45 protein-coding genes and 5 tRNA genes are annotated in these 52238 nt (G+C 35.8%); 21 read left to right on the forward strand and 29 right to left on the reverse strand.

All coding sequences use genetic code 11. The features are described from left to right. Window positions 1–273: 273 nt before the first annotated feature. The 6 genes from KO502_RS12325 to KO502_RS12350 all read left to right on the forward strand — a co-directional run bounded on the left by KO502_RS12325 (window position 274) and on the right by KO502_RS12350 (window position 3353). Window positions 274–894, forward strand: coding sequence for a DNA-3-methyladenine glycosylase I (locus tag KO502_RS12325; RefSeq protein WP_216022865.1), 621 nt, complete (start codon window positions 274–276; stop codon window positions 892–894). A gap of 301 nt (window positions 895–1195) precedes the next feature. Further along, entirely contained in the window at window positions 1196–1864 is a 669-nt protein-coding gene (locus KO502_RS12330; protein WP_216022866.1) for a Bax inhibitor-1/YccA family protein, read from the forward strand. A gap of 104 nt (window positions 1865–1968) precedes the next feature. Beyond that, entirely contained in the window at window positions 1969–2331 is a 363-nt protein-coding gene (tusD, locus tag KO502_RS12335; protein ID WP_216022867.1) for a sulfurtransferase complex subunit TusD, read from the forward strand. Then, window positions 2331–2711, forward strand: coding sequence for a sulfurtransferase complex subunit TusC (tusC, locus tag KO502_RS12340; RefSeq protein WP_216022868.1), 381 nt, complete (start codon window positions 2331–2333; stop codon window positions 2709–2711). Before tusD ends, tusC begins: the two co-directional genes overlap by 1 nt. A gap of 16 nt (window positions 2712–2727) precedes the next feature. Continuing rightward, window positions 2728–3024 (forward strand): sulfurtransferase complex subunit TusB, encoded by a 297-nt coding sequence (tusB, locus tag KO502_RS12345; protein WP_216022869.1) that lies wholly within the window; start codon window positions 2728–2730, stop codon window positions 3022–3024. After that, window positions 3015–3353 (forward strand): TusE/DsrC/DsvC family sulfur relay protein, encoded by a 339-nt coding sequence (locus KO502_RS12350; protein WP_216022870.1) that lies wholly within the window; start codon window positions 3015–3017, stop codon window positions 3351–3353. The genes tusB and KO502_RS12350 overlap by 10 nt, the downstream gene beginning before the upstream one ends. Here the strand turns inward: KO502_RS12350 and KO502_RS12355 are convergent. Further along, the gene (locus KO502_RS12355) at window positions 3350–3550 is read right to left on the reverse strand and encodes a hypothetical protein (RefSeq protein WP_216022871.1); all 201 of its coding nucleotides are present in this window, start codon (window positions 3548–3550) and stop codon (window positions 3350–3352) included. The two genes, KO502_RS12350 and KO502_RS12355, sit on opposite strands and share 4 nt — an antisense overlap. 80 nt (window positions 3551–3630) lie before the next feature. Next, window positions 3631–5100 carry a glyceraldehyde-3-phosphate dehydrogenase gene (locus KO502_RS12360; protein ID WP_216022872.1) on the reverse strand — a complete coding sequence of 490 codons (1470 nt, stop codon included), beginning with the start codon at window positions 5098–5100 and terminating at the stop codon, window positions 3631–3633. 150 nt (window positions 5101–5250) lie between these two features. Here KO502_RS12360 and KO502_RS12365 point away from each other — a divergent pair, with 150 nt between their 5' ends. Continuing rightward, window positions 5251–6090, forward strand: coding sequence for a DUF2989 domain-containing protein (locus KO502_RS12365; protein WP_216022873.1), 840 nt, complete (start codon window positions 5251–5253; stop codon window positions 6088–6090). Between the two features lie 23 nt (window positions 6091–6113). On the opposite strand, the gene msrB is transcribed toward KO502_RS12365, so the two are convergent. Next, window positions 6114–6488 (reverse strand): peptide-methionine (R)-S-oxide reductase MsrB, encoded by a 375-nt coding sequence (gene msrB, locus KO502_RS12370; RefSeq protein WP_216022874.1) that lies wholly within the window; start codon window positions 6486–6488, stop codon window positions 6114–6116. A gap of 47 nt (window positions 6489–6535) precedes the next feature. Next, complete coding sequence (gene gndA / locus KO502_RS12375; protein WP_216022875.1) at window positions 6536–8068, reverse strand: NADP-dependent phosphogluconate dehydrogenase; 1533 nt, start codon at window positions 8066–8068, stop codon at window positions 6536–6538. 294 nt (window positions 8069–8362) lie between these two features. On the opposite strand from gndA, the gene gap reads away from it, so the two are divergent. Beyond that, window positions 8363–9370 (forward strand): type I glyceraldehyde-3-phosphate dehydrogenase, encoded by a 1008-nt coding sequence (gene gap / locus KO502_RS12380; RefSeq protein ID WP_216022876.1) that lies wholly within the window; start codon window positions 8363–8365, stop codon window positions 9368–9370. 220 nt (window positions 9371–9590) lie between these two features. After that, window positions 9591–10586, forward strand: a complete 996-nt coding sequence (locus KO502_RS12385; protein WP_216022877.1) for a cytochrome-c peroxidase — start codon at window positions 9591–9593, stop codon at window positions 10584–10586. A 96-nt stretch (window positions 10587–10682) separates the two neighbouring features. Here KO502_RS12385 and pyrF read toward each other — a convergent pair whose 3' ends face one another. The 9 genes from pyrF to gyrA form a co-directional block, all read right to left on the reverse strand. Then, the gene (pyrF, locus tag KO502_RS12390) at window positions 10683–11384 is read right to left on the reverse strand and encodes an orotidine-5'-phosphate decarboxylase (RefSeq protein ID WP_216022878.1); all 702 of its coding nucleotides are present in this window, start codon (window positions 11382–11384) and stop codon (window positions 10683–10685) included. A 215-nt stretch (window positions 11385–11599) separates the two neighbouring features. Further along, complete coding sequence (gene lapB, locus KO502_RS12395) at window positions 11600–12769, reverse strand: lipopolysaccharide assembly protein LapB (protein WP_216022879.1); 1170 nt, start codon at window positions 12767–12769, stop codon at window positions 11600–11602. Between the two features lie 51 nt (window positions 12770–12820). Beyond that, a complete protein-coding gene (locus KO502_RS12400; RefSeq protein WP_252730754.1) occupies window positions 12821–13063 on the reverse strand; it encodes a LapA family protein in 243 nt (80 codons plus the stop codon). A gap of 160 nt (window positions 13064–13223) precedes the next feature. Then, on the reverse strand, window positions 13224–13511 hold the full coding sequence (gene ihfB, locus KO502_RS12405) for an integration host factor subunit beta (RefSeq protein ID WP_216022881.1): 288 nt from the start codon (window positions 13509–13511) through the stop codon (window positions 13224–13226). Window positions 13512–13727: 216 nt separating this feature from the next. Then, a complete protein-coding gene (gene rpsA, locus KO502_RS12410) occupies window positions 13728–15389 on the reverse strand; it encodes a 30S ribosomal protein S1 (protein WP_216022882.1) in 1662 nt (553 codons plus the stop codon). A gap of 170 nt (window positions 15390–15559) precedes the next feature. Next, window positions 15560–16240 carry a (d)CMP kinase gene (cmk, locus tag KO502_RS12415; protein ID WP_216022883.1) on the reverse strand — a complete coding sequence of 227 codons (681 nt, stop codon included), beginning with the start codon at window positions 16238–16240 and terminating at the stop codon, window positions 15560–15562. A 151-nt stretch (window positions 16241–16391) separates the two neighbouring features. After that, window positions 16392–17675 carry a 3-phosphoshikimate 1-carboxyvinyltransferase gene (gene aroA, locus KO502_RS12420; RefSeq protein WP_216022884.1) on the reverse strand — a complete coding sequence of 428 codons (1284 nt, stop codon included), beginning with the start codon at window positions 17673–17675 and terminating at the stop codon, window positions 16392–16394. A 1-nt stretch (window position 17676) separates the two neighbouring features. Continuing rightward, entirely contained in the window at window positions 17677–18762 is a 1086-nt protein-coding gene (gene serC, locus KO502_RS12425; protein ID WP_216022885.1) for a 3-phosphoserine/phosphohydroxythreonine transaminase, read from the reverse strand. Window positions 18763–18873: 111 nt separating this feature from the next. After that, window positions 18874–21600, reverse strand: a complete 2727-nt coding sequence (gene gyrA / locus KO502_RS12430; protein WP_216022886.1) for a DNA topoisomerase (ATP-hydrolyzing) subunit A — start codon at window positions 21598–21600, stop codon at window positions 18874–18876. Window positions 21601–21960: 360 nt separating this feature from the next. Between gyrA and ubiG the strand changes: the two genes are divergently transcribed. The 4 genes from ubiG (at window position 21961) to yfaE (ending at window position 27521) form a co-directional block, all read left to right on the forward strand. After that, on the forward strand, window positions 21961–22734 hold the full coding sequence (ubiG, locus tag KO502_RS12435) for a bifunctional 2-polyprenyl-6-hydroxyphenol methylase/3-demethylubiquinol 3-O-methyltransferase UbiG (protein ID WP_216022887.1): 774 nt from the start codon (window positions 21961–21963) through the stop codon (window positions 22732–22734). 880 nt (window positions 22735–23614) lie between these two features. Further along, entirely contained in the window at window positions 23615–25888 is a 2274-nt protein-coding gene (gene nrdA / locus KO502_RS12440; RefSeq protein WP_216022888.1) for a class 1a ribonucleoside-diphosphate reductase subunit alpha, read from the forward strand. Between the two features lie 125 nt (window positions 25889–26013). Further along, window positions 26014–27144: a class Ia ribonucleoside-diphosphate reductase subunit beta gene (gene nrdB / locus KO502_RS12445; RefSeq protein WP_216022889.1), complete on the forward strand. Its 1131-nt coding sequence runs from the start codon at window positions 26014–26016 to the stop codon at window positions 27142–27144. Between the two features lie 71 nt (window positions 27145–27215). Further along, entirely contained in the window at window positions 27216–27521 is a 306-nt protein-coding gene (yfaE, locus tag KO502_RS12450) for a class I ribonucleotide reductase maintenance protein YfaE (RefSeq protein ID WP_216022890.1), read from the forward strand. A 90-nt stretch (window positions 27522–27611) separates the two neighbouring features. Here yfaE and KO502_RS12455 read toward each other — a convergent pair whose 3' ends face one another. Continuing rightward, window positions 27612–28958 (reverse strand): diguanylate cyclase, encoded by a 1347-nt coding sequence (locus tag KO502_RS12455; RefSeq protein ID WP_216022891.1) that lies wholly within the window; start codon window positions 28956–28958, stop codon window positions 27612–27614. Window positions 28959–29494: 536 nt separating this feature from the next. On the opposite strand from KO502_RS12455, the gene KO502_RS12460 reads away from it, so the two are divergent. Then, complete coding sequence (locus KO502_RS12460; RefSeq protein ID WP_354668329.1) at window positions 29495–29998, forward strand: lysozyme inhibitor LprI family protein; 504 nt, start codon at window positions 29495–29497, stop codon at window positions 29996–29998. A 110-nt stretch (window positions 29999–30108) separates the two neighbouring features. Here KO502_RS12460 and KO502_RS12465 read toward each other — a convergent pair whose 3' ends face one another. From KO502_RS12465 to KO502_RS12475, 3 genes are all read right to left on the reverse strand, one after another. Then, the gene (locus KO502_RS12465) at window positions 30109–31221 is read right to left on the reverse strand and encodes an AI-2E family transporter (protein ID WP_216022892.1); all 1113 of its coding nucleotides are present in this window, start codon (window positions 31219–31221) and stop codon (window positions 30109–30111) included. A 117-nt stretch (window positions 31222–31338) separates the two neighbouring features. Then, complete coding sequence (locus KO502_RS12470) at window positions 31339–33852, reverse strand: FtsX-like permease family protein (RefSeq protein ID WP_216022893.1); 2514 nt, start codon at window positions 33850–33852, stop codon at window positions 31339–31341. Beyond that, complete coding sequence (locus KO502_RS12475) at window positions 33842–34612, reverse strand: ABC transporter ATP-binding protein (protein WP_216022894.1); 771 nt, start codon at window positions 34610–34612, stop codon at window positions 33842–33844. The genes KO502_RS12470 and KO502_RS12475 overlap by 11 nt, the downstream gene beginning before the upstream one ends. Here KO502_RS12475 and KO502_RS12480 point away from each other — a divergent pair. Together KO502_RS12480 and KO502_RS12485 are read left to right on the forward strand one after the other, a co-directional pair. After that, window positions 34611–35231 (forward strand): arylesterase, encoded by a 621-nt coding sequence (locus KO502_RS12480; RefSeq protein WP_216022895.1) that lies wholly within the window; start codon window positions 34611–34613, stop codon window positions 35229–35231. The genes KO502_RS12475 and KO502_RS12480 overlap by 2 nt on opposite strands. A 322-nt stretch (window positions 35232–35553) precedes the next feature. Beyond that, window positions 35554–37128, forward strand: coding sequence for a cation:proton antiporter family protein (locus KO502_RS12485; protein ID WP_216022896.1), 1575 nt, complete (start codon window positions 35554–35556; stop codon window positions 37126–37128). A 947-nt stretch (window positions 37129–38075) separates the two neighbouring features. On the opposite strand, the gene KO502_RS12490 is transcribed toward KO502_RS12485, so the two are convergent. From KO502_RS12490 to KO502_RS12530, 9 genes are all read right to left on the reverse strand, one after another. After that, window positions 38076–38152: transfer RNA gene (locus KO502_RS12490), tRNA-Asp, on the reverse strand. Window positions 38153–38281: 129 nt separating this feature from the next. Then, a tRNA-Asp gene (locus KO502_RS12495) sits at window positions 38282–38358 on the reverse strand. Between the two features lie 69 nt (window positions 38359–38427). After that, window positions 38428–38504, reverse strand: a tRNA-Asp gene (locus KO502_RS12500). 69 nt (window positions 38505–38573) lie between these two features. After that, window positions 38574–38650 (reverse strand) — tRNA-Asp (locus KO502_RS12505). A 65-nt stretch (window positions 38651–38715) separates the two neighbouring features. Further along, window positions 38716–38792, reverse strand: a tRNA-Asp gene (locus KO502_RS12510). Between the two features lie 575 nt (window positions 38793–39367). Then, the gene (locus tag KO502_RS12515; RefSeq protein WP_216022897.1) at window positions 39368–40804 is read right to left on the reverse strand and encodes a TIGR03503 family protein; all 1437 of its coding nucleotides are present in this window, start codon (window positions 40802–40804) and stop codon (window positions 39368–39370) included. Next, window positions 40795–41565 (reverse strand): DNA polymerase III subunit epsilon, encoded by a 771-nt coding sequence (gene dnaQ, locus KO502_RS12520; RefSeq protein ID WP_216022898.1) that lies wholly within the window; start codon window positions 41563–41565, stop codon window positions 40795–40797. The genes KO502_RS12515 and dnaQ overlap by 10 nt, the downstream gene beginning before the upstream one ends. Before the next feature lie 82 nt (window positions 41566–41647). Continuing rightward, on the reverse strand, window positions 41648–42139 hold the full coding sequence (locus KO502_RS12525; RefSeq protein ID WP_216022899.1) for a DUF2919 family protein: 492 nt from the start codon (window positions 42137–42139) through the stop codon (window positions 41648–41650). Continuing rightward, window positions 42126–42887, reverse strand: coding sequence for a DUF599 domain-containing protein (locus KO502_RS12530; RefSeq protein WP_216022900.1), 762 nt, complete (start codon window positions 42885–42887; stop codon window positions 42126–42128). The genes KO502_RS12525 and KO502_RS12530 overlap by 14 nt, the downstream gene beginning before the upstream one ends. A 393-nt stretch (window positions 42888–43280) precedes the next feature. Between KO502_RS12530 and KO502_RS12535 the strand changes: the two genes are divergently transcribed. From KO502_RS12535 to KO502_RS12550, 4 genes are all read left to right on the forward strand, one after another. Then, entirely contained in the window at window positions 43281–43721 is a 441-nt protein-coding gene (locus tag KO502_RS12535; protein WP_216022901.1) for an META domain-containing protein, read from the forward strand. Between the two features lie 184 nt (window positions 43722–43905). Next, window positions 43906–44886 carry a cysteine synthase A gene (cysK, locus tag KO502_RS12540; RefSeq protein ID WP_216022902.1) on the forward strand — a complete coding sequence of 327 codons (981 nt, stop codon included), beginning with the start codon at window positions 43906–43908 and terminating at the stop codon, window positions 44884–44886. Between the two features lie 235 nt (window positions 44887–45121). Continuing rightward, on the forward strand, window positions 45122–45562 hold the full coding sequence (locus KO502_RS12545) for a hypothetical protein (RefSeq protein WP_216022903.1): 441 nt from the start codon (window positions 45122–45124) through the stop codon (window positions 45560–45562). 41 nt (window positions 45563–45603) lie between these two features. Further along, window positions 45604–45813: a DUF1653 domain-containing protein gene (locus tag KO502_RS12550; RefSeq protein ID WP_216022904.1), complete on the forward strand. Its 210-nt coding sequence runs from the start codon at window positions 45604–45606 to the stop codon at window positions 45811–45813. 20 nt (window positions 45814–45833) lie between these two features. Here the strand turns inward: KO502_RS12550 and KO502_RS12555 are convergent, their stop codons facing one another. Continuing rightward, window positions 45834–46103 (reverse strand): acylphosphatase, encoded by a 270-nt coding sequence (locus KO502_RS12555; RefSeq protein ID WP_216022905.1) that lies wholly within the window; start codon window positions 46101–46103, stop codon window positions 45834–45836. Between the two features lie 121 nt (window positions 46104–46224). Between KO502_RS12555 and KO502_RS12560 the strand changes: the two genes are divergently transcribed. Further along, a complete protein-coding gene (locus tag KO502_RS12560; protein WP_216022906.1) occupies window positions 46225–47415 on the forward strand; it encodes a class I SAM-dependent methyltransferase in 1191 nt (396 codons plus the stop codon). A gap of 119 nt (window positions 47416–47534) precedes the next feature. Here the strand turns inward: KO502_RS12560 and KO502_RS12565 are convergent, their stop codons facing one another. Both KO502_RS12565 and hrpA read right to left on the reverse strand, forming a co-directional pair. After that, window positions 47535–47834, reverse strand: a complete 300-nt coding sequence (locus KO502_RS12565) for a PilZ domain-containing protein (protein WP_216022907.1) — start codon at window positions 47832–47834, stop codon at window positions 47535–47537. Between the two features lie 130 nt (window positions 47835–47964). Next, entirely contained in the window at window positions 47965–52083 is a 4119-nt protein-coding gene (hrpA, locus tag KO502_RS12570) for an ATP-dependent RNA helicase HrpA (RefSeq protein WP_354668330.1), read from the reverse strand. Between the last annotated feature and the right edge of the window lie 155 nt (window positions 52084–52238).

Raw genomic sequence — 52238 nt, forward strand, 5'->3', positions numbered from 1 at the left:
TCAGCCATCTCACCTGAAGTAAACAAACTAGCGTGAAAACACCCTTGCTTGAGAACGAGGCGAATATTAAAGTCTCTCTAATAAGTTGTAAAGTACTATTTTAGCATTTATGCTTGTTTTCAGTTTGTTTGCTAAAAAAATAGTCAGCTTGCTTTGTTTTCCAACAATTTACTTAGAGCAAAGTTAGATTAAACTTACATGATAGTAAAGTGACATTTAAATTAACTTTAACTTAATCGTCATCCCAGTAATATTAATAGAGAATGTTTTTCCGTGACAGATAAAAATATTTGTAGGTGCCCTTGGTTAGATACGACTAAAGTTGATTATGTAAAATATCATGATGAAGAATGGGGGGTTCCAGTAGTCGATGACAATAAAATGTTTGAATACCTTGTACTTGAATCATCGCAAGCAGGATTAAGTTGGTACACCATTTTAAAAAAACGAGAAGGTTATCGAAAAGCTTTTGCTAATTTCGAGGTTACTAAGGTTGCTCAATATACTGCTGTCGATGAACAACGTTTAGTGCTTGATGCGAGTATCGTTCGTCATAAAGGTAAAATCTCAGCAACGATAAATAATGCAAAATGTTTTATCGCCATCCAAAAAGAGTTCGGTAGTTTTATTAATTATATTTGGGGCTTTGTTGATAATAAGGTGCAGGTTAGTAATATAAAACAGCTAAGTGATTACCCTACCACTTCTTCTGTTTCTGATTCGTTAAGTAAGGATTTAAAAAAACGTGGCTTTAAATTTGTCGGTTCAACGACTATGTATTCTCTTTTACAAGCAACTGGCTTAATTAACGATCACAGTAATGGGTGCAAAAGAAAACAAGAAATAATGAGTAGTTATCCAAAATTAGCAATAGCTTGGCATCAATGTAACTGATGCCACATTAGCTCAGTTATTAGCGAAAATCTTGAATAAGATCTATTAAGTTATTGATTAGTTAAGCTAAAAAATACGTTATGATTTGTTACAAATGATAATCTTTATTGACTGTTTTATACAAAACTAGACGTAGTATTTTAAAAAGCTCCATGTCATAATATGTCATAAGGCACTAAGTTAGTGTAAGTCAGTTATCGTAATAAATACCGTAATAATTACGTTAACACTTGAACTTATCTAAAATGACCTTATCTAAGCTTATAACAAGTAAATAGAATTAAATTCTTAAGGAAGTTTTATGCAATCTAATATGAGTTTTCAAACGGCGAGTCAAAGTTCGGCGCTAGAAATCAATAAAGTATTGAAAAATACTTATATGTTGTTATCAATGACACTTGCGTTTAGTGCGGTAACAGCTGGCATTTCAATGGCGATGAACCTACCTCATGGCGCAGCGCTAATTATGACATTAGTCGCATTTGGCTTAATGTTCGTAGTAAATAAAAAAGCGGATTCAGCTAGCGGTGTTTATTGGATTTTTGCTTTTACCGGTTTAATGGGAGCCTCTTTAGGTCCTCTATTAAATGTATACGCAGCAATGCCAAATGGTGGTGCATTAATAATGCAAGCCCTTGGTGGAACAGCATTAATCTTCTTCGCACTTTCTGGTTATGCTTTAACGAGTAAAAAAGACTTCTCATTTATGGGTGGTTTTTTAATGGTTGGTTTGATTGTGGTATTAATTGCAGGTATTGCTAATATCTTCTTTCAAATTCCGGCATTGTCGTTAGCATTAAGTGCTGCAATTATTATGATCATGTCTGGCTTAATATTATATGATACAAGCCGCATCATAAATGGTGGTGAACGTAACTACATTCGTGCAACTATCTCTTTGTACTTAAACATCTACAATATCTTTGTAAGTTTATTACAGTTATTAGGTGTATTTAACGGTGATGATTAGTTAAGACTAAACGTTTAGGTTAAAAACACTTATAATAAAAAGCCTCGCAATTGCGGGGCTTTTTTTTAATGATTAACTTAACTCTATTTAACGTTGGAGCTGTTGTGAAAACACTTGCTGTGGTAGTAACCACCCCTCCCTATAGTCCATTAACAATCACGGCTATTAATTACCTTGAAGCAGCATTAGCTACTGGTGTGAACGTTATTGGTGTGTTTTTTTACCAAGATGGCGTTATGCATGCAAACAAGCACATAAATATTGCGAGTGATGAATATCAAGCCATTAAACAATGGCAAAATTTGCATACAAGATATCAACTACCCTTACATATTTGTATAACTGCTGCTGAAAAGCGCGGTATTACCTGTGATGATAATGCACAAATTAATGCTGGTTTTACCGTATCAGGGCTAGGTGAATTAGTTGAGCTAACAACCAAAGCATCACGCGTGGTACAATTTTAATGAATTCAACAACAAACAATACAGAATATGGCTTAGCCATTATCAATAGTAAAGCGCCCTTTAGCAGTAACCATGGTAAAGATGCTTTAGATATTGCATTAATATTTGGCTCTTTTGAGCAACAAGTATCATTGTTTTTTCAAGGTGATGGTGTCTATCAATTAATAGCAAACCAAGATGCTACTTTAGTGTCTATCAAAGATTATTTAAAAACCTTTGCTGCTTTTGAGTTTTACGATATTGAAAATGTTTATGTTTGCCAACAATCTCTCAGTAATAGAAAACTCTCTGAAAAATTCCATGTTGAGAATGTTCAAGTATTAGCAAGTAATGAATTTAGAACGGCAGTAAATAAACATCAACATGTATTAAGGTTTTAGTGTTAAGGAAATAGATATGAATACACTACATTTAGTAAGAAAATCTGCTTTTACACACAATGATTTTGCCCAATGTTTAAGTATGTTCGCACAAGATGACGCGATAGTATTTATGGATGATGGTTGTTATAACCTAAATCACACATTGATTAAAAGTTTGCTCGAACGAATGGGGAAGAATATCAACCTTAATGTTATATCAAGCCATGCTCAAGCAAGGGCTATTGATAACCACCTTAATGTTAAGTGTATTGCAATGTCAGATCTTGTGGACTTAACCTTTACCCATAAGCAGGTGATCACATGGCAATAGTATTAACTTTTAACGACAATATTATTCCAACAGACAAACAAGGTTATTTGCTTGACCATTTATTATGGCAAAAAGAATTGGCCGTTGTGATGGCTAAAAATGATGAGTTTGTATTAACCGATGCGCACTGGGAGATCATCAACTTTGTGCGTCAATTCTATTTAACGTACAACACCTCCCCTGCCATTCGCGCTTTAACCAAAGCAATGAAAAATGAATTTGGAGAAGCAAAAGCGAGCAGTCGTTACTTATATAAGTTGTTTCCTGAAGGGCCTGCTAAGCAAGCAACTAAATACGCGGGCCTGCCAAAACCTGCGCGTTGTATTTAAACTTTAATATTAATATGCTGGCCGATATTACCTGTAGGAGCCGCAGCGGCCGCTACAGGGCCGGCAGACTGAATAAGCTGTAGAGCCATTTGACCTTCTAGCTCTTGTTGGCTTTTTGCCACTGCCGCAGTTAAAAATTCAGCACTCGCTGATGACTGTGCTGTAACTGAGCTACTTTGACCTACGCTAATAGACATAACTCTACCTTTTTACTAATGAATTTAACTAATAATATTGTATCGGCCAAACCCCATATAACTTAAATAGTTTTAATCAATTAAAATGACTTAGGTAAATTAGGTACTGTGATCCCCGCCATTTCAAGCATTACCTGCATAACTTGGCAGCTGTAACCAAACTCATTATCGTACCAAACGTATAAGACGGCTCGTTCTTCATCAACAATAGTCGCTTGCGAGTCAACTACACCCGCATAACGGGAGCCAACTAAATCAGTTGAAACTATTTCATTCGACGCAGTGTAATCAATTTGATTTTGTAAAGGTGATTTCAATGACATATTACGTAAATAGTCATTCAGTGTGTCTTTGTCGGTTAACTTTTTCAAATTCAAATTCATAATAGCCAAAGATACATTGGGTGTCGGCACCCGAATAGCATTACCGGTTAATAATCCCTTAAGCTCAGGCAACGCTTTAGCTACAGCTTGTGCTGCACCTGTAGTGCTAATAACCATATTTAATGGCGCACTACGACCACGGCGTGGTGCTGGGTGATAGTTATCAATTAAATTTTGATCGTTGGTATACGAGTGGATCGTTTCAACGTGACCATTTTTAATACCAAACTCATCATTAACTGCTTTTAAAACGGGAGTTATCGCATTAGTAGTACAACTCGCCGCTGAAATTATTTTATCTGATGCTAAGATCATCTCTTGATTCACACCAAAAACAATATTTTTTATATCGCCTTTACCTGGCGCGGTGAGTAAAACTTTAGCAACACCTTTAGCTTGTAAATGCTGACCTAAACCTTCTTCATCTGTCCAAATACCTGTATTATCAATCACTAAAGCATTATTTATCCCGTGCTGGGTATAATCAATTTCTGATGGTGAGTTAGCATAAATAACTTTAATGAAGGCACCGTTAGCACGAATAACATTTTGTTCTTTATCAATACTAATACTGCCATTAAAAGCGCCATGAACAGAATCTCGACGTAACAGGCTAGCTCGCTTTTCAATATCGTCATTACTTTTACCCGGACGTAAAACAATAGCTCGCAAGTTTAACTGTGAATTCGGTCCTGAGCGTTCAATTAATAAGCGTGCTAAAACCCGTCCAATTCGACCAAAGCCATACAGTACAATGTCCTGTCTTTTGGTCTCTAAGTTCTGAATAGATAAATCTTGCAGATGAATACTGACCAACTCTTTGGCTAAATATTGCGAAATAGAAAGATCGCCACTTTTATCAGAATGGTAATAATTATACGCTAACTTTCCGACATCAATACGCGCTGGCGATAATCTCATGTTATTAATAGCATCAATAAACGGGAAGCTTTCTCGTACTAATAATACCTTATCTTCATGTAGGGTAACGGCTTTATGCGCTTTGATAATATCAATCGGTGAAGCATTTAATAGCGTACGACCGTAAACTAAAATTTCAATACCTTTGTTACGAAACAACAAACCAATTTTTGGTTGCATGTTTTCTGCAAAGGTTTGTCGCTCTTGCCAACTGATTTGATAATTTTCTTCGGGAAATGAATCCATAATTTAAACCTTTTATTTCAGTTAGGTAAACAGTAGTCTATTATCATCAAAGGCATTATCGCGATAACAACACATTAGTAACCTTTTCATAGATACTGTAATCCAGTGTAAAAGATTCTTCGTAGGTTACAATTATTTTTGGCATTTATTATGATTAATTTTAAACAGTTAGCCCAAACCAGATCTGTTCGTACAATCGGTTTGTTGTTAATGGTATTTTGTTTTTTACTCTCTGGTTGCAGTGATAAAGTAAATATTGCACAACTTTGTGACGAGAATAAAACGATATGTGAAGAGATAAGCGCTGATAATTGGTGTAAGGCTGAGCGTATCGATGTTGTAGTGCATAGCGTTAATGTTAAAAACAACAACCTTGATGATGATAAGTATAAATTACTCGTTGCTTATGAAGGTTATATAAAATGTATGTCGCTTGCAGCTCAAATCCAACATATAAAGTTAAAAGAAAAAACAACCAAACGTAAGAACAACCTTTATACCGCTCAAGCTAAACTTGAGCAGTTAACTACTGAAGTTGCACATTCTAAAAATCCACATATTCTCTATTACCAATGGTCAAGAAACTCTAATGAAGAAGCGTTAGCTGACTTTCTTGCACTAGAAGGAACTAAACAATTAGAGAGTTCTATGGGTCAGCATCATTTAGCAACTTACTATATAAAGCGTGATACACAAAAAACCTTAGGGTTATTATATCGCTCTTTAGAGCTCCATCAGCCAGAGGCTGAGCTTAATCCCGAGATATTAATGAGCTTAGCTACAATTCTTACTAATAAAAAACAATATAAACAGGCTTATATTTGGTTACGTGCATACCAGTTATCACTAGGTAAGCCTGATAAAATGATAGAGAGTAATTTAAAAAGTTACCAAAGTGTTGGTAATTTGAATGCAGATTTTCTTGATGACGTAGCAGACAGTACGTTAGATAAAATTCAAGCGGGAAAATTTAAGAGCCCTAGTTATTGATTAACTTGGCTCATTAATTTTTGCTATGCGGGCTTAAAAACTAAGCTTAGAGAGTTAACACAATAACGCTTACCAGTTGGCGCTGGGCCGTCATCAAAAACATGTCCTAAATGAGATTGACAGTTTTTACACTGGATCTCAACTCGTTGCATGTTATGAGTATTATCAGGTAAATAAGCAACCTTATCTTCAATAGCAGCAAAATAACTCGGCCAACCACAGCCCGCATTAAATTTAGCTTCACTTTCAAATAAAGGTTGATCGCAACAGGCACAAAGATATGTGCCTGCCAACCAATGATCATTATAAATACCGGTAAAAGGATGTTCAGTAGCGGCTAATCGACACACTTTATAAGCTGCATCAGATAACTTATCTTTATAATCATCATTTGTCATAATATTTAATCAACCTTGGTTTTTAAATAAAAAGTAAAGTAACAATACTAACCATCAATTAAGATAGTGTTTTTGTCTTTAGTCGACCATTCAACGTGATATTTTTTACCTACTGGTTTATCGGTACGTTCAAAAGTATGTGCACCAAAGAAATCTCGCTGGGCTTGTAATAAGTTAGCCGGTAATGTTTCGCTACGCATCGAATCATAATAAGCTAAAGAAGACGATAAAGCACCAACTGGTACGCCTTGCATGGTTGCATGACAAATCGATTTACGCCAATTTAACTGACGAGAATTCAGCTCTTGGATAAAGAAATCATCTAATAGTAAGTTTTCTAAGTTTTCATCACGTTCATAGGCATTGGTAATAGACTGTAAAAATACAGCTCGGATTATACAGCCCGCACGCCAAATTTTAGCAATACTACCAAAATCTAATGTCCAACCATGTTCTTTACCAGCAAGCTTCATTAATTGAAAGCCTTGCGCATATGCACAAATTTTTGCACAGTACATAGCGTCATGTAATTGCGCTATTGCTTCTGTTTTTTCTGCATCCGTTAAAATTGACTCTTGTGCACCACTTAATAAACTAGATGCTTGTCCTCTTAAGTCTTTAAAAGATGAGATAGAACGAGCATAAACAGCTTGAGCAATAGTAGGCGCAGGACAACCCAATTCTAGACTACTCATAGCAGTCCATAAACCAGTGCCTTTTTGCCCAGCTTTATCTAAAATCAATTCAACTAATGGTGTGTTAGTATCAGACGATTTATGACGAAGAACCTCTACAGATATTTCCATTAAATAACTATCTAACGGGCCATTATTCCACTGTTCGAAAATATCAGCGATTTCTTCACAGTTTAACTGTAATCCAGACTTCAGTACGTCATAGGCTTCACAAATAATCTGCATATCAGCATATTCAATACCATTGTGTACCATTTTCACATAATGACCAGCACCTGCTGGGCCAATATAAGCAGCGCAAGGCTCACCTTCTGGAATAACTTGACCTGGTTCAGTACGCTCCATTGGTTTACCTGTTTCAGGATTTACTTTCGCTGAAATAGCTTCCCAAATAGGCTTTACACGTGCCCAAGCATAAGGAGAACCACTTGGCATTAGTGATGGACCAAAACGCGCTCCTACTTCACCGCCAGAGACTGCAGAGGAGAACAATAAGAAATTACTTTTATATTTTGCTTCTCTAGCAACAGTATCAACCCAAAGGCTGTTACCTGTATCAATAATAATATCGTCAGGTTGAATACCCGCACCAATAAGGTTTTCACATACTTGATCAACAGGTGCTCCAGCTGGAACACTTAATACAATAAGATGTGGCGCTTTAAGTTGTGAAAGTAGTTCTGTATAAGAAGAGCAACCGTATACTCGTTGCTTACCTGTTGTATTTTCTGATTCATCTTGCGCGATTACTGCTTGAACTTTCTCATCACTTAAATCAAATGCTGCAATATTAAATCCATTATCAGCTAAATTAAGTACTAGGTTTTTACCCATTACACCTAGGCCAATAAAGCCAATGTCACACAAAAATTTCTCTTGTGTCATAATATTTATCCTATGTAATTACAGTTAATCGTTTTGAACTGTCGACTATTTTTAAAAATTTCGGCATTCTACCACGCTAGAGCAAAGTGAGTGTAGCGATATGCTAAAAAAAATAGCTAAAAGTAACATTTTTGGTAACTTAAGCAAAAAAACACTCGAAATATGACGTTTTTCGGGTCAAAACCTATCTTTAGCTTGTAATAATCTCAAAATGATGTAATTTTACTACATATTTTTTTAAGCTTTACATATAGCATATATTTTTTAGCATATATTTTTGAATTAGAGGTTTCCATGACAATTAAAGTTGGTATTAACGGATTTGGCCGTATCGGTCGTTTTGTATTTAGAGCTGCAACAGAGCGTAGTGACATTGAAATTGTTGGTATCAACGATTTAATGGATATTGATTACATGGCTTACATGCTAAAATACGACTCAACACACGGTCGCTTTAAAGGTACTGTAGCTGTTGAAGATGGCAAACTTGTTGTAAACGGTAAAGTAATTCGTGTTACTGCAGAACGTAACCCTGAAGACTTAAAGTGGAACGAAATTGACACTGATGTTGTTGTTGAGTCTACTGGTTTATTCTTAACTGATGAAACTGCTCGTAAACACATTACTGCAGGTGCTAAGAAAGTTGTATTAAGTGCGCCATCTAAAGATGACACGCCTATGTTCGTTTGTGGTGTTAACTTAACAGATTACACAGGTCAAGATATCGTATCTAACGCTTCTTGTACTACTAACTGTTTAGCGCCAATTGCTAAAGTATTAAATGACAACTGGGGCATTAAAGATGGTTTAATGACTACAGTTCATGCCACTACAGCAACACAAAAAACTGTAGATAGCCCTTCTGTTAAAGATTGGCGCGGTGGTCGTGGTGCTGGTCAAAATATCATCCCTTCATCAACCGGTGCAGCAAAAGCTGTTGGCAAAGTAATTCCACAGTTAAACGGTAAATTAACTGGTATGGCGTTCCGCGTACCAACTCCAGATGTTTCAGTAGTTGACTTAACAGTTAATTTAGAAAAGCCAGCTACTTATGAAGAAATCTGTGCTGCAATGAAAGCTGCTGCAACTGAAGGCGAGTTACAAGGTGTACTTGATTACACTGAAGATCAAGTTGTATCTAACGACTTCCTTGGTGAAACTTGTACTTCAATTTTTGATGCTAAAGCAGGTATCGCTTTAACTGATACTTTCGTTAAAGTTGTTTCTTGGTACGATAACGAAATTGGTTATTCAAACAAAGTTTTAGATCTTGTTGCTTTTATTAGCGCTTACGAAAAGTAAAATTTATTAATTCACTTAGATGAATTAAAGTAAAATACGAAAGCTAGGTCATTGACCTAGCTTTTTTTTGTCCAAATTTTAAGTGAAAAATATTTTCAATTAACAATCATTTACTGATGTTGATATAGATCAATCTATTATCCAAATTTCATGTCATATTAAACCATAAAGAAAATATGGTTACTTAGCTCTTTGTTCCACTTTAACGAAAGGAATTATCATGAAATACAATTTTATCATCATATTAATCTCACTCTTGCCCTCGCTTGTTTACGCAAACTCAAATAGGTTAACCACAGAGCCGATTAAAGTAATTGAGCCTGCTGAAAACGTAAATACGAGTATGGTTGAATTAGGAAAAAAACTTTGGTTTGAACCTAGGTTATCAAGATCTAATATTATTTCATGTAACTCTTGTCACAACTTAGCAAAAGGTGGGGTTGATAACTTACCTAGCTCCATTGGACATGAATGGACAATTGGCCCTATTAACTCGCCAACGGTACTAAATGCTGAACTAAACATAGCTCAATTTTGGAATGGTCGTGCTCATGATTTACAAGCACAAGCTTCCGGACCTATTGATAACCCTAAAGAAATGGCTTTTACTCATACATTAGCGGTAGAAACACTTAACAGTATTCCTGAATACAAAAGTGAATTTAAAAAAGTCTTTAACAGCAATAAAATCAGCATTGATAACGTAGCTACAGCAATTGCAGAGTTTGAAAAAACACTACGCACTCCTAATTCAGCTTTTGATTTATGGTTAAAAGGCGATGACAACGCATTAACTCAAACAGAGAAAGATGGCTATGAGCTTTTTAAAACAAAAGGCTGTATTGCTTGTCATAGCGGAGCTTTAGTTGGTGGCAGCACCTACCAAAAAATGGGTTTAATAAAGCCTTATTACACCAAAAACTCAGATGTTGGTCGTTCTGCTGTTACGGGTAAAGAGAGTGATAAATTTGTATTTAAAGTGCCAACATTGCGTAATATATCATTAACTTACCCGTATTTTCATGATGGCGCTGTCTGGAGCTTAAAAGAAGCTGTGATGATCATGGCTGATCTGCAAACAGGACAAACATTATCAGATGATGAAGCAAATAAAATCACAGCTTTTTTAACTTCATTAACAGGAGAACACCCTCAGGTAATTTTACCACAATTACCACCGTCAACGGACAAAACACCTAAACCCATCATGCATTAATCGTTGGGTTAACGCTAGGTTTCATAATTATTTATACAAACAAAAAAGCCAATATAATATATTGGCTTTAACTACTTCTTAGTACTTTGAACTGTTTTAATTAATGTTAATAGACGCATTAATTCCTTGTAAAACTAGTTGTGGGTTCAACGCTTTAGTAATTGGACGCCCTATGACTAAATAATCTACACCAACATCAATCGCTTGCTCTGGGGTCATAATACGTTGTTGATCGTCCTGTGCTGAGCCTGCAGGTCTTATACCTGGAGTAATTAATTTAAACTCTTTACCTAAATCAATTTTTAATTGCTCAGCTTCCATTGCAGAGCAAACTACACCGTCTAAGCCACTATCTTTAGTTAAATTAGCTAAAAAGTTAACTTGCTCTGCTGGTGTTTTATTAATGCCTAACCCACGTAAATCATTTTCACTCATACTGGTTAGTACGGTAACCGCTATAAGTAATGGCGAGTCTTTACCGTAATGCTCTAATGCTTGTTTAGCTTTTGTCATCATTTGACTGCCACCACTTGCGTGAACATTTACCATCCACACGCCTAAATCAGCAGCAGCGGTAACCGCTTTAGCTACGGTGTTTGGAATATCATGAAATTTAAGATCAAGAAAAACATCAAATCCCTTCCCTGTTAACGTTTTTACAAACTCAGGGCCAAAGTAAGTAAACATTTCTTTACCGACTTTTAACTTACAATCTTGTGGTGAAATTCTATCTACAAAAGATAAGGCTTCAGCTTTCTTATCAAAATCTAGTGCAACAACAACTTTTGGATCTAACATGATGTTTCCTGTGTTCTAATACAATGGATTCCCGATCAGAAACTTCGGGAATGACGGTAATTTGTTTTGTATCTGGTTTTTATATATCTATTGAATATAATAATATTTCGTTTCAACGTTGTGCTGTTCAAGAACAAAGAGATTGCACGGAGCTGACGGTAGTCAGTGAGTACATTCGATGCATGTTATTGAACTTCACAACAAAGAAACGAGTATTATTCGCCTTCGAGACCACGCACTGGCTTAAGCACTTCCCATTCATGACATGATGGACAAGACCAATAATGGGTTGAGCTATCAAAACCACAAGTTCTACAACTATACCTATGCTTAAGCTTTAAATATTCGCTAATTAATTCAGTAATTAAATCTAAACTAGCATTACTAACTTCTGTTTCAGAAGAAAGTTTTTGCATATTAACAAAGTGCTCAAAACCACGAATTGTCGGTCTACGTTTAAGTGCAGAAAGAATAAACTCTGTCGCTTTTTTCTTGCCATGCTTTTTCTCTACATGAGCAAGATAAAATATTAATGCACTAGAGCCTGCTGTTTCATCGTAAACTTTTTTAATGAAAGAGTAGAATTCATCAACGGCATCTAAACGTGTATAACACTCTAACATTGGCTGCATAACATCTGGAAAAAATTCATTATCCTGCTTGTATATGGCTTGATAGCATTTTGCTGCTAATTCACATTGCTGATTCTTTTCATAAATCTTTGCCATTAACCAGTTTGCACGACAAGAATCAGGATCAACAATTAAGGCTTCTTCAAGTAATTCAATAACTTCAATAAATTTATCTTGTTCGAAAGCCGTTGTTGCAAGCTCACAATAAAAGTTGGCTAAAGTATGTAATAAGCGTTTATCGTTCAGTTTAATTATTTGTTTTTGGTGATCTATACCCTGCTGCCAATCTTTAGTTGATTGAAATATTCTCAATAAGTAGGTCAATGATTTCAAACCATAATCTTTAGACTTTAATAGTTTGAAAAACATGGTTTGGGCACGATCATATAAACCGGCACTAAGGAAATCTTTACCTAACTCAAAAACAGCTTGTTGCTTATCTTTAGTTGGTAGGTTGTTTAGTCTAACTAGGTGCTCATGTACTTTTAATGCTCTGTCTAATTCACCGCGCTTTCTAAATAAATTTGCCATAGCAAAATGTGCTTCAACACTATCATCTTCTACTTTTAAAGCGTCAAGCAGCGAATCAATTGCTTTATCTTGTTGATTAGATAATAAATAATTTAAACCTGTTGAGTACTTTATAGATAAGTCTTGTTTGGCGATTTGTTGGTTTTGTTTGATGCTATTACGACCCATATACCAACCATAAGCCATGGCAACGGGTAATAATAAAAAGAGTAATTCAATCATTAGCGCTCTTGAGAAAAGTAAAAGTGTGAATAAAGGAAATAGCGTTAACTATTATTCTTGTAGTTTTTTTCTAGTAAAAGCTTTTTTACTTTTACGTATAATGCGCCATAAAATAGTGACTAATAGACCTAATAAAAACCCTATCCCTGAAAATAAACTTACCGCAGCCGCAACAGAAATCTCTGTACGAGCTACTAAATAATTTAATGTCAGTAATTGATCATTTTGGCTACCAAAAATAAAAGCCACGGCTAATAAAACTAAAATAAAAAAAAGAGTGATATATAAACGCATTGTCATCAACCCTATGAAAATAATATTTAATAACCGAAAGTGTTATTAATAATAAAGAAGTTTACCTTATATTAACTAAATAACATTAGGCAAAAAAAAACGGCACCGTTAACGAATTAACCTGCCGTTTATTATCTAATTTTTTACATCGCTTTGCAATTTAAGCAGCAGAAAGATTAACTCTTTCGCGTAACTCTTTGCCTGGCTTAAAGTGAGGAACGTATTTCCCACTTAATTCAACCGATTCACCAGTTTTCGGGTTTCTTCCAACTCGTGGCGCGCGATAATGCAATGAAAAGCTACCAAAACCTCGAATTTCAATACGATCACCTTTAGCTAAGGAGCCGACCATTAATTCTAAAATTTCTTTTATAGATTTTTCCACATCTTTAGCAGATAAGTGATCAAGTTTATCGGCTAATCTTTCAATAAGTTCTGACTTAGTCATAGTGACACCTCAGTATTTACCTAGCACTGCGCAACTTTACTTTGCATTAGAATATTATACTAGCAAGTATTATTTTATAATTAAAGTAAAAATGGGCTCCGCCAATGGCGTTTAATATAAGAAAAGAGTATCACCACGAAAGTGATAAATACTCTTTTCACCTGCTGTAATAGTTACAGCACCATTGCAAAGTAAAACTACATCCCGAAAGGGATATTAGTTTTTAGCATTTTTAAACGCTGCAGCCATAGCACTTAAACCAGTTTCTTCAACTTGATTTAAGTTTTCCATTGCTTCACGTTCATCAGCTTGGTCTTTTGCTTTGATAGATAGACTAATAGTACGGTTCTTACGATCCACACCCATAAATCTAGCTTCAACGTCGTCACCAACTTTTAATACTGTAGATGCATCTTCGATACGGTCTACAGAGATGTCGCTAACACGAAGGTAACCTTCAACACTTTCAGCTAACTCGATAGTTGCGCCTTTAGCGTCAACTTCAGTTACCTTACCAGTAACAATAGCACCTTTTTTCTTATCTGCAAGATACATATTGAACGGATCGTCTTCAGCTTGTTTAACACCTAACGAGATACGCTCACGTTCTGGGTCAACTTGAAGTACGATAGCATCGATTTCATCGCCTTTCTTATAATCACGAACAGCTTCTTCACCGCCTGCCCATGAAATATCAGATAAGTGAACTAAACCATCTATGCCGCCATCAAGACCAATGAAGATACCGAAGTCAGTAATTGACTTGATCTTACCTGATACTTTGTCGCCTTTGTTGAAGTTTTTAGCAAACTCTTCCCAAGGATTAGCAATACACTGTTTAAGGCCTAAAGAAATACGACGACGTTCTTCGTCAATTTCTAATACTAGTACTTCAACTGTGTCACCTAAGTTAACAACTTTAGATGGGTGGATGTTTTTGTTAGTCCAATCCATTTCAGAAACGTGAACTAAACCTTCAACGCCTTCTTGGATTTCAACGAAACAACCGTAGTCAGTTAAGTTAGTTACACGACCAGAAAGTTTAGAACCTTCTGGGTAACGGTTAGCAATTGCTACCCATGGATCTTCGCCTAACTGTTTCATACCTAGAGATACACGAGTGCGCTCACGGTCGAATTTCAATACTTTAACTTGGATTTCATCGCCAACATTTACAATTTCACTTGGGTGCTTAACGCGTTTCCAAGCCATATCTGTAATATGTAATAAACCATCAATGCCGCCTAAGTCTACAAATGCACCGTAGTCTGTAAGGTTCTTAACGATACCTTTAACTTCTTGGCCTTCAGCTAATGACTCAAGTAATTCATCACGTTCTGCACTACCTTCAGCTTCGATAACAGCACGACGAGAAACAACTACGTTATTACGCTTTTGATCAAGCTTAATAACTTTAAATTCTAATGGCTTGCCTTCAAGGTGAGCAGTGTCACGTACTGGACGTACATCTACTAATGAACCTGGTAAGAAAGCGCGGATGTCGCTAACTTCAACCGTGAAACCACCTTTAACTTTACCGTTGATAACACCGATAACAGTTTCTTTTTCTTCGTATGCTTTTTCAAGCACTTGCCATGCTTCGTGACGTTTTGCTTTTTCACGAGAAAGAATAGTTTCACCGAAACCATCATCTGTTGCATCTAAGGCTACGTCAATTTCATCACCAACAGCTACTTCTACTTCACCAGTAGCATTTTTAAATTGGTCAATTGAGATAACACTCTCAGATTTAAGGCCAGCATCAACAATTACATTGTCTTTGTTAACTTTAACGATTGTTCCGCGGATGATTGAACCCGGGCGTGTTTCGATTTCTTTTAAACTTTCTTCAAAAAGTTCTGCAAAATTTTCAGTCATAACTTGTATATAAACTCAGCTATTAATCCATTCAACATCATTGTTTCATGGGGTGGTTAAGTATGCCCAGTGTGTCCGTACAGTAGGCTTTCTATTAAAAGGTCTTTAATACTAACAAATTTAAAAAATAAGCTAGCTCAAAGGTGTTTTTTCATTTATCTTATTTAGCGTTACGTTAGTTTACCATTGGCAAACATAAGGATTTTATTGACCACTTCCTCAATGGAAATATCAGTAGAATCAATAATTAACGCACCTTCTGCCGGAACAAGTGGAGCTACCTTACGGTTTTGATCTCGCTCGTCTCTTTGACGTATGTCATTCAAAAGGCGCCCGATGTTAACATCTATGCCCTTTTCTTTCAACTGATTAAATCTTCTTTGTGCTCGTTCTTCGGCGCTAGCAGTTAAGAATACTTTTACTGGAGCCTGCGTAAAAACTACAGTTCCCATGTCACGACCATCGGCAATTAAACCTGGACTAACACTAAAAGCACGTTGTCTGCGTAATAATGCTTCTCTGACACGAGGAAATGCCGCAACCTTGGACGCCAGTTCGCCGATTTCTTCGGTGCGGATGATGTCGGTAACATCTTCACCTTCTAAAATAACTTTGGCTTCACCTTGGCTACTTATTTGAAACTGTACGTCTAGATGTGCGGCAACGGGGATAATTGGTTCTTCATCGTCTAAGGCAAGTTGGTGATGGCGTATTGCTACCGCTAACACGCGATAAATAGCACCACTATCTAGTAAGTGCCACCCTAATTGGTCAGCAAGTAACCTAGCAATCGTTCCTTTTCCTGCACCGCTTGGGCCATCAATGGTTATAACGGGAATACTTTCCTGCATAACGTTTTCTCCTACTTCAAAATATTGGCGTGATTATACGTGGTATAACAAGTGATATCGTAATGAAGTCTTATTTACGATATCACCTTAAGTGCTCTCATTAAATTTTTCGTTAAACTATTTATCTGGTAGTTTTAAATCTATTTTCAAGTTACTCACAAGATACTTGTTTTAACTTTTCAAAGTAATCAGGAAATGTTTTCGATGTACACTTAGGATCATTAATCGTTACAGGCGTATCACTTAAAGCAACTAGTGAGAAACACATAGCAACACGGTGATCGTCATAAGTATCTATTTCTGCGTGTTTAAGTACTGCTGGTGGTGTAACTGAGATATAATCTTCCCCTTCTACCACTTCTGCACCAACCTTTCTCAGCTCAGTTGCCATCGCTGATAATCTATCGGTTTCTTTTACGCGCCAGTTATATATATTGCGAATGGTGGTAGTACCTGTTGCAAAAAGTGCTGTTGTCGCTATTGTCATTGCCGCATCAGGAATATGGTTCATATCCATATCAACAGCGGTTAATGATTTACCAATGACGGTAATTGACTCGTCATTCCAGATAACCGTCGCACCCATTTTTTCAAGTACGTCTGCAAAGTGCTTGTCACCTTGAACACTGAGTTTACCAACACCATGCACAGTAACTTCACCACCTTTAATGGCGCCTGCTGCCAAAAAGTATGAAGCAGATGATGCATCACCTTCTACCATGTATTTGTCAACGGCTTGGTAGGTTTGATTCCCTGTTACTGTGAATGATTTGTAATCGTTATTTTTCACCACAACACCAAAACGGGCCATGATATCAAGGGTAATATCAATGTAAGGCTTAGAAACAAGATCGCCTTCAATTTCAATCGTTGTGTCAGAAATTAACAATGGTGCGATCATTAAAATAGCCGTTAAAAATTGGCTAGAAATTGAACCGTCGATAGTTACTGTGTCACCTGTTAACGCTTTACCGTTAATTTTAACAGGTGGATAATTTTTATTTTCTAAGTATTCAACATCCGCATTCAGCTGATTTAACGCATCAACCAAATGACCGATAGGACGTTCTTTCATGCGCGGCTCACCCGTTAAGATAAACTCACCTTCACTTGCTGCAAGTGCCGCACATAAAGGACGCATAGCAGTACCCGCATTACCTAATGATATTTCTAATGGCTCAGCGACTTCAAAAAAGCCATTGTTACCTTTAACAACACACTCAGTACCACAATCACTTAAAGTATATTCGATACCTAGTTGCGATAATGCATTTAACATGTGTTTAATGTCGTCACTTACCAATAAGTTAGTAATCTTTGTAGTACCATTTGCTAATGCTGCAATAAGTAATGCACGATTAGATAAGCTTTTTGAGCCAGGTAAAAAAACTTCGCCATTAATTTTATTTATTGGGTTTAACGTTAATTGTTCCACTTTATCTAACCTTCTTTTCAAATTCTTGCATAAAATTGACTAACGCTTGCACACCTTCAAGCGGCATTGCGTTGTATATGCTGGCACGCATACCGCCAACAATTCTGTGACCTAATAGAGCTGTTAAGCCTGCTTGCTCTGACTCTTTTAAAAATTGCTCATTAAGCGACTCATCAGCTAACCAAAATGGAATATTCATTTTACTGCGATATTCTACGTCAATATGATTAAGGTAAAGTGAACTGTTATCAATTGCTTGGTAAAGTAGTTCAGCTTTTACTTTATTTACTTTAGCGATAGCTTTTACGCCACCTAAATCTTTCAACCATTGGAAAACAAGACCAGCAAGGTACCACGCATAAGTTGGTGGCGTATTGTACATTGAATCATTATCCGCAGACATTTTATAATTCATGATACAAGGTGTTGCTTTATGCGCATTACCCAATAAATCATCACGTACAATAACGATAGTTAAGCCTGATGGACCAATATTTTTTTGAGCACCAGCATAGATTAAACCAAACTTACTTACATCGATTTCATGAGATAAAATAGTTGATGACATATCTGCTACTAAAGGCACACCATTGGTTTCTGGAATACTATTGATTTCTAAACCATTAACTGTTTCATTTGGGCAGTAATGAACATAAGCAGCTTCTTTGTTAAGTGGCCATTCTTTACTGTCTAATAAGGTAGAAATTGACTCCTTATCTTGGTTGATATTGACAACATTGATATCACCAAAATTCTGCGCTTCAGCAGCTGCCGCTTCTGACCATGAGCCTGAAACAATATAATCAGCAGATTTACCTTGTGGTAATAAGTTTAATGGTACCGCTGAGAATTGGCCTCTACCACCACCATGACAAAACAATACTTTATAATTGTCTGGAATTGACATTAAATCACGTAAATCAGCTTCAGCTTTTGCAGCCATTTCCATGTAAATACCGCTACGGTGACTTAATTCCATGACAGAGCTACCGGTATTTTGCCAATTCAAAAACTCTTGCTGTGCTTTTGCCATAACCGCTTTAGGTAACATCGCAGGGCCAGCACAAAAATTAAAAATTTCAGACATTTTCTGTTTTACTCACTTAACTAATATTTTAACTACAATTTAAATTTTACTAATTAATACACATTAAAAAAGGCGGTTATTAGCCGCCCTTTTTATTACGTAAGACGACGGTTATTCGGGTTTGTTGTCTTCGTTTGGTTCTTCGTTATTGCTGCCATCTTGATCGGTTGTGCTTGCTGCGCTAATAGCATCGCTACTTTCGCCTTCTACACTTTCTCCGTCAACATCACCTTCAATTACCGCAGGCTCTTCAATTTCATCAATACGTTGAAGGGCAACTACATGCTCATCTTCTGCCGTACGAATTAAACGAACACCTTGGGTATTACGACCAATAACACTTACTTCATTAACACGGGTACGTACTAATGTGCCGTTATCAGTAATAAGCATTATTTCGTCAAGCTCTTCAACTTGAACAGCGCCAACAACTTTACCGTTTCGCTCACTAACTTTGATTGAAACAACACCTTTGGTTGCACGGCTCTTCGCTGGGTATTCAGCTAAAGCGGTACGTTTACCAAAACCGTTTTCAGTAATTGTTAAGATTGGTCCGTCATTTTTTGGCACGATAAGCGATACAACTTTTTGCTCACCTTCAAGCTTCATACCACGAACACCGGTACCTGTACGACCGATAGGTTTTAACGCCCAACGTTGTTCACCCGTTTCTGGATCAAGTTTAATTTCACCTGTTTCGCTATCACGTACTTTCTCGTTAAAGCGAACGACTTTACCTTCGTCAGAGAACAACATAATGTCGTTATTACCATCAGTAATATCTACACCAATTAAGGTATCGTCATCACGTAGATTTAAAGCAATTATACCGTTAGCACGTTGATTAGAGTATGCGTCTAAACGCGTTTTCTTAACCGTACCTGAAGCTGTTGCCATAACAATGTATTTGTCAGCTGAATATTCACGTACCGGTAGAATAGCCGTAATACGTTCATCACTTTCAAGTGGTAAAATGTTGACTATTGGGCGACCACGAGCAGTACGACTAGCTAGAGGTAATTGGAATACTTTTAACCAATAGAGTTTACCGCGATCTGAGAAACATAAAATAGTGTCGTGAGTATTCGCCACTAATAAACGTTCGATGAAGTCTTCTTCTTTCATCTTGGTGGCTGCTTTACCTTTACCACCACGACGCTGCGCTTCGTAATCACTTAATACTTGATATTTAACGTAACCTTCATGAGATAAGGTTACCACAACATCTTCTTCAGTAATTAAGTCTTCAAGGGATAAATCATGTGACGCATTAGTAATTTCAGTTCTACGCTCATCACCAAATTCATCACGAATAGCAACTAGCTCTTCACAGATAACTTCCATTAAACGCGCAGGTGTTGCAAGGATATGCATTAATTCAGCAATTAAGTCTAATAACGCCTTGTACTCGCTAAGAATCTTTTCATGTTCCATGCCAGACAATTTGTAAAGTTGTAAATCTACAATCGCTTTCGCTTGCTCAGCTGTTAGGTAATATAAACCGTCACGTATACCATATTGTGGTTCTAACCACTCAGGGCGTGCAGCGTCATTACCTGCAGCGCTAAGCATGTCTGCAACATTACCTAATGCCCAACCTTGAGCAATCAGTTTTTCTTCAGATTCTTTTCTGTTGGTTGAGCTTTTAATTAATTCGATGATCGGGTCTATATTTGCTAGCGCAATGGATAAACCTTCTAAGATGTGCGCGCGATCACGGGCTTTTCTTAATTCGAAAATAGTACGACGAGTTACTACTTCACGGCGATGAAGTACAAAGGCCTCTAGCATTTCTTTTAGATTAAATATTTTAGGTTGGCCATTAGTTAATGCCACCATATTTAAACCAAAAGAGACTTGCATTTGGGTAAGCTTAAATAAATTGTTTAAAACAACTTCGCCTACTTCACCACGTTTAATTTCAATAACCATACGCATGCCGTCTTTATCAGACTCATCACGTAATGCTGAAATACCTTCAAGACGTTTTTCTTTAACAAGCTCTGCCATTTTTTCAATTAAGCGAGCTTTGTTAACTTGATAAGGTAATTCGTGAACAATAATTGTTTCTTTGCCTGTGCTTTCATTACATTCAATTTCTGCACGAGCACGAATTTTAATTTTACCACGACCAGTACGGTACGCTTCTTCAATACCTGCACGACCACTGATAATACCTGCGGTAGGAAAATCAGGCCCTGGGATATGAGTTAATAGCTCTTCAAAAGTAATATCACTATTATCAATTAATGCTAAACAGCCATTAATCACTTCAGTTAAGTTATGCGGCGGAATATTCGTTGCCATACCAACCGCGATACCAGAAGTACCATTAACTAATAAGTTAGGAATACGCGTTGGCATAACCGCTGGAATATGTTCAGTGCCATCATAGTTAGGCACAAAGTCTACGGTTTCTTTATCTAAATCGGCAAGAATAGAATGCGCAATTTTTGCCATTCTAATTTCGGTATAACGCATTGCAGCTGCGCTATCGCCATCAACAGAGCCGAAGTTACCTTGCCCGTCTACAAGCATGTAACGTAAAGAAAACGGTTGCGCCATACGAACTATTGTATCGTAAACAGCAGTATCACCATGCGGGTGATATTTACCTATAACATCACCAACCACACGGGCTGATTTTTTATAAGCTTTATTCCAGTCATTCCCTAACACATCCATAGCGAATAATACGCGACGATGTACTGGTTTTAAGCCATCACGTACGTCAGGCAAAGCTCGCCCAACTATTACGCTCATAGCATAATCTAAATAGGAGGTTTTTAGTTCATCTTCAATATTAACTGGAACTATTTGTTTGGCCAGATCGGACATAAATCGATGGTATCCCTTAACTAATTCTTTTGCTTAACAATACTTATAACTTAACTATATTACTGGTTAGGTTAGGCAGGTATTTGCTAAACGCTATTTTAAATATTTTTATTATAACTACTCTATTAACTATTTTAATGGTTATAACCATGCCTTAAAAGACACTGATAATAGTTTCAACGCAGCATACTAGCATAAAAATGTATGATGCAATACTGCTTTATTTAAAGGTTTTTTAGGCAGTTAATAACCGTCTAAAAAAACACCTAAAAACCGTAATTTTGATCTATCTTCTTTGTTTAAAAAGGACTTTAGTTTAGAATCAAAAGTCCTTAAAATTAACTTCAAACAATATATGCTATGACAACTAAACCTCTTAACGTAAATAACGATGAAATTGCTAAATTTGAACAGGTAGCTAGTCAATGGTGGGACTTAACTGGCGACTTTAAGCCATTACATCAAATTAACCCGTTAAGAGTGCAATTTATTTGTCAACATATTGCTCAACTTACAAGTGATAGCACAACCGACAACGAAGCTAATTACAGCACGGTTAACGCTATTAATGGTCTCCATAATATCAAAGCCATTGATGTTGGCTGTGGCGGTGGGATTTTATCTGAATCTTTAGCTAAATTAGGAGCAAATGTTACCGGTCTTGATATGGGTACAGAGCCATTGAATGTAGCAAAACTACATGCTCTTGAAACCGGCTTACCTATTAATTATCAAAAAATAACGGCTGAAGAAAAAGCGCTAGAAGCGCCTGATAGCTTTGATATAGTAACTTGTATGGAAATGCTTGAGCATGTACCCGATCCTGCTTCGGTAATTCACGCCTGTTCTACATTAGTAAAACCCGGTGGCTTAGTTTTCTTTTCAACACTTAATAAAAATATTAAGTCATACCTGCTAGCAATACTCGCCGCTGAAAAACTATTTAAGCTAGTGCCAGATGGTACCCACGATCATGATAAATTTATACGACCATCACAGTTAATCGCTTGGGCTGAAGATTTCGATTTAAAGTGTATTGATGCCAGTGGTATTCATTATAACCCGCTAACTGAAAATCATAAATTAATAGATTCATTAGATGTTAATTACATTTTATGCTGTCGTAAAATATAAAGTTTTAACTAGAATCTGTTGATCTTTCGAGATTACTTTTACAGCAACTTATTTGGACTTCTTTTATTAATAGTAGACAAGGCAGGTCATGTGACCTATAGCGAGCTACACGAACAAGCGATAACGTCGTATAAATTCAAACAAGAGCTGCCTTTAGGTTCATTTAAAACAAATTTACTCATTGTTGGTCGCTTTTTAAATTGAATAAATTTTAAATCTGAAAGATCACAGACCCTATTATTCAGCGTAAAACTGCGCATTATTATTTATGCTGATTTTTGTTCTTTTAAATTCACTGTTGCTTAGCCAACTTACTTACCAAATTAACCGCCTTTAAATTAAGTTGATGCTTAATTCATCGTAACAAGTAGGTTAAACAAACAAGTTGTTCGAAGATTAATCTCCGCCAACTACATCACGCTAAGCAATTGTTATATAACAAGTTTATAATTTTCAAGTTAAACAGCTAAGTCAAGATGATTTTTAAATGAAAAAAAATCACGTGTTTTTTTCATTTAAAAAAATAACTGAAATAAATATTGATTTTAGTAAATTACAAAAACAAATTGTCTTGCTAGGTTAGTCACTACTAACCCTTAAAATATTGACAAATAGATCAGAAAAAACAACCTATTTTAACACTTGCAAAAATCCTAAAACCTCACTATCTTGTGTTTGGAATTTTAAAAAACCCTAGATATTGTGCATTTGATGTTCAATCGATATAAGCTACACCTTCAATTATTTATAACTTAAAAGGTGTTTTATTTTAATCGCAGTATTTTAATCACAGTATATAGGGGTTTTATTAGGGACATTTTAGATCCTTTTATTAAGGATGATAAAGAAACAACAACAATAACCGCTGTGCAGGTACTTCATGAATAATAACCTTTCTGTAACTAAACGAAATGGTAATAAAGAAACCATAGATTTAGAAAAAATCCATCGCGTCATTGCTTGGGCTGCTGATGGCTTAGAGCAAGTATCTGTCTCTCAAGTAGAATTAAAGTCTCATATTCAGTTTTATGACGGCATAAAAACTGAAGACATTCATGAAACCATCATTAAAGCTGCTGCTGATTTGATCTCAGAAGAAACACCTGATTATCAATATTTAGCGGCTCGTTTATCTGTATTTCATCTACGTAAAAAAGCTTATGGCCAGTTTGAGCCACCTGCCCTTTATGATCATATTGTGAAGTTAGTCGCTGCAGGAAAATACGATGAACACCTGCTTACCGACTACACTAAAGATGATTTTGAACACATGGCTTTGTTCATGGATCATAGCCGAGATTTAAACTTTAGTTATGCAGCAATGAAGCAACTTGAAGGTAAGTATTTAGTACAAAACCGTGTGAACGGTGAAATATACGAAAGCGCACAATTTCTTTATGTGCTAGTGGCCGCATGTTTGTTTGCAAAATACCCAAAAGAAACACGTTTACGTTACATTGAAAAGTTCTATCATGCCATTTCACTTTTCAAAATATCTTTACCTACACCAATTATGGCAGGTGTACGTACGCCTACTCGTCAATTTTCATCATGTGTCTTAATTGAATGTGGTGATAGTTTAGATTCAATAAATGCTACCTCAAGCGCCATTGTTAAATATGTTTCTCAACGTGCTGGCATTGGTGTTAATGCAGGTAAAATTCGTGCGTTGGGTAGTAACATTCGTGGCGGCGAAGCATTCCATACGGGTTGTATTCCATTTTATAAACATTTTCAAACAGCTGTTAAAAGTTGTTCGCAAGGTGGCGTTCGTGGTGGTGCGGCAACATTATTCTACCCATTATGGCATTTAGAAGTTGAAAGTTTACTGGTACTTAAAAATAACCGAGGCGTAGAAGAAAACCGTGTTCGTCATTTAGATTACGGCGTGCAATTTAATAAATTAATGTACCAACGCTTAATTAAAGGTGGTTCTATTACCTTATTTAGTCCAAGCGATGTACCTGGTTTATACGATGCTTTCTTTGAAGATCAAGATAAGTTTGAACGTTTATACGAGCAATACGAAAATGATGAATCTATTCGTAAAAAGCGTATTAAAGCAGTAGAGTTGTTTACTTTATTCGCTCAGGAACGTGCAAGTACAGGTCGAATTTATTTACAAAACGTTGATCATTGTAATACCCACAGCCCGTTCCAACCTGAAAAAGCGGCTATTCGTCAAAGTAACTTATGTTTAGAAATTGCTTTGCCAACCAAGCCAATGAACGATATTAATGATGAAAATGGCGAAATCGCCCTTTGTACGCTTTCTGCGTTCAACTTAGGTGCTATTGAGTCATTAGATGAATTAGAAGAGTTAGCTGAGTTAGCTGTTCGTGCTTTAGATAATTTATTAGATTATCAAGACTATCCAATTAAAGCTGCAGAAAGTGCAAGTATGGCGCGTAGAACTTTAGGTATAGGTGTTATTAACTTTGCTTACTACTTAGCTAAAAATGGCCTTTATTACTCAAATGGTAGCGCAAATAACTTTACTCACCGTACTTTTGAAGCAATTCAATTTTACTTACTTAAAGCAAGTAACGAATTAGCTAAAGAAAAAGGTGCCTGCCCTAAGTTTGATGAAACACGCCTATCACAAGGTATTTTACCAATTGATACGTATAAGAGAACAGTAGATGATATTACTGCTGAGCCTTTACATCTTGATTGGGAAGGTTTACGTGAGAGTATTGTTAAACATGGCGTTAGAAACTCTACTGTATCAGCGTTAATGCCATCAGAAACCTCATCACAAATATCTAATGCAACCAATGGTATTGAACCACCTCGCGGTTTAATCAGTGTGAAAGCCAGTAAAGATGGTGTATTAAAACAAGTAGTACCTGAATACAAAAAGCTTAAAGATAACTATGAATTATTATGGAGTATTCCTGATAACCAAGGTTATTTAGAGTTAATTGCTATTATGCAAAAATTTGTAGACCAAACAATTTCAGCGAATACTAATTATGATCCTAATAAATTTGAAGGCGGTAAAGTTCCCGTTAAACAAATTTTAAAAGACATGTTAACTGCATATAAACTTGGCGTTAAAACACTTTACTATCACAACACACGTGATGGTGCTAGTGATAACGTTGGAGTAGATGACGACGATGACTGCTCAGGCGGCGCGTGTAAGATTTAACTCTGCAAATGCACAAACCTTACTGAGTTAATTTATATCAGTAATATCAATTAAAAACTATAAAGCCTAGTCATTTTACTAGGCTTTTGTTACTACACGGATGTAGTCTCTAAAGGAATAAAAAAATGGCGTATACCACGTTTAATCAAACCCCTAATAATGCTTTACTAGAGCCAATGTTTCTAGGAAACAGTGTTAATGTATCTCGCTACGATCAACAGCGTTTTGTGGCGTTTGAGAAGCTCATTGAAAAACAACTTTCTTTTTTCTGGCGTCCTGAAGAAGTGGATGTATCAAAGGATAGAGCTGACTGGCAGAGCCTTACTGACTCTGAAAAACATATTTTTATTTCTAATTTAAAATACCAAACCTTACTCGACTCTATGGCCGCACGCTCAGTAAATGCGGTACTCCTACCATTAGTATCTTTACCGGAAGTTGAAACTTGGGTTGAAACATGGGCATTTAGTGAAACCATTCACTCTCGCTCTTATACCCATATTTTACGTAACTTATTTACCGAACCCGGTGAAATATTTGACGATATTATTGTTAACCCTGCCATTTTAAAGCGTGCCTCAAGTATTGCTAAATATTTTGATGAAGTGATATTAACCACACAATTATTGCAATCTCAAGGTGAAGGAACTTATCAAGTAGACGGTGAAACAATCGAGGTAAATACCAGAAAGCTTAAAGAACGTTTATACCTTGCGGTTTGTTCTGTTAATGCCCTTGAAGCCATTCGCTTTTATGTAAGTTTTGCCTGCTCATTTGCTTTTGCTGAACGAGAATTACTTGAAGGTAATGCTAAAATAATTAAATTGATTGCCCGTGATGAAGCACTTCATCTTACAGGCACACAGCATATTTTAAATAACTGGAGAGCTGGCAACGACGACCCTGAAATGAAAATAATCAGTGAAGAAATGCGTGACGAAGGCTTACAAATATTTCTTGATGTTGTTAACCAAGAGAAAGAATGGGCCAAATATTTATTTAAAGACGGTTCGATGATTGGCCTTAACGCTGAAATTTTAAACCAATATATTGAATATATCGCTAGTCAGCGTTTAGCCGCTATTGGTTTTACTTCACCATACAACGTAAAAAGTAACCCGTTACCATGGATGAATGCTTACTTAGTTAGTGATAACGTGCAAGTAGCACCACAAGAAACTGAAATATCTAGCTATTTGGTTGGACAGGTTGATGCATCAATGAATGAAGATGACTTTGATGATTTTGACTTATAAGTACTTACTTTTCTCTCAATACTTTTAGTTGTTTTAATGACATTTGATTTAATTTAACACTTGAGGTGTGTATGACAACAAAAAACACGACTCAAAAAGTGAATAGTAACCTCAAATTAGAGCCTAAAATAAGTGTTCAAGGAAAAGTTGTTCACTATAAAAATAGTAAACAAACGTTGCTTGATTGTTTAGAGTCTGCCGATGTGGAAGTCCATTATCATTGTCGAGATGGCTTTTGTGGTGCCTGCAGAGTAAAGCTAGTAGAAGGCGATATCAACTACCCCATGGGTGAGCCTTTAGCTTATGTTGGTGAGAAAGAAATATTACCCTGCTGTTGTATTCCAATTACTGATATAACGATACTTATCGACGAATAAAAATTGGTGTGAGATTTCTAACTCACTCCCTTTATTCTACCTTTACGTCAGTCTATTTTTGTTCAATAACAAAAATAGACTGTAAAACTATTAACTGACATCAAGTACTGACTTAATTGCCTGCATAACCCTGTTTAACTCTAACGACAATTTAGTGTACAAATCGTCAATAGCACTCATTTGATTTTCATTAATTGCAATATCAAGTGTTTTCGTTATTTCAAATAGTTCCATGGCCCCAACAGAGCATGCCACACCTTTTAAGGTATGAGCTAGATGTTTAATGGTTGCATTGTCTTGCTCTGTCATTGCCTTATATAATTTATCCGCATCTTGGTGGTGATCTTGATAAAACATCACTAAAACCTCCTGGAATAATGATGCGTCACCTAAAACATTGTTCACACCAATAGCATAATCAATACCATCAATGTTACCTTCTTGTGCTTCATTTAATTTAGTTTGCATAATATCCTTATCACTCTTACTTTGATTATTTCCTTCTAACTCTTTATTACAAATAAGACTAGCATCAACGACTTGATTACGTCCGTGCTCTTTTGCGTAATAGAGTGCTATATCGGCTTGTTTCATTAAAGCATCTATTTTTAAGGTTTTATTTTCAGCTAAAACTAATCCAGTACTTACTGTAATATTAATCACAGTTTCTTCTTCATTATCAGTAATAATGTTGATATCAAGTTGCTCTATTGATGTACGAAACCTTTCACAGGCAATATAAGCATTTTCCTTACTGGTATTAGGTAAGCACACTGCAAACTCTTCGCCTCCAACTCTACCTATAATATCGTAACCTCTAAAGGCCTCAGACAAACTTCGACTAAACACACGTAAAACTTGATCTCCCGCATAATGCCCATAGTTGTCATTTATGGGCTTAAAGAAGTCAATATCAAACATTGCAACAACAAACATTTGCCCAGTCCTATTCGCTAAACTCAGAGCGTTTGTACTTAGCTCAAAAAAGTTACCACGATTATTAATACCGGTGAGAAAGTCAGTTTTAGCTAGATATTCAAGCTGAGCAGTTTTTTCTTTTAATCGAATTGCGGTTCTTATGCGAGCTAGTAAAACTTTGGCAACATAAGGCTTAATAACATAATCTCCAGCTCCGTATTCTAAGGCCGCAACAACCTCATCTTCATCAGTAGAAGCTGATAACATGATCACAGGTATATCAGCCGTTAAATCATCAGCTTTTGCTTTAACTAATGTTTCTAAACCGGATAAGCCTGGCATATACATGTCTAATAGAATGAGATCAACTTTTTGCGCTTTTAATATTGTCAGCGCATCTTCACCATTATCACAGCAAGTAACGAGATAACCCGCAGCACTTAGATCGTAATCTAATAACATTTGCGTGTCTTGGGCATCATCTACAACCAGTATTCTGTATTCATTATCTAGCTTCATTAAATAGTCTCTCGGCTATTAAAAATATTTAGGTATGCTAAATATTTTTACTTAGCTTTTAAATTCAGTCCTTAATTATAAGGCCTATCGAAATTTTATTGGTGTCAGCATCAATTTTTAAATAAGTTTGTTAACGGCTTATTTTGCGTTTTATTATCGCCAGTCCTTAAATTTATTCTGAACAATAATTTAAATAACCTAATGTTTTTTTTAATTAAATTGTTTTAATGAATAGTACTTAACTATTTATATTTAAACAAATATTACTATCTAAAGGTTATTAAAAATTAACTTAGAATACAATCCTATCATGACCAGTCATTAAAGTATCAGTGAAACTAATATTTAAAGAATAACAAATCCTAGTATCTTAAATTAAATGATTAAATTAATCCTTTAATTTAATTATTTAATTAAGCTAAAATACTAAATTAGTCTAGTATTTAAATACGTTTACGGACTTCCTTGAGTTATATTATTATGAATATAGCTCTTATTTATATTTTTAATTTATTTTTCAATAAATAAGGATTAAAGTGTTAAATCATAAAATAACGCGCAGTATTACTCCTTTTCAAAAAAACACTTTAGTAAAGTTAAGTATTAACACATTTAATTTTGTTAAAATGAGTTCAGCTCTACTTCTATTGTACCCTTTATTATCATTGACTTCTGCTCATGCTGCTAGCAGTATTGAAGAGTGTCAAAATAATGCCCCTGAACAATTAGCTGAACAAGCTATGTCAAAGTGTTTAGATAGTGTCATTATGCATGTAGAAAGAGAGTTACAAACATGGGTTAACTTACACACCTTTGCATTAGAAGAAAAAGCCGCTAACAATGGCCGCAGCTCCGCATTAAATATGTTTAAAAGTGCACAACGTAGCTTCGTGAGTTATCGTGAAGATGACTGTAGATGGCAATATTTAGCTATATCGCCTGCAAGTGGTGCCAGTATCGGTTATAAGAAGTGTTTTGTGGTATTAAGCAATGCCAGAATAGCGATACTTAAAGCAAGGGAAAGCACTCTAACACCTTAAGAAATGATGTTAGTGCAATATTTATGGCATAAAAAAGCGTTATTAGTTAACGCTTTTTTAGTTTGAGCTATAGCTAACATTGATTAAATATCAACTTAACGTAATTAACACTAACTCAATAATTTTTGTTCGTGTTCATCTTCTATGGTTTCAGCGCTTTCATCATCAATAACATCTTCTAAACCACTTTCATCACTTAGCAGTACTGCAATCCAACGCCCTTCTGGTGAGTTTTCCATACCTATTTTTAATATCATGGTTAAAGGAACACTTAATAACATACCAACAGTGCCAAGCATCCACCCCCAAAAGATTAAAGATAAGAAAACAACCAAAGTAGATAAGCCTAAACCTTTACCTAAATATTTAGGTTCAATAATATTACCTACAACCATATTGATGGCGAGAAAGCCTAAGCCAACAATACCCGCGTCACCTACGCCTAACTGTAAAATAGCCAAGGTTATTGGTGGTACCGCAGCAATGATAGAGCCTATATTTGGAATATAGTTAAGTAAAAAGGCTAAAACGCCCCATAATAAAAAGAAATCTAAACCCAAACCCCATAACATTAGCGACACTAAAGAGCCTGTTAATAGGCTCATTACGGTTTTAATCGCAATATAATGATTTACTGAAGTTAAAAAGCGGCCTATTTGTTTTAATCGTTTTTGCGGATCATCTAAGGCGATATGTATTTTTTGTGGTAATGTTGATGACTCAAATAACATAAAAACAACCGTTAAAATAACCAAGAACATATTAGCCATTACAGAGCCAAACCCTGATAACATTTCTGCGGCTAAACCCATTGCTGCTGCTGGATCAAAATAATCAGTAAGTATTTTTACCGATATTTTAATGTCATATTTACTAAAAAACTCAGTTAACCATGAAAACTGGTCTTTAAGTTGGACCCTATACTGAGGTAGGTGCTCCTTTAGTTCATTAAGAGAGCTACCAACTAACCCTGTAATAAAAACGGCAAAAGTGACAAATAAAGCAATGACGAAAATAATGGATATAGCTTTGGGAATATTATAACTCGTGGCTTTACTTACTAACGGGTTACAAATGATGGCAATAAAAATTGAGAGTAAGAATGGAACAAGAATAATAGCGGCTACCTTTATTCCTGCAAGGATAATAAAAATAGCCGCGATAGTAACAAAAATTTTAACTATGGAGTTCTTATTGAGATTAGAATCAGGGGTTACAATCATGAAAATGAGTCCTTATATTTTATCAAAGCAATATAACCTAATTAATTCAGTTAGACTATTACATTGTCATGAATACTATTCTCATTCCAGTCCCAAAAGCACTGTATTATATTTTACTTAACCTAGTTTACGTAATAACCCTTGAGTATTTTGTCGCATTGTTCTTGCTACCATAAAATAACCGATCGCTGAAACAAAAATAGCTCCGCTCATAGGACCTAGTAACCAAATATAAAAATGAAATCTACCATCAACATTAAACAGTTGTTGTTGAATAATAAATAAGGCGACATCACTTACTACAGCGGCTACCAAACCAGCAATAGCACCAAGTAGAACAAACTCATACAAGGTTGCTAATTTAATTAGCCGCCCTTTCGCACCTAAGGTTCTTAAAATAACCACTTCTTGCATACGTTCAGCTAAACTCGCTTGTACCTGTGAAATAAGTACTAAAGCTCCACTAATTAAAACAATAGACAAAACAAAACCAATAGCTATTGAAACTTGGGCAATAATTGATTGTGCTTGCTCTATTCTCGCTTTGATATCAATCATACTTATAGTTGGGTAACGCTGTAACAATTGGCTAACAGCTTTAGTATGTTGCTCTTTAATTTGTGCTGCGCTGAAGTAAGTTACAGGGACTTTTCCTGCCATATTGGGGCTTAATACCATCACAAAGTTAGGTTTAAGTGATGCCCAATCAACTTTTCTAAAACTGGTTACTTTAACTTTTATAGGTTGCTCATCAACTAATAAAGTAATGGTATCACCCAGCTTAAGGTTTAACCTGTCTTGCCAGCCATCAAAAACAGATACTTCAATATCATCTTCACTGGTAAGCTCACTACTAAACCATTCCCCTTCCGTTATTTCATTACTTTCAGGTAAATCTGCTAACCATGTCAAATTTGGCTCTCGTCTAACACCTTCTCTTTCTTCTTCGTCTTTTTCTTCACCTTCTTGTTTAGAAACTTTTCGTGCCAGAGGTTCATCATTGATAGCATCAACACGCCCTCTAAAGACAGGGTAAAAGTCTTCATGAATAATATTGTTTTCAGTAAAGAATTGCTTAATCGGCGAAATTTCTTGCTCTCCAATATTAATGATAAACATATTCGGCGCACCTTCAGGTACTTGTTGTTGCCAGTCATCAATAATGTCACTTTTGAGAACAACTAAAAACAACATCAACTTAATTGCTAAGGCAAAGCTAATTAATTGGATTGCATTGGCATTGGCGCGCTTTTGCAAAGTTGCAATGGCTAAAGACCAACTAGAGCCAGGTCTTAACCCTAAACTACGACCAGCAGCAAAAAGTAAGCGCGATATAGCAAATAAAATAGCAATAACTAATAAGGTAGAAGCAAACAAAATTAACGTAGTAACTATTTCACCACTAAATAACCACATTAAAGCAAAAATAGTGATTAATGATAAAGCGACATGAATTCGACTTATTGCCAAGGTATCGCCTAAGTTACGTCGTAAAACACGTAGAGGTGGAATATCAAATAAATCTAATAGAGGCTTCAATGAGAACATCAAAGCACAAATTCCCCCGATAAGAATAGATAGCAACCAAGGTCTAGCACCCGCAGTAGGTAATTCTGCGCCCATAAAACTCATTAAATAATCAGCACCAATAGTTTGCAAAACATAACCAATACTTAAACCAACAACGACTGAGAAAACAGTGACTAAACTTAGGTGTAATAAAAATATGTTACGAATAACGCGACGGCTACCACCTAAAGTTTTCATCATAGCTACAGGATCGTATTGTCGTTCACAATAACGTTTTGCTGATACTGCCATGGCAACAGCAGCTAACATAATGCCAAATAACCCTGCTAATAATAAATAACTCTCAGCTTGCGATAAGTTTTTACCTAATGGCGATTGTCTGTCTTTTATACCTTGCCAATCTTGGTTACTTTTTAATTGCGGTTTCAACCACGCATAATAATCTGTTAATTGTTGCTCTTCACCTTTATACAGATAACGATGAAAGGCACGACTGCCAGGCTGAATTGCTTTCGTTTTAGGAACATCCGCATAATTAAGTAATACGCGTTTATTACCAGATAGAGAGAAAAATGGCGCATCGGGCTCTTTAACTAAAACTTTTTCTATATTAAATATACCTGCACCTAACTCAACTGTATCGCCAATCTTTACATTAAGCGTATAAAAGAGTCCTTCACTGAGCCAAATAGAGCCGACTTCAGGCCCTGTTGATACATCATAAGGCTCACTCGTTAGTTCATCCTTAATCGATATTTTTCCTCGTAACGGGTATGCTTGTGTTGTTGCTTTCACTGAGCCTAGTACTAGCTCGTCATTAGCGAATAACATTGAGTCAAAATAAATCAACTTTGCAGTTTCTAAGTCAAATTCATTCGCTTTACTTAATAATTGGGTATCAATAGGGTGATTACTTGATAAACGTCGATCTGCAGCGATAAAGTCACTACTCTTTTGAATGATATTTAAACCTATACGTTCAGTGATTGACGATAAACTAAAAACAGTGAGTACTGCCAGTGCAATTGCCGCAAATATAATGGTTAATTCACCACGTCGAAATTCTCGTGAAAATAACTTAAAAGCTAGTTTAACCCACATGTGTTGTTACCTTTGTTGTGTCAACCGTTACACCATCACTTATTTTTTCAAGTTGGCCGCCCTCAATATGGATAATACGCTGGCATTGTTTGGCGAGATGCTCATCATGAGTAACCAGTACTAAAGTTGTACCATTTTGTTTATTTAAATCAAAAAGTAACTTTTCAATTAAATGTCCATTTTTACTATCTAGATTGGCAGACGGCTCATCTGCAAATAAAATTTTAGGAGAGCCAATAAATGCCCTAGCAATAGCCACACGCTGTTGCTCACCACCTGATAATTGCGAAGGGTAATGCTCAAGACGGTGTGATAAACCTACTTTATCGAGTAATTCAATCGCTTGTGCTTTAGCATCGTGATCGCCCGCTAACTCAGCTGGTAACATTACATTTTCAAGCGCTGTTAAGCTTTGCACTAACATGAAAGATTGAAATACAAAGCCAATTTTTTCGGCTCTTAATTGCGCTCTATCTTCTTCATCTAACGAACTTAGTGCTTGATTATCAAGAATAACATCGCCTTTAGTTGCTGTATCAAGCCCCGCTAATAAACTAAGTAAGGTTGACTTACCCGAGCCAGAAGCACCAACAATAGCAACTGATTCGCCAGACTTGACACTGAAGTTGATATCGCTAAGGATAGTAAGACTTCCTTCAAGTGTACTAACACTTTTAGTTAACCCAGATACTTGGATTATATTTGATGATTCATCTAACTGAGTCTTTTTCTGATTTTCAACCTGAGAAACTACTGACATGACGCGTTTTTTCCTAAAATTTATATTAATTTTAATTACCACTAACATATCATTAATAAGTTATGCGAATGATAAAATTTTACTGATTGGTGACAGCTTAAGTGCTGGCTATGGACTTGAGCAAGAACAAGCATGGGTTCAATTGTTACAAAATACATACTCTGCTAATAAAAAAGAAATTACCATTATTAATACCGCAATTAGCGGTCAAACTACAGATAATGCTTTATTAAAAATTGATTCTTGGTTAGATAACCATCAACCAGATTATGTACTTATAGAGCTAGGCGGTAATGATGGTATTAGAGGCTTTCCTGTTTCTCTTATTCAAAAGCATTTAACAGAGCTTGTAACAAAAAGCCAGAGAAGCGGTGCTAAAGTTGCTTTAATGGAAATACAAATCCCTCCAAACCTAGGTCCAAGGTATACTAAAATGTTTACCGATAGTTATACACAAGTAGCAACTAAAACTAACGCCTACCTCATGCCTTATTTTATGATAAATATTGCTATAGATCCCAAGCTAATGCAAAACGATAACTTACATCCAAACGCTAAAGCTCAGCCAATAATTCGTGATTTTATGGCTATTGAAATAGATAAATGGCTGCAAAAATAATTCACAATAATAACAACTAATATTTTGTTAAATTATGCATTAAATTGGTTCTAAATTAGTCCAATTTAATTAGCATAATGTTTAACTTTTAAGTTAAACTTACATACATAGTATTTATACTTTTACTTAGTATATTCATAAGTTCTATTCATAAATACAATTTCTGCTAGGTTTTTCCTACTCGGCTCTTTACTAAATATAAATAGTGCTCTATTTAATAAACGGTAAATTTTAACATTGTTGCCGCGTATAAATACTCATAATAGCTAACCTTTATTTGCTAACTTAAACTTACTGACTTAACGAGATATAGAGTAACAACATGGACTTTATCTGGATATTTTTCGCTTTTATTTGCGGTTTGGCTGCAAAAACTATTTCACTACCCCCCTCTATTGGATTTCTTGCCGCTGGTTTTATTCTAAATATTGCTGGCTACCAAGCTGATGAAAGTTTAAGTTTACTGAGTGACCTTGGTATTACTATTATGTTATTTACCATTGGTTTAAAACTAAATGTAAAAAACTTATTTAAAACAGAAGTTTGGTTAGGTAGTTCATTACATACAATACTGTGGATATTAGGCACCATTGCCTTCTTTAAATTACTCGCTTTAATGTCCATTAGTTATTTTGTTGATTTAGATTTATCAACCGCTGCGTTAATTGCCTTCGCGTTAAGTTTCAGTAGTACTGTTTGCGTAATCAAATTATTAGAAGAAAACGGAGAAGTGCGTACTCGCCATGGTAAATTAGCAGTAAGCATTCTAGTAATTCAAGATATTGTTGCGGTCGCTTTTTTAGTTATGGCTACAGGTAAAACCCCTTCAGTGTGGGCTTTTTCATTACTTGGGTTGTTTCTGATAAAGCCATTAGTCAATAAAGTGATTGATCATGTTGGTCACGGTGAATTAATCCCTTTAACCGGTATTTTCTTAGCTTTAGGTAGTTACGAATTATTTTCATTAGTTAATATAAAAGGAGATCTAGGCGCACTGCTTATTGGTATGTATCTAGCTTCCCATACTAAGGCAACAGAAATTAACAAAGCATTAATGAGCTTTAAAGATATCTTCTTAATTGGCTTTTTCTTATCTATTGGTTTTACTGCAATACCAACCTTAGAAATGTTTAGTTTAGCGTTATTATTAGTCTTGTTAATCCCTATAAAATTTATTCTCTTTTATGGTATTTTCAGTTTGTTAAAAATGCGTTGTCGAAGCGCATTCCTCACATCACTTTCGTTAAGCAACTTTAGTGAGTTCGGATTAATTGTTGGCGCTTTAAGTGTTACAGCCGGTTGGTTAAGTAATGACTGGCTTGTTATTCTGGCGCTAAGTGTGTCAATCTCATTTATATTAACGAATGTCATTTATCGCTTTGCGCATACCTTATTTGCTAAACATCGAGACTTTCTAGCCTTATTTGAACGAGAAAGAAAATTAGCTGAAGACAGCTTTTCACAACCTGCACAACGTCCCATTTTAATTGTTGGTATGGGCCGTGTTGGTATGGGGGCTTATCAAGCAATTAACAATCACAGTGATGCTCCGGCTTGGGGGCTAGATGCTGATAAAGATAAAATCACCTGGTTAGCCAATAAAGGGATAGATGGATATTACGGTGATGCTGAAGATATACACTTTTGGGAAAGTTTAGACTTATCTCGTATTGAGTTAGTGTTACTTGCCTTACCATCAGTACAAGATTCAATAACGATAAAAAAATTACTTAACGCCGTACATTATAAAGGGAAAATAGCTGCGGTTGCTCGTTACGAAGATGAACGAGCGCAACTAGAAGAGTTTGGTATTGATAAGGTATTTAACTTTTATACTGAGGTAGGTGTTGGTTTTGCTGAAGAAAGTTTATCTTTACTAGCGAATAAAACGGCATAACGTCTAAAATATAGCGACTCTATAAACATAAATAATTACAATATTATTGATTAATAGCTCCACTTATTAGCTTTACTTAATTATAGCTATGCCTATTACCTGTAATCGGCATAGCTTTTTTATATCAAACGACTTAACCAGAGCTCGGTTTAATCCCCATCCTTTAGCAATTATTTTCTCCAACTCCATCGTTAAATTTACTTGCAATAGCCAGCAGTTATTGAATACACAAATATGCCTTAAAATATAATATGATTTATACCAATTCCGATAATTTTCTGGTCTAGCTGTGCGAAGGAAAAATATTTAAAGACAAGACGCTTGATTGAGTAATAACTGGTTATTGCGATTGAAAAGAACGTAGGGTTTAACTATTTTAACCAGTACAGGTATATACAGAGCTTGTGTACAACTTCTGTTTTAGCATTAACTATCTGTTGATAACTTACAGTTACCTTTTAACAAGAAAATCAAAACAAACTCGTAACCTATTGAATATAATAACAATAAAAACATCAAACAAATATTAGCAATTTAAAAAACTTACACTACACTTAGTTACACATTCGTTACATTGTTTGTATTTTTATGTTGAATTGTGAATAAGTAGAACTTAATGACCGACTTATTTTTTATTTCTATTGTATTTTTAACTTTATAATTTTAGAGCATTGCCCTTAGTAAAAGTTAATTAGCGCACGGCTCACACCCCTGAGCCATTTTTAGCCCAAACAATGTTTGGGTTTTTTTTTATCTGTTATACCAGTTTCATTAATTAAGTGATCTATTTTAGCCCGTATAAATGCTCACTTAGTTTATGAGATTGGTATAAGGCTGAGGCGATTACGAGTAGAATAAGTACTTAGTATTAAAATGGAATATGAATATTAAGAATTAATAGAAGTTATAGAAGTTATATAAAAATATACTTGGAGATTTAACAAAGTTGGCGGAGTGGACGGGACTCGAACCCGCGACCCCCGGCGTGACAGGCCGGTATTCTAACCAACTGAACTACCACTCCGCGATCTTTGTTCTTTATTATATAATTAACAAATTATAAATTAATAAAAGTTAAATAAAAATATAATATTTTACTGTTAAGTTTTAGTAGGACTTATACCTACATCAATTATGATGATTTTAACAAAATTGGCGGAGTGGACGGGACTCGAACCCGCGACCCCCGGCGTGACAGGCCGGTATTCTAACCAACTGAACTACCACTCCGCGATCTTTTGTTTTGAAAATTTTAACAGGACTTACAACCTACATCAATTATGATGATTTTAACAAAATTGGCGGAGTGGACGGGACTCGAACCCGCGACCCCCGGCGTGACAGGCCGGTATTCTAACCAACTGAACTACCACTCCACGATCTTTTGTTTTGAAAATTTTAACAGGACTTACAACCTACATCAATTATGATGATTTTAACAAAATTGGCGGAGTGGACGGGACTCGAACCCGCGACCCCCGGCGTGACAGGCCGGTATTCTAACCAACTGAACTACCACTCCGCGATCTTTTGTTCTGCAAGTTTATAGGACTTACACCTACATCATTTATGATGATTTGACAAAGTTGGCGGAGTGGACGGGACTCGAACCCGCGACCCCCGGCGTGACAGGCCGGTATTCTAACCAACTGAACTACCACTCCGCGATCTTTTGTCTGATTCAACAACAAGTCGTTGAATGCGGCGAGATAATACGGTTATGATGAGGCACAGTCAACCACTTTTTTAATAAAATTGTTTGTCTGAGCATTTGAAGAACAATCTGATGGATTTACAAGCATATTTTGACCGATTATCTATGGTTTAGGTCCGTATTACTTATTTTATAATTTTATTAAACTCAGGTTTTATTTTAAAACTTAATTTAGCTTATTTGGTTAATCATATACAGCTCCACTCAACAACCTAACTATGTGCTATATACCCGCTCCACTTGAAGATGCAGGATTCAGCTGGAATTAGAAACGCCTTTAGGCAAGGCATTGATTGTAGAGAATGGTTGTTCCTTCTCAAAATCAATAACGCGGCATAAAGCGTTTCTAAACCAGCCCTTGGGGAAGACTGAGCAAATCATACCCTGCGTTACATTTCTTTTTAAGGGAACAACCCTTGATAAAAAAAGGTGCCTTGGTTATGAATCGCTCAGGTTTCCTGAAACGAGCATCTTCAAGTGGAACGGGTATAGGGTTTATATTCAAAATTTATAAGGTTATCTATATCATTTTTTTCTACGAAACATAAAAAACATGATTAAACCTATAGTGATAATGACAATATTAGCAGCAACAATTAATATAATAGTTTGTTGTTCTTTTTCAGTCTGTTTTTGTTGCTGTGTAGCAAGTGTTTGCGCAATATCATCATCTAGTTTGTTAATAAACTCTTCTGTATTATTGAGCGCGTTCTCATCCACCGCAGCTACTTCTTCTGTGTTAAGGTTTAACTGTTCAAAAGCCAATTCTGGGTCTTGTTCGATATTAATGCTAAATTCAGGTACAACTAATCTAAACTCGCGTCCAGTAATGGTTTTACCAAAAGCACTAACGTTAATCCGATATATACCTGGTTCAGTATTTTCCATATTAACAACACGTACCTCCCCTTTTTCTTCCATAACAGAAAAATTTTCAGTTTGTCGGTCTGGGTACATAAGCTTGCCCTGAAACACTAAACTGTTAGGGTCTACAAAGCTGGGGTCTATTGTTAAAATAACTTGATGTGGTTGCTCAGCTAGCTCTGATTTTACAACACTCACCTCAATTGGGTTTTCTTGTAACAATATGGGTGTTTGTTTTAATTCTCTTGTGGCCATCGGCAAATTTACTAAATAAACAGGTTGCCATTCTCCTGCAGCGAAATCTAATATAAATTCTCCTGTAAATATGTTGTCATTCGCATATTCATCAAGTTCATAACCATCATCACGAAATGACGTTAACTTAATAGCATCCGCACTAAAATTATCGTAGAGGGGATTATTTGTACTATAAAAATTCACATCAAGTTGCACTACATCTTTAAAGTAAGGGGGATTTATTGCAACATTACCATTAGTTAAGTTACCTCTTACTTTTAATGTTTCACCGGAAAATACAATATCAGGTAGCGGCTCCACCAATATTTTCACATCAGATACTATTAATATTTGGCTTTCTGGTAATATATCTCCGACAGCTTGCCATGGGCCTGGCATAGGTTTTTTAATTTTAATCATGTCAAAAGTACTGTCGTCAAACCATTGTACTTTTTCTTTATCAAAGTTATTTACTCTAATTTTACTACCATCAGGCCTAATTAGAATAATTGGCGTACTGCCACTTTTACGATAAAAAATAAGAGTAATTTCATCTAAGTTAGCGTCTAACCTAAAGCGATTATCAAAATAAGGTATTTGATTGGTTATATTATCTTTTTGGTAATATTCAACTTCAGTCACACTAAGCTTATTATCAACATTATTTTGCTTAATAATATCTTTTGTTATTACTAAAGCTTTCTCGTCATCTACCGCTGTACTCAAATTATTATTCGAGTCCGTATCACCTGTAAAAAAAGCATAAACATTACAAGAAAGCATTAATGTTAGTGCCAAAGTCGTTAACTTAGGTGCTGTTATTAATTGACTGTGTAGACAATAAGGTTTATTTATTTCCAAAGTGGCTCTGCTCCTTTTTTAGCGATAACGGCTACACGATCTAAGTGTGCTTCTAGTTCATCGGCAGTAGCAGTAATAATCTTTAGTTTTTTCCTTGTTGATGGCAAGCGTCTGATCGCATTAGCCGCTTCTTCACTTCCTTCATTTGATGAAAGATTGAAAGTCGACTGTTTACGAGTCATTTCAATATAAACAAAGGCTAGTAACTGCGCATCAATTAGTGCCCCATGATAAGTTCGGTCAACTAATTTATCTACGCGATAAAACTTCGCTAAATAATCTAATGTTTTTGGTGAGCCAAATTCATCCTTTGAAACTTTTAAAGTATCGGTAATAGTACAAATATCTTCCGTCATTGGTACTTTGTCTTGACTGCGCACACTTGCATTAAATAATGCAAACTCATGATCCATAAAGCCAACATCAAACTTAGCGTTATGAATAACTAATTCAGCACCACGAATAAACTCGATAAATTCATGAGCAACTTGAGAGAAAATAGGCTTGTCATTAAGAAATTCATTCGTTAGACCATGAATATTAATAACTTCTTGTTCCATTTCTAATACGTTACCCTGCTGGTCTAAGGGCTTTATATACACATGAAAGCTTCGTCCTGTTAGTTGGCGATTTATCATTTCAACACAACCAACCTCAACAATCCGATGCCCTTCCCTTGGGTTTATACCCGTGGTTTCAGTATCTAAAATGATTAATCGTTGATCTTTTTCTGGTTGTTGAGCTGTTGTATTATGATCCACTGTTGAGCCTTTTATATAGTGTCGAATCGAGTCATGAGTAAAAATTGTTCTACTTATTCGTAGCGAGTACGGTATTTTCTTGTTATTTTTCAGGTAATGTTTGTGGAAATTCTAGCAAATTAATTTGCATACGTTTACTAGAAAAACACAGAGCGACTAAAGCTAAAATGATTACCGCTTGACTTCCTAACCATAACACAGAGGTAAGCTGCCAATAAAAATAGCCAATTAAGTTGACAATAAAGTCAAATATTAATGCCATCACTAGTAATACACGGGTATTAGGCCATAACGTTACTACCCAATTAGGCGCATTGGGGCGCCGTAAACTAATAATAAGTAATACAAGTAAACCTAAAGCACCTGAAAGTAAACTTAAGAAAAACAACCGTGTTTCTGGGTAAACCCATTGCATTGTGGCAACTCTATCTTGCATATTAGTTACCGACATAAGCCAAATAATATAGCCTCGTAACACAAACAATAAAACCAGATAAAAACGTTTAGATAGTTTTAAACAATCAAACTTATCAAAATCTTCAATACTGTAATTTTTATACTTATTTGTCATCATTAACCAGAGTTGTTTTTGTATTGCTCGTATTTAAATTCGCAGTTTGTTGATGAAGCAATACTTTAGCTTTAGTCATTGCTTTAACCGCTCTAGAATTAAACTCTCGAGTATACAAAGTAAATACCACCCATAAACTTAACCCTACAAATAATATGGGGTGAAGAAACCACGAAATTTCAGCAAGAGCGAAGTAATAAGAGCGTAATCCATAATTGTATGAATGGGCTGCTTGGTCTTGTACAACTGCCATTTCTTTTGCGTAGGCTTTAATATTTTCCTGGTCTTTCGTTGAATTCGTCATTGAAGGTGCAGCGCCTATCATAACGTTAACAAAACCATATTGGCGCATCGACCAAGTAAATTGGAAAAATGAAATGACAAAGATAATACTTAATACAGCTAACTTTAGCTGTATTGCTAGGTGATCAACCTCCACCGCAAATGGCAAAGAAGCGATTACCCTTTCTAAGGTTTCAACTTGAGCAAATAATGTAAATATACCCGCTAGTATTAATAAGGTGCTCGATGCAAAAAAGGCAATGTTGCGTTCTAAATTTGCCAATAAATTAGTATCTGAAACACGAGCCTCTCGGGTAATAATTTCTTGCATCCATTGAATTCTATGTTGCTGTAATGTGTATGCTATACAGTCAGTTGTTTTTGCTTTTTTTCTGGCGAAAACAGAATAACCGTACCAAAGAGAAATAAAGGTAAGTAAAGCTAATATATCAATAAGACTAAATGGCAAAATAAGTTCCTAAAATATAAAATGAAAACACTTAGTTGGATTATACGTTAACCACCTTTTATTAACCAACCACTTCATTTAAATCATAAAACCTTCAAACGAGATAATATCTTAACCTAACTAAATGACAGTATGTAAATTAAAAACATTATATGTCTCGATAATATTATTTCTGGCTAATCATTTACATAGTCCATATAAGTAATAACTTGAGTTTTAATGGTATTTAAAAGACACTATCTAAATAGTTAAATTAACTAGTTAAGTTGGTCTGGTTATCTTGAGCTGGTATGCTATCTTATTAAGTGCTTTAAATGACTTTAAATAAAGTACGGAGTAAAATTCAGCTCAGCACTTTTTAATTAGCTAGCTTAATATAATCAAAGGAGCGTTATGAAAAACTACCGCAGAAAATTTACCACTAAAAACTTTCTACTCGGTGCAACATTTTCAATATTACTTACCGCCTGTAGTAATCCCTCTCCCGTTTTACCAGAGCCTGAAACGTTGGCAGGTTATTGGTTAGTTGAATCTATAAACGATGAATCAGTAATTAAAGACAGTAAAGTAGATTTAATTTTTACTGCAGAAAATCAATTATCTGGCACATCTTCTTGTAATAACTTTTCAACTAGTTATAGCCAGGAAAATAATTCTTTAACATTAGGCAATATGGCAACTACACGTAAAATGTGTCTGCCTGCACTAATGGAACAAGAAACGACTGTTTTACACGCATTAAGTAAAGTAAAACGCTTTCAATTGTCTAATGGACAGTTATCCTTGTTCGATCAACAAGGCGTGTTACAAATACAAGCAAAAAGAACAAAGTAAGCTTAATTACTATTAGTAAGGTTACTTAAATAATATAGGTATAAGTTGAGCGTTGAAAACATTAAAGAATTAATGTGATATAACTTTTAGTTATCGCATTATAAGTTATAACAAAATATCACTTCTTTTTTTAAAACAACTCGCTAATCTTATGCTGTTAAATAACTAATTCACAGGATCCAACATGTCTAAAATTTTTGATGACAATACAACAACTATTGGTAATACACCTTTAGTAAAATTAAATCGCGTAATTGGTGCTGACAGTGGCGCTAATGTTTACGCTAAAGTTGAAGCAAGAAATCCAAGCTTTAGTGTTAAGTGTCGTATCGGCGCAAGCATGGTTTGGGATGCTGAAGAAAAAGGTTTATTAAGTCCGGGTAAAGAAATTGTAGAGCCAACTAGTGGTAATACAGGTATTGCTTTAGCATTTGTTGCTGCTGCGCGTGGTTACGGTATAACCTTAACTATGCCAAGTACAATGAGTTTAGAGCGTCGTAAACTACTTGTTGCATTAGGTGCAAAAGTTGAATTAACCGACGGTGCTAAAGGCATGGGCGGAGCGATTGCTAAAGCGCAAGAATTAAGAGATTCGAACCCTGATAAATACGTTTTATTAGGCCAGTTTGACAACCCTGCAAACCCTAAAATTCATGAAGAAACAACCGGTCCAGAAATCTGGAATGATACAGACGGTAACGTTGATATCTTTGTAGCGGGTGTTGGTACTGGCGGTACTCTTACCGGTACTAGCCGCTACATTAAATTAACGAAAGGCAAAGCAATACAAACTGTTGCTGTAGAGCCGACTGATTCACCTGTTATTACTCAAGCATTAGCTGGTGAAACTTTAACACCGGGTCCTCATAAAATTCAAGGTATCGGCGCTGGTTTCATCCCAGGTAACTTAGATCTTGAAATGGTTGATGCGGTTGAACTTGTTTCAAATGAAGATGCTTTTGCCATGACTCACCGTTTGATGAAAGAAGAAGGTATTCTTGCTGGTATTTCTTCTGGTGCTGCTGTTGTTGCTGCTAAACGCCTTGCTGCACGTCCAGAAAATAAAGGTAAAAACATTGTTGTAATCTTACCAAGCTCTGCTGAACGTTACTTATCAAGCGCACTTTTTAGTGAAAGCTTCAGTGAAAAAGAACTAGTTCAGTAATTTATTACTGCTTTAATTAGCAAAAATAAATGACTAAAAATAGTAAAGGCACTTCGGTGCCTTTTTTAATGCCTGTTTATTTATATCAATCTTTTTCCTTTCTATAGATTAACCGCAAATTTATCCAAACTGTTATTATTAACGATTAACTGATATATCCATTTTATTTTAACTTCACATTAAGCACTTAATTACGTTATTATTTAATGAACATCTATATTATATATGGTCGACAATGTACGCAGTTAAAACCTTACTTATTACTCTTTTCACCTGCCTATTATTAAGTAGCTGTGGTGAAGAAGATCCAGAAAAAATTAACGATGTCGATAATCCAGAAAATGTTGCTATCGCTTTTTTTAATGCCATCTACAATGAAAAAAACGTAGAAAAAGCAGCATCAGTTTGTAATCCGAAATTAGCACGTTTAATCCTTCATTACCGTTCACCTGAAGCAGTAGGTCGCCACTTATTTAATATGTCGTATGATACTGTGGAAGTAAGACCAGATACAGATGGCGTGAAAGTACGGGAACAATTCAAAGGTAATGCTATTATCACCATTTATTTAGATGGCTATTACCATGGTAATTTGATTAAAGAAGTGAAACGACTCGCTTTTATTCAAAGAGACGGAAAATGGTACATTGATAAAATATTAAAAGATCCATTTTAATAGACATCCCCCCACACAAGCACGTTATAAAAGAAACTATTATGATAAAAAAAGGTACTTACCAACATTTTAAAGGTAATTTTTACCAAGTATTGCATCTTGCTAGACACAGTGAAACTGAAGAGTATATGGTGGTTTATCATCCAGCTGATAACAAAGAAGATATTTGGTTACGACCGTTAACTATGTTTGATGAAACGATAGAGCGTGACGGCAAAATACTTAAACGCTTTACCTATATAAAGCCGTAACGGTATATACAACTACCGTATTAATTAATAGAAAAGAAACTATATGACTGCAGTGCTATTTGTTTATGGGTTAAGTTAGTCACCTCTGCTTCCTCAGGTCCTTGCGCTAACCAGACTAACATTTTATCAATGTTAGTCTGTTCGCCACATAGCAACACCTCAACATCTCCATCAGCTAAGTTACTTACATAACCGCTTAAGCCTAATTCAATCGCTTGTTGTTGACACGAAGCTCTAAAGTACACACCTTGTACCTTGCCAGAAATATGTACAATATAACTAACATTCATATTTTCTTCTCATCTTAAAACTTAAATCCATATTTATTGCCCTAAAGTTTGCACCTCACTCTAGTAACGACTAAGATCGGCACAACTTCCTTCCCTCTGATTAAATAATAAGTATAGACCTATGTCAGCAAGAATTTCTTTAAATGTTGGTCGTGAAAAATCTTTATTACGTAAACACCCATGGATTTTTTCGAAAGCAGTAAACAAAATTAAAGGTAAACCCATGCTAGGAGACACTGTTGATGTGCTCGATAGTAAAGGTAATTGGTTAGCTAAAGGTGCTTACTCTCCTGAATCACAAATTAGAATTCGAGTATGGAGTTTTAATGAAAGTGAAGAAATCGATCGTAATTTTTTCCTTAACAAACTCAAAAGTGCACAAGTGAGACGTGATTGGTTTATCAAGCAAGGTAACTTAACAGGCTATCGCTTAATTGCTGGAGAATCTGATGGCTTACCTGGAATAACAATAGATAAATACGACAACTTTATTGTTTGCCAGTTACTCAGCGCCGGTGCTGACTTTCATCGTTATACTCTTGTAGATTGTTTGACTGAGCTTTACCCTGGTTGTCATATTTATGAGCGTTCAGATGTCGATGTACGTAAAAAAGAAGGTTTAGAGCCCGTTACAGGTTGGTTAACTGAACCTCAAGACTCTACAGAATGTATTATTGAAGAGCACGGCATAAAAATACATGTTGATATAGCAACGGGTCATAAAACAGGATTTTACCTTGATCAACGTGACTCTCGCCTTGCATCAGGCAAGTTTGCTAAAGATAAAACTATTTTAAATTGTTTTTCATATACCAGTACGTTTTCATTACATTGTGCTGCCAATGGCGCCAAAGCAGTCACCAATGTTGATGTATCACAAGCGGCACTTGATATGGGTGAACGCAACCTAGCATTAAACGGATTATCTGATAGTAATGTCTCATTTGTTAAGGAAGATGTTTTTAAGTTATTAAGAAAGTATCGAGAAGAAAAGCGTCAATTTGATATGATAATTTTAGACCCGCCTAAGTTCGTTGAATCGAAAGCGCAACTAACAGGTGCCTGTCGAGGTTATAAAGATATTAATATGTTAGCCATGCAACTACTAAAGCCTGGTGGTTTATTATTAACGTTTTCTTGCTCTGGCTTGATGGAAGCCAGTTTATTTCAAAAAGTGGTTGCTGATGCCGCCTTAGATGCTAAACGAAATGTGTATTTTGTTGAACGATTACAACAAGCGGCAGATCACCCTATTTCAAGTAATTATCCTGAAGGTTATTACCTTAAAGGTTTAGTGTGTCAGGTTGAATAAAACACATTTTACAAGCGATATATCTTTGAATACTAAAAAGCCAGAGTAAACTCTGGCTTTTTTCTAACAATTTTTGCATTAATTATCTAAATTTATCGATAGTTACAGTAATAATAAAGTTAATCAATTTCTTCAATAGCAATACCTATCAGATAACAATTAGCACCTTCTTCTTCAATGCGGACAACTCTGCCACTAACATCAAGTGGTTGAACTTGACCACCTGCTGAATCAACTTTAACGCGAACATGTGTAGAGATTGATAATGGATGTTCCATTTCAACAGCCATTCCTGTCGCACTTAAATCACGACAAGTAGCGGTTATTGTAGTATTTACTTCATCATCTATCACTGTAACAGTTACTTCTGTATTTAACATCATGCGATAGAAATCACGTTTATCATCGTACCCTTTCATTTGCTCATCCAGATATATTATTTATTATCTTATTATTTATACGGAGCAAAATAACAAGTGTCAACTAACCGTACGAAAAAACCTCATGCTATAATTTATGTTCGATAAGTAAATCTATATTATCAAAACTTTACATAAATGCTTTTAAGTGATTTAAAATACGCTTAACTGAGATTGGTGATGCTGTTCCTAAGTTTTGGGCAAATAATGAAATTCTCAACTCTTCAATTAACCAACGAGTAGCCAATAACTCACTCTCAATTGGTTTATCTTTACGCTGTTTAGCAATGATTTGTTGATAATGATCATTTACTTTATTCACTTCAATAAGCTTTAACCTATCTTGATTAGGGTCTATTGGTAGTTTTTCTAAACGACGTAACATACCTTGTAAATAACGAATAATATCATCGAGTTTATCTAAGCCTGAAGCGCTCACAAAACCTTTAAAGATTAATTGCTCGCATTGTTGTTTTATATCACCATGTGATTGAATGACATTTAATGGTACGCTGCCTTTCATTTTTTTCGTGACATCATGACGTAGGCTTAACGCACGTTCTACTTTTATTGCAGCCGTTAAAACGCAGTCCGCTATTTCCGCTCTTACAAAATCACAACACTGAGCAAATTCTTTTTCTGCTCTTGGTAATTGCCCATCATTTTGTTGATTAGAAAAATCATTCACTAACGACAAACATGCACCTTGAATGCAATCTTGTAGTAAGTCGTTAATTGAACCAAATGGATTAAAGTACAAACCAAGTTTAGCTTTGTTAGGCAGTTTTTCTTGTAAGTATTTTAACGGCGTTGGGATATTTAATAAAATAAGCCGACTGATACCTTTTAACATAGCCACTTGTGCATGCTGCTCTTGCTCGAAAAGCTCAATGGCTACACTGTTTTTATGATCAACTAAGGCTGGAAACGCTTTTATCGTAATATTAGCGACTTTCTTTTCGTAGCCTAAAGGTAAGCTACCAAAATCCCACTGAGTTAAATCAGCTTGTTCAATGCCCTTTTCAGCGACTTGTTTAATGGTTGCTTTAACTTTACCTTGTAGTTCAGATTTTAGTTGATTAAGGTCTCTGCCCTGTTTTAATAATTTACCTTTATCATCAATTACCTGAAAGTTCATGGTTAAATGCATAGGTAAGCTAATATCTTGCCAAGCATCTTCAGGTAAGCGCACACCTGTCATGCGTAGTAGTTGTTTTGCTAAAGCCTCATGTAAACTGCCTTGTTCAACTGGCATTGCGGCCAAACAAGCTTGTGCATAATTAGGTGCCGGCACAAAGTTACGTCTTAGGGTTTTAGGTAATGCTTTAATTAAGGCGATAGCAAGCTCTTCTCTTAACGCTGGAATTAACCAATCAAAACCAATATCTTGTACTTGGTTTAATAAAGCCACAGGAATAACAACACTAATACCATCGTCAATATCGCCAGGGTTAAAGTGATATTTAAGCGGTAAAGTCAGGCTTTCTTGCTGCCACAGATCGGGGTATTCAGCCGCAGTTAACTCTTCACTTGACTCATTTAATAAAAAAGCTTTAGTAAAGTCGAGTAGCTGCCCGTTGCTGTGTTTTTCTTTTTTCCACCAAGCTAAAAAGCTACGTTGACAAACTATGTTTTCAGGAAGCTTTTTACTGTAAAAATCTACAAGCTGTTGTTCGTCAATTAAAAAATCTCGACGTCGAGCTTTTTGTTCAAGGGTTTCAATACTTTCAACTAGCTGTTTATTTCTATTTAAAAACTTTTCTCTAATTGTGCTATCGCCATTCACTAATGCCTCTCTAATGAATAGTTCGCGACACGTATGAGGCTCAATGTTATGAAAGTTTATTTTACGTTTAGTAACAATGCTTAAGCCATATAAAGTGACTTGTTCAAAGGCCATTACCGCACCTTGTTTTTTCTCCCAGTGTGGCTCACTGTAATTTCTTTTCACTAAATGCTGTGCAAGTGGCTCAAGCCATAAAGGATCAATTTTGGCGTTCATACGCGCAAATAAGCGACTGGTTTCAACAAGCTCCGCTGACATTAACCATTTAGGTGATTTTTTTGATAACGCTGAGCCTGGGAAGATAAAGAACTTCATGCCACGAGCGCCCTTGTACTCACGGTTTTCATCTTGTTGACCAATATGGCTTAGTAAACCAGAAAGTAAGGCTTGGTGTACAGGAATTAAACTTGAATCAACTTCTGCTTCTTTTGACTTATTAACTGCCTGCCCTGGCTCTTGCTTTGCCATAACAAATTGGTAGTTAACGGAAGTTAAGTTTATTTTCTGCTCTTTTAACGTCATTTTTAACTGCGTGAAAATATCTTGCCATTCACGTAAACGCACGTAAGAAAGGAACTCTTTTTGACATAACTTTCTAAACTGGTTTTGTGTTAAATCTTTTTTCTGTTCGTTTATATACTGCCAAAGGTTTAATAAACTAACAAAATCTGACTGTTTATTTCTAAAACGGTTATGTTTTTCATCACTGAGTTGTTGTTTTTCATGCGGCCTTTCTCGCGGATCTTGAATACTTAACGCACTAACAATAATTAGGATTTGTTCAATACAACCAAACTCAATGGCACTAATCACCATTTTAGCTAAACGCGGATCTATCGGAAATTTAGATAATAAGCGCCCAGATTTAGTTAATTGTGTTGCTGTTTTTGATATCTGGTTAGTGTTATGTCCGCGACCTTTAGCTGGTTTTGCGGGTTCAACAGCGGCGATTTCTTCGAGTAAACGAATACCGTCAGTAATGTTTCGGTTATCTGGCGCTTCTACAAACGGGAAGTTGGCAATATCACCTAAATCTAGCGCATGCATTTGTAATATAACGGTCGCTAAATTGGTACGTAAAATTTCTGGGTCGGTAAATTCTGCGCGACTAAGATAATCGTCTTCAGAATATAAGCGAATACAAATACCTTCAGAAACACGACCACAACGTCCAGAGCGCTGATTAGCACTCGCTTGAGAAATAGGCTCAATAGGTAAACGTTGTACTTTAGTGCGGTAGCTGTAACGTGATATACGTGCAGTACCTGGGTCAATGACGTATTTAATACCAGGAACCGTCAAACTGGTTTCAGCAACGTTGGTTGCTAATACAATATTACGGCCTGTATGAGGTTTAAAGATTTGGTTTTGCTCGGCCACCGTTAAGCGCGCGTACAAAGGTAAAATATGAGTATGACGTAAATTAGCTTTATTTAGTGCTGCAGCAGTATCTCGTATTTCGCGCTCGCCATTAAGGAAGATAAGGATATCACCTTGCCCACAGTCACTGAGCTCATCAACCGCATCTAAAATACCGCTGATAACATCAATATCTTGTTGCGACTGCTCTTCGCCATCTTCATCAATTCGGTTATTTAAAGGTCGATAACGCATTTCAACCGGAAACGTTCTACCTGACACTTCAATAATTGGCGCTAATTCACCTTTTTTATTAGCAAAGTGTTTGGCAAAGCGTTGTGGGTCAATGGTTGCCGAGGTAATAATTAATTTAAGATCAGGTCGCTTTATTAATATCTGTTTTAAATAGCCTAAAATAAAATCGATGTTTAAACTACGTTCATGGGCTTCATCGATAATGATGGTGTCGTATTTACGCAGTAAACGATCTTTTTGCATTTCAGCCAGTAAAATACCGTCTGTCATCAGCTTAATATAACTTTGATCGCTAACTTGGTCGTTAAAGCGAACTTTATAACCAACCTGCTCACCTAATTGCGTGCCTAACTCATCAGCAATACGATTAGCTACGGTTCTTGCTGCAATACGGCGAGGTTGCGTATGACCAATTAACCCATCGACACCACGACCAAGTTCAAGACATATTTTAGGAATTTGCGTGGTTTTACCTGAGCCTGTTTCACCGGCAATAATAACTACCTGATTCGCTTTTATAAGCTCAGCAATTTCAGCAGCATTGTCTGAAATAGGTAAACCTTCGGGATAAGTAATATTAGGTAAGTTATTAAGTTTGTACTGTTTATCTTCAATAGATTTAACAATAGCCTGTTGAAGTTGACCAACAAGTTTAATTTGTTTATCTGACAAAGCAGTTTCAGGCGGCAAGTTATTATTCGAGCCTTTAACAACGCTTTGACTAAATGCTTTTTTGAGTGATAGTAATCGGTTTTTGAATCGTCCAACATCACAGGCTTTAGCTTGTGGAAGTAGTTCAAAAAGACTTTGTAGATGGGATATAGAAATTACAGAAGATTCAGTCGACACGGAAAAAACAAACCTAAATAGAAAATTAAAAGCTCATTTTACCAGTAAAGCTAAGTAATTACAGTGCGTAAATAATATAAAGTTTATTACAAGCTTAACCTCTTTTCTGTTCATTAATACATTTTTAATAAGATAGATAATACCAATTTGATTAA

The organism is Colwellia sp. E2M01 (assembly GCF_018860585.1).
Taxonomy (GTDB): domain Bacteria; phylum Pseudomonadota; class Gammaproteobacteria; order Enterobacterales; family Alteromonadaceae; genus Colwellia.

Bases quoted from the DNA above. Each gene is read 5' to 3' on its own strand.
- KO502_RS12385 (WP_216022877.1), top strand. From the start codon at position 9,591: ATGAAATACAATTTTATCATCATATTAATCTCACTCTTGCCCTCGCTT.
- KO502_RS12565 (WP_216022907.1), bottom strand. From the start codon at position 47,834: ATGAAAGGGTACGATGATAAACGTGATTTCTATCGCATGATGTTAAAT.
- KO502_RS12465 (WP_216022892.1), bottom strand. From the start codon at position 31,221: ATGATTGTAACCCCTGATTCTAATCTCAATAAGAACTCCATAGTTAAA.
- KO502_RS12355 (WP_216022871.1), bottom strand. From the start codon at position 3,550: ATGTCTATTAGCGTAGGTCAAAGTAGCTCAGTTACAGCACAGTCATCA.
- KO502_RS12400 (WP_252730754.1), bottom strand. From the start codon at position 13,063: ATGCGTTTATATATCACTCTTTTTTTTATTTTAGTTTTATTAGCCGTG.
- gndA (WP_216022875.1), bottom strand. From the start codon at position 8,068: ATGACACAAGAGAAATTTTTGTGTGACATTGGCTTTATTGGCCTAGGT.
- KO502_RS12535 (WP_216022901.1), top strand. From the start codon at position 43,281: ATGAAAAACTACCGCAGAAAATTTACCACTAAAAACTTTCTACTCGGT.
- KO502_RS12360 (WP_216022872.1), bottom strand. From the start codon at position 5,100: ATGGATTCATTTCCCGAAGAAAATTATCAAATCAGTTGGCAAGAGCGA.
- lapB (WP_216022879.1), bottom strand. From the start codon at position 12,769: ATGATTGAATTACTCTTTTTATTATTACCCGTTGCCATGGCTTATGGT.
- tusC (WP_216022868.1), top strand. From the start codon at position 2,331: ATGAATTCAACAACAAACAATACAGAATATGGCTTAGCCATTATCAAT.
- KO502_RS12470 (WP_216022893.1), bottom strand. From the start codon at position 33,852: ATGTGGGTTAAACTAGCTTTTAAGTTATTTTCACGAGAATTTCGACGT.
- KO502_RS12550 (WP_216022904.1), top strand. From the start codon at position 45,604: ATGATAAAAAAAGGTACTTACCAACATTTTAAAGGTAATTTTTACCAA.
- pyrF (WP_216022878.1), bottom strand. From the start codon at position 11,384: ATGTTAGATCCAAAAGTTGTTGTTGCACTAGATTTTGATAAGAAAGCT.
- KO502_RS12555 (WP_216022905.1), bottom strand. From the start codon at position 46,103: ATGAATGTTAGTTATATTGTACATATTTCTGGCAAGGTACAAGGTGTG.
- KO502_RS12560 (WP_216022906.1), top strand. From the start codon at position 46,225: ATGTCAGCAAGAATTTCTTTAAATGTTGGTCGTGAAAAATCTTTATTA.
- cmk (WP_216022883.1), bottom strand. From the start codon at position 16,240: ATGCAGGAAAGTATTCCCGTTATAACCATTGATGGCCCAAGCGGTGCA.
- KO502_RS12525 (WP_216022899.1), bottom strand. From the start codon at position 42,139: ATGATGACAAATAAGTATAAAAATTACAGTATTGAAGATTTTGATAAG.
- KO502_RS12475 (WP_216022894.1), bottom strand. From the start codon at position 34,612: ATGTCAGTAGTTTCTCAGGTTGAAAATCAGAAAAAGACTCAGTTAGAT.
- nrdA (WP_216022888.1), top strand. From the start codon at position 23,615: ATGAATAATAACCTTTCTGTAACTAAACGAAATGGTAATAAAGAAACC.
- nrdB (WP_216022889.1), top strand. From the start codon at position 26,014: ATGGCGTATACCACGTTTAATCAAACCCCTAATAATGCTTTACTAGAG.
- KO502_RS12480 (WP_216022895.1), top strand. From the start codon at position 34,611: ATGACGCGTTTTTTCCTAAAATTTATATTAATTTTAATTACCACTAAC.
- KO502_RS12330 (WP_216022866.1), top strand. From the start codon at position 1,196: ATGCAATCTAATATGAGTTTTCAAACGGCGAGTCAAAGTTCGGCGCTA.
- KO502_RS12365 (WP_216022873.1), top strand. From the start codon at position 5,251: ATGATTAATTTTAAACAGTTAGCCCAAACCAGATCTGTTCGTACAATC.
- gap (WP_216022876.1), top strand. From the start codon at position 8,363: ATGACAATTAAAGTTGGTATTAACGGATTTGGCCGTATCGGTCGTTTT.
- yfaE (WP_216022890.1), top strand. From the start codon at position 27,216: ATGACAACAAAAAACACGACTCAAAAAGTGAATAGTAACCTCAAATTA.
- serC (WP_216022885.1), bottom strand. From the start codon at position 18,762: ATGTCTGAAATTTTTAATTTTTGTGCTGGCCCTGCGATGTTACCTAAA.
- rpsA (WP_216022882.1), bottom strand. From the start codon at position 15,389: ATGACTGAAAATTTTGCAGAACTTTTTGAAGAAAGTTTAAAAGAAATC.
- msrB (WP_216022874.1), bottom strand. From the start codon at position 6,488: ATGACAAATGATGATTATAAAGATAAGTTATCTGATGCAGCTTATAAA.
- tusB (WP_216022869.1), top strand. From the start codon at position 2,728: ATGAATACACTACATTTAGTAAGAAAATCTGCTTTTACACACAATGAT.
- KO502_RS12350 (WP_216022870.1), top strand. From the start codon at position 3,015: ATGGCAATAGTATTAACTTTTAACGACAATATTATTCCAACAGACAAA.
- KO502_RS12455 (WP_216022891.1), bottom strand. From the start codon at position 28,958: ATGAAGCTAGATAATGAATACAGAATACTGGTTGTAGATGATGCCCAA.
- ubiG (WP_216022887.1), top strand. From the start codon at position 21,961: ATGACAACTAAACCTCTTAACGTAAATAACGATGAAATTGCTAAATTT.
- KO502_RS12545 (WP_216022903.1), top strand. From the start codon at position 45,122: ATGTACGCAGTTAAAACCTTACTTATTACTCTTTTCACCTGCCTATTA.
- KO502_RS12485 (WP_216022896.1), top strand. From the start codon at position 35,554: ATGGACTTTATCTGGATATTTTTCGCTTTTATTTGCGGTTTGGCTGCA.
- ihfB (WP_216022881.1), bottom strand. From the start codon at position 13,511: ATGACTAAGTCAGAACTTATTGAAAGATTAGCCGATAAACTTGATCAC.
- gyrA (WP_216022886.1), bottom strand. From the start codon at position 21,600: ATGTCCGATCTGGCCAAACAAATAGTTCCAGTTAATATTGAAGATGAA.
- cysK (WP_216022902.1), top strand. From the start codon at position 43,906: ATGTCTAAAATTTTTGATGACAATACAACAACTATTGGTAATACACCT.